The following is a 57671-nucleotide window of genomic DNA, read 5'->3' as shown; positions in this document are numbered from 1 at the left end:
CCGAGGCGCATGATGTAGACATGGTCGGACAGGCGCATCGCCTCGACGGCGTTCTGCTCGACCAGCAGAACCGTCATGCCCTGCTTGCGGATCTCCAGAACCGTGTCGAGGATCAGGTCGATCATCTGCGGGGCGAGGCCCATGGTGGGCTCGTCCATGATGAGGAGGGACGGGCGCGACATCAGCCCGCGCGCGATCGCCAGCATCTGCTGCTCGCCGCCCGACAGCGTGCCGGCGAGCTGCGCCATGCGCTCGCCAAGCCGCGGGAACAGCGCCACCATCCGCTCAAGATCGCTTGCGATATCAACGGCATCGCCGCGCGAATAGGCGCCGAGCACCAGGTTCTCGCGCACGCTCATGCCGGCGAAGACGCGGCGGCGTTCCGGCACATGGGCGATGCCGCGCGCCACCCGCAGCTCCGGCGCCAGGGTGGTGATGTCCTCGCCGGCGAAGCGGATCCGGCCCGCCGCCAGCGGCAGAAGGCCGGACAGCGCCATCAGCGTGGTGGTCTTGCCGGCGCCGTTGGAGCCGACCAGCGACACGATCCTGCCGGGTTCCACGGTGAGGTCGATGCCGTCCACGGCGCGGATGCGGCCATAGGAAACGGCGAGCCCTGCAACCTGAAGTAGGGGCTCCGTGGGGTGGAGTGTCAGTGCAGTGGGGTGGACGATCGGTGCAATGGGGTTCATCTCGCTCACCTCGCCCGGCCGAGATAGGCGGCCTGCACCGCCGGGTCGGCCAGCACCTGTTCCGGCGGTCCGTCCGCCAGCTTGCGGCCGTATTCCAGCACCGTGAGGTGATCGCACAGCCGGCGCACCACCTGCATGTCGTGCTCGATCAGCAGCACGGCGATACCCTGTGCCCGCACCTGCCGGACGAGGTCGGCGATCTCGGCCTTCTCCACCGCGTTCATGCCGGCGAGCGGCTCGTCGAGCAGCAGCAGCTTGGGCGAGGAGATCAGCGCGCGGGCGATCTCGACCCGGCGCTGGTGGCCATAAGAGAGGGTGGTGGCGACCCGGTCGGCCACGTCAGCCCCCAGCCCGACAAACTCCAGCAGCTCATAGGCGCGCGCGATCATCGCCCGCTCCGCCGCGCGGGCGGAACGCCGGGCGAAGACGAGGGAAAGCGCATTGGCGGAAAAGCGCTGATGCGCGCCGACCAGCACGCTCTCCAGCACGGTCATGGCGCCGAACAGGCGGATGTTCTGGAAGGTGCGGGCAAGGCCGCGCCGGGCGAAGCCGTTGACGCCGAGCCCGCCGATCTCGGCGCCGTCGAACACCAGCTGGCCCTCGGTGGGACTGATGAAGCCGGTCAGCACGTTCAGCACGGTGGTCTTGCCGGCGCCATTGGGGCCGATCAGCCCGTGAATGGCGTTGCGGGCGATGGCCATGTCGAGATTACCGACCGCCTCCAGCCCGCCGAAGCGCACGGTGATGGCGCGGGCTTCCAGCAGCGGCGCGGGGGAGGGGGCGCTCATGCCGCCTCCTTCGCTTTGGCGGGCCGAGTTCCCGGCATGGTGAGGGCGACGCGGGCGCTGGCGGCCAGCCCCTGCGGGCGGAACACCATCAGCACGATGAGTACGATGCCGAGCAGGGCGAAGCGGGTTTCCGGGTAGGCCTGGACGAAGGGCAGGTCGAGCGCCAGCTGCAGGAACACGATCCAGATCAGCGCGCCGATGAACGGCCCGATAAAGGTGCCGAGCCCGCCGAGCACCACCAGCATCAGGAGCAGGATGTTCTCGAACAGCGAGAAGTTCAGCGGGCTGATATATTGCTGGGTGTGGGCGTAGAACACGCCGACAAAGCCGCCGACAAAGCCGCTGGCGGCATAGGCATAAAGCTTGTAGCGGGCGGTGGGCACGCCCATCGCCTCGGCCGCCTCCTCATCCTCGCGGATCGCCACCCAGGCGCGCCCGACATAGGAGCGCACCAGCCGGGCGATGGCGAACACGACAAGCACGGCCAGCGCCAGGGCGAAGAAGAACTGGGCGCGGGGCGAGCCGAGCGCGATGCCGAACAGGTTCGGCGCCGGAATGCCGCGAATGCCCATCGGTCCGTTGGTCAAATCCATCCAGTTGATGGCGACCACGCGCACGATCTCGCCGAAGCCGAGCGTCATGATGGCGAGATAGTCGCCGCGCAGCCGCAGGGTCGGCGTGCCGAGGATTACGGCGAAGCCGGCGGCGAGCAGGCCGGCCAGCGGCAGGTTGAGATAGAGCAGCCACCAGATATCGGCCGGGGCGACGCCGAACTGGTCCTTCAGCACCAGCACGAACAGGATCGAGGTGAGGTAGGAGCCCACCGCCCAGAAGGCGACGAAGCCGAGGTCGAGCAGGCCGGCAAAGCCGACGATGACATTCAGTCCGCTCGCCAGCATGCCATAGATCACCACCATGGTGAGGATGCGCAGCCAATAGTCGGACGGCACCAGCAGCCCGACGAGAATGGCCACCGCCAGCAGGGCGAGCGCCGCGCGCGGGCCGGCGGCGGCGGCGCGGGCCAGCCCGCCATCGACCTTGGCGAAGGCGGCGCGCAGCCAGCCGGCGCCAAACTCCGAGGCGCCGCCGAGCAGGCTGCCGCGCCCGGCGGAATTCAGCTCCGGTTTGCCCAGCAGCCCCTGCGGGCGCAGATACAGCAGCCCGACCAGCAGCACGAAGCTGATCGCGTCCTTCCAGGCGGTGCCGTTGGGCAGGTAGCCCGACCCCAGCGCCTCGACGAGGCCGAGGATGAGCCCGCCCAGCGCCGCGCCGGGAATGGAGCCGATGCCGCCCAGCACGGCGGCGGTGAGCGCCTTCAGCCCGGGCAGAAAGCCCATGCTGGAATGGGCGAAGCCATAGGTCTGCGCATAGAGCAGCCCGGCCAGCGCGGCGAAGCCCGAGCCGATGGCGAAGGCGGCGGCCACCACCCGGTTGACCGGGATGCCGACCAGCGTCGCCGCCATCTGGTCTTCCGCGCTCGCCCGCATCGCCCGGCCGAGCGAGGAGCGGGCAATGAAGGCGGACAGGCCGAGCATGGCGGCGAGCGCGGTCGCCATGACAACGAGGTCCATCACCGAGAGATAGATCGAATCGAACAGCACCACCGGCGGCAGCGTGGCGAGGTGGAATTCGGGAAAGCGCAGCTCCTCGGCACCCCAGACGGTCTGGGCGAGGCTCTGCAGCACCACGGAGACGGCGATGGAGGTGATGAGCGGGGCAAGGCGCGGGGCGTTGCGCAGCGGGCGATAGGCGATGCGGTCGACCAGCACGCCGAGCGCGCCGGTGAGAAGGATCGCGCCCGCCGCCGCGACCGGCAGCGAGAAGCCCGGCATCGGCACCACCATGCCGATGAGCCGGACCTCGGGCAGCATCAGCGACGCGGTGAGGAAGGCGCCGAGCATGAACAATTCGCCAAAGGCGAAGTTCACCAGGCGCACCACGCCGTACACCAGGGTGAAGGCCACGGCGGCGAGGGCGTAAATCGCCCCGAGCACCAGTCCGTTCGCCAGCAGCTGTCCGAGATAGTCCATTGCCTGCCTGCGTTGCCTTCCGGGGCTTCCCGTTCGAGGTCGTGGTGGCCGCGAACGGGTGTGGTTCTGCGCGGAGCGCGGGTCTTCCCTCTCCCCGGCGGGGAGAGGTGGCCCGCGTCAGCGGGTCGGTGAGGGGGTAGGTCGGCGGCCGGGCTTGCCCCTCACCCCAGCCCTCTCCCCGAGGGGGAGAGGGAGCGTGGCGCGACGCTTACGGCTGCTTGGGCGCGAGGCCGAACTTGCCGTCCTTCACCTCCAGGAAATACAGCGCGCCGGCGCGGTCGCCCGAGGGGTCGAAGGTGGTGGGGCCGGTGACGCCGGGCACGTCCTTGAGCTTGCCGAACGCCGTGTTCAGGCTCTCGCGGGTGACCGGGCCGTCCTTGGCGGCGAGTTCCACCGCCGCGCCGAGCGCCATGCCGGCGTCATAGCCCAGCGCCGCCCAGGCGCTCGGGTCTTCCTTGAAGGTCGCCTTGTAGGCGGTGAGGAAGCTCTCCGTCGCCGGGGTGGCCACCGCCGGGTCGAACATGCCGTAGACGATCATGCCTTCCGCCGCGCTGCGGCCGAGCTTCATCAGTTCGACATTGAGCGCGCCGTCGGTGGAGAGCAGCTGCGCCTTGATGCCGAGGGCGCGGGCCTGCTCGGCGATCTTCGCCGCCTCGGTGTAGAAGCCGCCGATGAAGATGGCATCGGGCTTGGCGGCGCGCACCTTGGTCAGCAGGGTGCGGAAATCCTTGGAGCCGAGCAGGTAGGATTCGGTGCCGAGGATCTTGGCGCCGTCCTTCTCCGCGGCGGCGGAGAACGCCTTGGCGACGCCGATGCCGTAATCATCCTGCTGGTTCAGCACATAGATCGACTTCAGCCCCAGCGTCTTGGCGGCATAGTCGCCCATCATCGCGCCCTGCACCGCATCGGTAAGCACGTTGCGGCGGAAATAGGGGCTGACATTGGAGAGCGCCGGGCTGGTGACGGCGGAGGCCAGAACGGGGAGCTTGCACTCGTTGAACACCGGGATGGCGGCGAGCGCGATGGAGGAGAAGGAATAGCCCATCACCACGTCGACATTCTTGTCAGAGCAGAAGCGCTGGGCGATCAGCACGCCCTCGCGGGCCTCGCCGCGATCGTCCACCGCGTCGATCTTGTAGGTGTTGCCGCCCTTCTTGTTCAGCGCGTCGACCGCGAGATCGAGGCCCTTGCGCATGTTGAGGCCGAAGGCGGCGAAATCGCCTGATAGTGCGGCGGTGAAGCCGATGGTGATCTCCTCCGCCCGCGCGAGGCCCGGGGAGGCGAGAAGGCCGATGCCGAGCATGGCAGCAGCAATGCGAGTGATCGTCATGCGAGTTCTCCTCTGGAAGAGACGGGGCGTTCGGCACGCTGCGGAAGGTTCCGGCCTTGGGGCCGTGTGGTTGGTTGGGTCGGCGTCGGGATCAGTGGAGTTCCACCGTCACCCAGGTCTCGAAGCAATAGTCGTCGGCCAGCGACATCACGCCGATCGAGGCGCGACCGCCGACGCCGATCTCGGGGCCGAACACCTGCTCGAACAGGTCGGAAAGCCCGCTCGCCACCAGATGCGGCTGGGTGAAGGAGGGGTCGCAGGCGATGAAGTTGAGCGAGCGCACCAGCCCCTTCACCCGGTCGAGATCGCCGACCGCGTCCTTGATGCAGCCTAGGCAGTTCAGCGCGGTGAGCCGCGCCGCCTCATAGCCCTGTTCGACGGTGAGATCGCGCCCGAGCCGGCCGGGAAACAGCGCCTTGCCGGCCGCGTCGACGCCGGCCGTCTGGCCGGAGAGGAACAGCAGCTTGTCGCTGAGATAATGCGGCTTCATCTTGCCGTAGAGCGTGCCGTAGTAGTCCGCCCCGCCGCCCGCGCTGGGCAGGACGAGGCCAAGTTCCGCCACGCGCCGCGTCGCCGATTGGGTCATGCTGGCTCCCTCAAGCAGGCCATTCTTACCCCGCTGATCTCCGTTCTATTTGGCGTCAAGGTCAATCGGGAAATAGCAGGGAATCCATAAAGCAAAGTTATGGCCTGCGCTTCGCCCGGGCCCCTCTGCCTCAGGATTGAGCGGGCGGCGGGTGACGAGCCGCCGCTTTCAGCGCGGCGCGACGAGGTCCTTCGCCACGGTGCGGCGGAAGCGCTCCATGAAGGTGATGGCGATGCGCGAGGGCGGGCGGGTGCTGGGACGGAACATGCCGAAGCGGTAGGGCAGGACAGGGCGGAAGGGTACAGCCACCAGCCCCATCGCCTGGAAGAAGCGGGCGGTGGCGGGATCGACCAGCGTCACCGCGCCGAGCTGCTGCACCAGCACGCAGGCGGTGCCGAAGAACTCCACCTCCGCCACCACGTTCCAGTGGGCGTGCGCCTCGAAGAACGCCTCGGCGGCGGCGATATGGGTGATGTGCTCGGGAAACAGCGTGACGAAGGGCTGGGAATCGAGCTGCTCCGGCCCGACGCAGCGCTCGCCGGCGAGGGGATGGTCGGCCCGCATCACGCACATGCACGCCACCTCGAACAGCTCCAGCGAGGCGACATGGATGTCGATCGGCAGTTCCGCGAACCCCACGTCGAAAGCGCCGATAGTGCCGAGGTCGCGCACCGCATAGGAGGAGCGGGTGATGAAGCGGGCGGTTGCGCCCGCATTCTCCCTCAGCACATCGGCGATGATCGGCGGCAGCAGATAGGTGGCGAGGCCCGGCGGGCTGGCGATCAGCAGCGTCGCCGAGGACAGGCCCTTGAGGTTGCGGGAGATGGCGAGCGTGCGGTCCATCGCGTCGAGCGTGCGCACGATGGCGGCGAAGAAGGTCTCGGCCTCGGGCGTCGCCTCCAGCCTGCCATGGGCGCGGTGGAACAGCTTCAGCCCGATCTCGTCTTCCAGCCGGGCGATGAGGTTGCTGATCGCCGGCTGCGACTTGCCCAGCAGCACGGCGGCGGCACTCATCGAGCCGTTCTCATAGACGGCGCGGAAGGCTTCGAGATGGCGGGTGTCCATCGCGCCCGTCCCTAGCGCCGGCCGTTCCGGGAGACGGCGGCCGCCATCATTTCCTCGATCCTGGCGGCAAGCGTCTCGATGGCGAAGGGCTTGGTGAGCATTTCCATATGGGTGCCGAGCACGTGCGAGCGCGCCACCGTATCCCCGGCATAGCCGGTGAGGAACAGGATCGGCAGGTCCGGCCGGTGGCGGCGCGCCACCTCGGCCAGTTCGCGCCCATTCATGCCGGGCAGGCCGACATCGGAGATCATCAGCCTGATGTCGCGGCCGGAGGCGAGTTCGACGATGGCGCCCGGCGCGTCGGAGGTCTCGATCGCGGCATAGCCGAGCTCGGCGAGAATATCGGCCACCAGCACCCGCACCGAGGCGTCATCCTCGACCAGCAGCACGGTCTGCCCCTCGCCCCCGGCCAGCCGTGCCGGCAGGTCGGCATCCGTCTCGCCGGGCGGCTCGGCGGCGGGCAGGAAAAGCTCCACCGTCGTGCCTTCGCCCGGCGCGCTGGTGATGGCGACATGGCCATCGCTCTGGCGGGCGAAGCCATAGACCATGGACAGGCCGAGCCCGGTGCCCAGCCCCACCGGCTTGGTGGTGAAGAACGGCTCGAACACCTTGCTCAGCACATCAGCCGTCATGCCGGTGCCGGTATCGGTGACGGCGATGACGACATAGCGGCCGGGCTTGGCCTCCGGCGTGCCGGCGGCGTCCTGCGCCTTCAGCACCGCCGGGCGGGTGGCCAAGGTGAGGCGCCCGCCAGTGGGCATGGCGTCGCGGGCGTTGATGACGAGGTTGAGGATGGCGCTTTCCAGCTGGTTGGCGTCGGCGGTGCCCCAGCCCACCTGTTCGTCGCAGGCGATGTCGAGCGCGACCGATTCACCCAGCGTGCGGCTCAACAGGTCGTGCAGCGAGCCGACCAGCGCATTGATGTGCACGGGTCGCGAATCCAGCGACTGCCGGCGGGAGAAGGCGAGCAGGCGCTGGGTCAGCGCCGCCGCGCGCTGGGCCGAGACCGAGGCGACCTCCAGGAACCGGTCGAGATCGTCGAAGCGCCCGGAAGCCAGGCGGCGCTTCATGATGTCGACGGCGCCGATGACGCCGGTCAGCATGTTGTTGAAATCGTGCGCGATGCCGCCGGTGAGCTGGCCGACCGCCTCCATCTTCTGCGCCTGCCGCAGCGCTTCCTCGGTGCGGCGCAGCGCCTCCTCGGCCTCGCGCTCGGCGGTGATGTCGCGGCCCACCGCCTGCAGCAGGTCGTCGGCCGCCACCGCGCTCCATTCGATGCAGCGCACACCGCCATCGCGGGCGCGCAGCTGCAGCGCGAAGAGCTGCGGCGCCGTCTCCTGGCTCAGCGCGGCCAGTATCTCGCGGAAGCGCGGCCGGTCGGTGGGCAGGATGAAATCGAGCAGGTTGGCGCCGGCGAGTTCCTCGGCTTCCCAGCCGAGGATGCGGGTCCAGGCCGGGTTGGTGGCGTTGACCACGCCGTCGAGCCGGCCGACCACCATGATGTCGGTGGACAGGCGCCACATGCGGTCGCGGTCGGCGGTGCGCTCGGCCACGCGCCGCTCCAGCGTGAGGTTGAGGCCGCGCAGCTCCGCCTCGGCCGCCTTGCGCTCATTGACGTCGCGCAGGATGGCGGTGACGAAGAACCGCCCATCGCTCGACCAGCGCGAGGCGGTCAGCTCCAGATGGCTCGGCGAGCCGTCGCGCCGGCGGGCGGTGACTTCCACCGGGCGGGTGAGGGGCGTGCCGGCGCGCACGCTCTCCCAGACGGTGCGCCAGGCGTCGGGCTCCTCCAGCAGCGCGGAGAGGGTGGTGCCGACCAGCGCCTGCGGCGCGGCGCCGAACTGGCGGGCGGCGGAGGGGTTGGCGAGCTGGACCACCCCGTCGGCGTCGAGCGTCAATATCGCGTCATGGGCGCTGTCGACCACGGCGTGGTAGCGGGCATTCTGCCGCTCGCGCAGCACCCGCTCGCGATTGGCGCTGGCGGTGACGTCGACCACCTGCACCAGGCAGAAGCCGTGCGGCTTGCCCCCCAGCGCCCGGATCGAGGTGTTGTGCACCATCGGCAGGCCGGCGCGGGTGCGCAGCGGAAACACGGCGGGATGCAGCGAATGGGTGAGCAGGCTGGCGGCGCCGGAGGCGAAGCTCTCCGCCAGGGCGGAGTGGAAGCGCGCCGGCAAGCCGGGAAACAGCGCCGGCAGGCTCTCGCCCACACACTCGGCGGCGGGGCGGCGGGTGGCGGCGGCGATCCACTCGTTCCACACCACAATGCGCCCGGCGCGATCGACGACGATGACGCCGCCATCCAGCCCGTCAACAATGGCGCGCGCCAGATGTTCGTCAGACAGGGGCATCGGCCTCAGGCGCCATTCCGCCCGCTGTGCGCTCGATGAACTCGTCGAGGAGCCCTTCCAGCGCGGCCAGCGAGGGCATGTCCATCAGCATCGCGATATAGCCGCGAATGTCGCGCTCGCGGACGGCGAAGTTGATGTAGAGGAACAGCACCACATCGCCGGAATCAGGCGGCGGCGCCAGCTCGAACAGGTCGCGGCTATCGCCGCGCAGGATTTCCGGCAGCGACATTTTGAGGCTGCGGTGCAGCATGTTGGCAATGGTCGCCAGGCAGCCATTGAGGATGATGTTGCCGGTTTCCGCCAGCGCTTCCTGTTCCAGCTCGATGATGTCTTCCAGCGGCAGCCCGCCGCCTGTCACGGCGCGGACCAGTTCCAGGCTGTTGATCTCCGGGAAGATCAGCAAGGCGCGGCCGGTGATGTCGCCCTCGAACAGCTGGTGGACGGCGACCAGCTGCTTTTCCTCGGTGGCGCCGACAATCTCGATGGCGTCGTCGCGGCTGAGCAGCGTCACCCGCGGCACGGAGAGCAGCACCTGCTGCCCCACCAGCTCGCGCAGGCTCGCCGCTGCCCGGCTGACGCCGAGATTGACCAGCTCGGTCAGCGCGTCGATCTGCAGCTCGTTGAGGGCAAGGCGGCTCTGGTCGCTCACATTTTGCCCTTGGACAGCTGCACCTGAGCGAGAAATTGGCCCAACTCGTCTTCCGTCAAGGGCTTGGAGAGAAATATCGCGCCGACATCATGCGCCTGGGCGACGATTTCCTTCTGGTGATTGGCGGAGATGATGGCCATGGCGATTGTCGGCATCAGCGCGCGCAGCTCCGCCGCCAGTTCAAGTCCGTCGCGGCCGGGCATGTTGAAGTCCAAAAGGGCGATGTCGAAAGGCTGCTGGTGGGCAAGGGCGAGGGCGTCGTCGGCATTGGCCGCCTCGCTCCGCGCCCAGTCGGGGTGGAGCTTGTTCATGGCCTTGGCGATCGCCATGCGGGCGAGCTTGCTGTCGTCGACGATCAGAACTTGGAACGGCATGGGAGGACGGCTCCGGCGGGCGATGGCGAACCCTTGGTATCCAATGTGCATCTATGCCTCAAGCCGGGCCGCGCCGCCAGCGGGCGGGCGGTTCAGCAGCGGCGCCACATGGCGGGCGAGGAAGGCGCTGGCCGGCACGCCGCGCAGCTGTGGGCGCAGGGCGAGCAGCACCTGCACCACCGCCATGTGCGCCTGTTCGCAGCCCTGCCAGTCGACGGTGGCGCCGGGTGTGGCGATGAGCAGCGCCAGCAGCGGTTCCGCCTCCTCGCTGCCGCAGGCGCCGTCGAGATAGATTGTGCCGTCGCCGGCACGGTGCACCGTCATGGCCTTACCCTCATGACTTTGCCTTCATGGCTGCAACGCTTCGAGATCGAGCACGATGAGCACGCGGCCATCGCCGAGCAGGGTGGTGCCGAGGCAGGGCAGGCCGGCGAGCAGCCCTTCCAGCGGCCGCAGCATCACCTCCATGCGGGCGCCCAGCCGATCCACCTCCAGCCCGCCATACTGGCCATCGAGGCGGGTGATGACGACCAGCGCCTCACCATCGCCGGACGGCGAAGGGGCCGGGGTCTGGGTCGGGGACGGGGCAAGGCCGATGGACTGCGACAGATCGATCAGCGGCACGGTGCGCGCGCGCCAGACAAAGGCCCGCGCCGCGCCGATGCGGGAGATGGCGCTGCGCGGCAGGCGCACCGTCTCCACCACCGCTTCCAGCGGCAGGCCCAGCACCTGCCCGCCGGCTTCCACCGAGAGGACATCGCTCTTCAGGATGCTGACCGGCAGGCTCAGCGCCATGCGCGTGCCCTCGCCCGGGCGGCTGTGGACGCTGACCCGGCCGCCGAGGCGCGCCAGGGCGACGCGCACCGCGTCCAGCCCCACCCCGCGCCCGGAATAGCCGGTCACGGCGTCGCGGGTGGAGAAGCCGGGGGCGAAGATCAGGTCCAGCGCCTCCTCCTCGCTCAGCGCCGCCAGCGCGTCCGGCCCGGCCAGCCCGCGGGCGGCGGCGCGGGCGCGCAGGCGGGCGGTGTCGATACCGGCGCCGTCATCCTCGATGTCGATGGAGAGCCGGTCCTCGACGCGGCGGGCCCGCACCGCGACGATGCCGGTTTCCGGCTTGCCGGCGGCGGCGCGGGCGCCGGCCGGCTCGATGCCGTGATCGGCGGCGTTGCGCAGAATGTGCAGCAGCGGCTCGAACAGCGCTTCGACGATGGCCTTGTCGGCCTGCGTCTCCTCGCCCTCGATGACGAGGCGGATCGGCTTGCCCAGCGCCTCCGACATGTCGCGCACCAGCCGCGGCAGGCGCTGGAACACATGGCGCAGCGGCAGCACGCGCAGGCCGAGCACCGCATGCTGCAGCTCGCCCACCAGCCGCTCCAGCGTCTCGTGATGCGATTTCAGCCGTTCTGCGAGTTCCTTGGTGGCGAGATCCTTGGCCACCTCGCCGCTGCCGGCCGGCGCCGCCGCCAGCCGGGCATGATGGGCGGCCTGCGTCTTCAGCACGGTGAATTCGCCGGTGAGGCGGACCAGCGCGTCGACGCGCTCGACATCCACCCGCAGCGAGCGCGCCCCGATATCGGCGATCGCCGGTTCCGCCGGGGGGGCGGGCGGTGCGGCGGCCGGGGGAGGGGCGGCCGGCGCCCCGGCGAGCATATCGGCGAGACTGTCGGCAAGACTATCGGCGAGGCTTTGCGGCTCGGCGCCGCTCGCGGCGAGGCGCTCCAGCGCGTCGGCCTCAGGCGCGCGGCCGCTGGCCCGCAGCACCTGTACTGCGGCGCGCAGGGCGCTCGCCCGCCGGCCCTCGAACCCCTCGTCGCGCGGCCCGCGCAGCAGCGCGATCTGTGCCTCGATCAGCAGGGCGGCGGCGTCGGGCGCCCCCGCGCCGGGGGGCGGCACGGAGGGGACAAGATCGCGCCATTCCACCGTGCCGGACAGGCCGGCAAAGGCCGGCGCCAGCCGGGCGCGCGGTTCCGAACCGGCGATGAAAAGGGTGAGCCGGCACTGGAACGGGTCGATCTCCGCCGGCGCCGGCGGGGTCCCGTTAAGGGCGAGGTCGAGCGCCAGCAGGCCGGGAAGCGCCTCCGCCGTGGCGAGCGGGTCCTCGCCGCGAAAGAAGGCGTCGGCGGCCGGGGTGTAGGCGAGAGCGCAGCGGGCCTGCCGCGCCGTCGCCGTCGCCAGAAACCGCTCCAGCCAGCTCTCGAACGCGGCGGGCACCGCGCCGCTCTCCACCGCGATCACCGGCCCGGAAGAAGGCGGCGCGGGGGCCTCTTCTTCCGCAAACAGCGCGATCATCGCCTCGGCGGCGGGGTCGGCATCGGTCGGCGGTTCGCCTGTCGCCTCGATGGCGTCGAGCCAGCGCACCACCTGGTCGAGGCAGGTCAGGCACCGGCCGATCAGCTCGCCGGTGACGGGGACGGCGCCGCTGCGCGCCTGCGACAGCGCGTCCTCCGCCGCGTGCAGGGCGCGGGCCATGGCGGCGAAATCGATGATGCCGGCCGAGCCCTTGAGCGTGTGGAAGGCGCGGAACGCGCCGTCGATCGCCGCCGCGTCGCGCGGGCGTTCCTCGGCCGCCAGCAGGTCGGCGGTGCCCTGCGCGACCAGTTCGCGTGCCTCGATGAGGAACTGCTCGATGAACTCGTTCACGCCGGCACCCCGCACAGCAGCCGGGCGTGAAGCACCAGTGCCGCCGGCTCCAGCGGCTTGACCAGATAGAGATTGGCTCCCGCCGCCCGGGCCGCCGCGACATCCCCCGCGCCGGCCTCGGTGCTGGTGACGAGCGCCGGCAGGGCGGCGAGCGGCAGCGGCTGCCGGCGCAGTGCCCGCAGGAAGGTGATGCCGTCCATCAGCGGCATGTTGACATCGACGATGACGAGATCGGCCGGCGCCCGCAGCAGCTTCTCCAGCGCCTCGACCCCGTTCAGCGCCTCCTCGACGGCAAAGCCGACGGCCTCCAGCGCCTGCCGGTAATAGAGCCTGACGAGGCCGGCATCGTCGACCACCAGAATGCGCGCGCGCCCCGCCTCAGCCATCGCCGCGCTCTCCCGGCCGCTGGTAGATGATGGCGTCGGCAAAGCGGCGCACCTCGAACAGGGGCGAGATCCGGCTCATCGATTCACTGTGGCCCAGGCAGATGAAGCCGCCCGGCAGCAGGTTCTCATAAAGGTTCTCCGCCGCCATGCGCCGCGAGGCCTCGTCGAAATAGATGAGCACGTTGCGGCAGAAAATGACATCGAAGCGGCCATGGGCGCGGGTTTGCGCTAGATCAACCAGATTGACGGTGGAAAAATGGATCGACTGCCGCAGGTCCGCGATCAGCCGCCAGTGCTCGTCATCCACCGGCTCGAAATATTTGCCGATCAGCGCCTCCGGCAGCCGCATCAGCGCCCGGCGGCCGAAAAGCCCGGCCCGCGCCGCCTCCAGCGCCCGCGTGTCGATGTCGGAGCCGACGATCTCGATCTCATAGGCGTCGACCTGCGGCCAGTGTTCCAGCAGCCAGATGGCAATGGAATAGGGCTCCTCGCCGGTGGAGCACGGCACCGACCAGATGCGCAGCGGCCGGCCCGCCGGGCGCTCCATGAGGCGCGCGGGCAGGAGATCGGTGCTCAGGCACTGGAGCTGGTGCTCCTCGCGGAAGAAATAGGTCTCGTTGACGGTGAAGGCGTTGATGAAGGGCTCGACCTCGCCGGGCTGGTCGCTGCGCAGGCGGGCGAAATAGCTGGCGAAGGAGGTGGCGCCGGTGACGCGCATGCGCTCAGCAAGGCGGCGCTCGACAAAATAGCGCTTGGCCTCGGTGAACACCATGCCGCTGCGCCGGTAGAGGAAGTCGCACAGGCGCCGGAAATCCTCGTCGGTCACGGGTGCGCTCACGGGTCGGTGTCGGCGGAGGCCCTGATCCGCCTGATGGCGACCTCAAAGGCGAAACGCAGGAACGGCGTGGCGTCGAAACGCCGGGCGCCGCGCTCCAGCACGGGCAGCGCCTGCGGCCCACCCAGCTCGGTGAGAACGTCAAGCGCTGCGGCGCAAACGTTCGGCTCGCTCTCGCGTTCCACCACAGCGCACAGCAGCGTGGTCGCCTCGGGCGCGGGCAGGGCGCGCGCCAGTTCGCAGGCCAGCAGCCTTATGTCGGCATCGGGGTCGGCGAGCAGCGCCGGCAGCCGGGCGGGAAGCCGGCCCGGCATGGCGGCAAGCGCGGCGAGCGCGCCGTTGCGCAGGCTCGCTTGCCGAGCGCGCAGCAGCGGCAGCAGCGCGTCGGCGGCCTCCTCGCAGCCGAGGCGGGCGAGGGCGGTGAAGATCACCTCGCGCACCGCCGGCTCGGCCTCGACGTGCAGCGCGGCGCTCAGCGGCGCCACCGCGCCCGGCAGGGCGGCCAGCGCGCGGGCGGCGTGGAGGCGCTCCCCGGCGCTGCCGCCCTCAAGCGCGGCGATGAGGGAGGCGCGATCGGCGGGCAGCGCGGCGGCCTCGCCGGCTCGGGCGCGGATCAGCGGCATGTCAGCGTACCATCCATCACGGCACCCTCTTTCACGGCACCATCTTTTGAAGGCGGGCGGCGATGTCCGGCAGCGGCTCGACGAACTCGGCGCCGCCGGCCTTCACCAGCTCGCCGGGCATGCCCCATACAATGGCGGTTTCCTCCGCCTCGGCAATGGTGTGCCCGCCCTGCGCCCGCAGCAGGGCCATGGCCTGCGCGCCATCATTGCCCATGCCGGTCATCAGCACCCCGACCAGCTGGTGGGGCGGCAGATGCTCCAGCGCGCTGCGCACCAGCCGGTCGGTCGAGGGGTGCCAGAGATAGGTCGCCTGCGCCGGGGCGGCCATCGCCACCAGCCCGCCGGCGCGGCGCGAGACGATGAGGTCGGCATCGCCCGCGCCGATATAGACCGTGCCGGGCTGCAGCGGCACCGGCCGGCGCACCTCCACCACAGTGAGCGCGCACAGCGCGTCGAGCCGGCGCGCCAGCGGTCCGGTGAAGCTGCCCGGCATGTGCTGCGCCACCAGGATCGGCCAGGAAAAATCGGCCGGCAGCGGCACCAGCAGCGCCTCCAGCGCCGGCGGGCCGCCGGTGGAGGTGCCGACCAGCACCAGCCCCTCGCCGGGCAGGGGCGCCTCGCTGGGGAAGAGCGCCTCGCCAATGCCGCGAACCGAGGCGGCGTCGGGACGGGGGGAGGCGGCGGCGCGGCCGATGCGGTGGCGCACCCGCTCGCGCAGGCGCAGGCTCGGCCGCACCCGGGCGCGGGCGGCGCCGCGCACCGCCTCGACCAGAGCCGGCGCCCATTCGCGAAGGTGCAGCGACACCGCGCCGGTGGGCTTGGGCACGAAATCCACCGCGCCCAGCTGCAGCCCCTTCAGCGTCGCCTCGGCTCCCTCCTCCGTGTGCGAGGACACCATCACCACCGGGCAGGGCCGCTCGACCATCAGCTGGTCGAGGCAGGCGAGGCCGTCGAGGCGCGGCATGTTGAGATCCAGCGTGATGACATCGGGGGTGAAGGCGCGGTTCTGCTCCAGCGCCTCCAGCCCGTCGCGGGCGAAGCGCAGCTCGAAGCCGCCCGCCTCTGTGAAGACCTCGCCGAGCAGCTTGCGCAGCAGCGCCGAGTCGTCGACCACCAGAAGCTTGATCACGCCCGGGCCGGCCGGGCTTTGCCCGCCGGCCGGGTCGCCGTCCTGGCTCCGGCTTTGGCGAAGGCGTCGAGCAGGCCGCGCTCGGTGCGGGTGAGCAATTCGGCCGGGTCGAGGAGGAGAATGAGCCGGCCGGCCTGTTCGAGATTGAGGATGCCCGACACCAGCCGCGTCGGCTCGCCGGCAAGGTCCGGCGCCGGCGCGATGTCGTCCTGCGGGCGGCGCAGGATTTCGCTCACGCCGTCGACGACGATGCCGGCGCGGTGCGGCCCGCTGCGCAGCACGATCAGCCGGCGGCGCGCGCCCTGCGTCAGCGGTGGCAGGTCGAAGCGGCGGCGCTGGTCGATGACCGGCAGCACCGCGCCGCGCAGATTGATCACGCCTTCCAGAAAGGCGGGGGTCTTCGGAATCCGGGTGAGGGTATCAGGCACCTTCATCACCTCGTCCACCGCCGCGATCGGCAGGCCATATTCGTCGCCGCCGAGGCTGAACACCAGGAAGGACGCGTCGTCCTCGCCCTCGACCGGGGCGGTCGCGGCTTCCGCCGCGTCGTGCGTGTCGAGGTGCTGCATGACCTCCTCCCGGAACAGAGTGTGGCAATCGAGGATCGAGACCAGCCGGCGGCCATCGCCGGCACGGAAGATCGCCTTCAGCCGCGCCTCGCCACCCACCCGCGCCGCCAGCGCCGGCGGGATCGGCTCGACCCGCGCGGGATCGAGCGGCAGCACGGCGGTGATGCGGTCGACCACCAGCCCGACCCACAGGGGGCCGAGCTTCACCACCACCACCTTGGCCGTGCGTGTGGCGGCCGCCGGCGGCAGGCCGAGCAGCGCCCGCAGCGCGAACAGCGGCAGCAGCCGGTCGCGATAGACCATGACGCCGCGCGCCACCGCCTCAGTGGGAGAGGCACGCGCCTCGCCGAGCGGCAGCGTGGTCACGGCGTCGGGCAGCGGCACCACCTCGCGCACCTGCTCGATCGGCAGGGCGTATTCCTGGCCATCGGCCTCGAAGCTGATGAGCTTGCCGGCGCTCGCCTCAATCGCCGGGGCGGCCGGCGCGCTCGCGGCACCCGTGACGGGGCGGCGGGCCGGCCGGGCGCGCGGGGCGAAGGCGGTGGCCAGCAGCGGCACGATATCCAGCACCCGGGCGACGTCGCGCCCGCCATGGAAGCGGAAGGCGCCGGAGATCCTTTCGCCGGGGCGCACCAGGGCGCTCGCCTGCGCGTCTTCCAGCTGGTCGGGATCGATCGCCACCAGCTCGCCCACGCCATCCACCGCCAGCGCCACCGGGCTCTCGCCGCGCAGCACGATGGCCCGCGCGGTGGCGAACGGGGCGGCCGCCTCGGCCCGGCCGAGCAAAGCGCGGGCGCTGGCAACCGGCAGGGCGGCGCCGCGCAGATTGCCGATGCCGAGAAGGCCGGGCGGCGCCTGCGGCAAGCGGGCGAGGGCGGGCACCCGCACCACCTCCGCCACCTCGTCGGCCGGCAGCGCATAATGGCCCGCCTCGACCCGGAAGGTGAGGAAGCGCAGCGGTGCGCGGCCGGCGGCGGGGCGCGGCTCAGACATCGGGCTGCTGCAGCTCGTCGGCGAGCGAGGCGATCTCCTCGATGGCGGCGGCAAGGTCGTCCGCGCCTTCCGCCTGCTGCGAGGAGGCCGTCGCCGCCTGCTGCGAGGCGGCGCTGGCCTGTTCCGCCGTCGCGGCGATCTCGCGCGCCGCCAGCGCGCACTGGCCGGCGGCGGTGAGAATCTCTTGCGCCCCGAGAAGGATCGCCCGGTTGACCGCACTCAGGGCGGCGATATCGCCATCCAGCTTTTCCAGCGCGCCGAACAGGCCGCGATTGGCCTGGATCTCGGCCTCGGCGGCGAGTATGGCCTGCTCGCTGTCGCGGCGCAGCGCGCCGACCTGCTCCAGAATGGCGCGCACCCGGTCCTTGATGCCGCCGACGCTTTCGGAAGCGTCGCGGGCGAGGCTGCGAATGTCGGCGGAGACGAGGGCGAAGCCGCGCCCGGCCTCGCCGGTGCGGGCGGCCTCCACCGAGCCGCTGACCGCGAGCATGGTGATCTGCACCGCGATGAGCGCGGTGGCGTCGACGATTTTCTCGATCCGGCGCCCCAGCTCTTCGAGGTTCTCAAGAGTGGCGAGCCCGGCGCGGGTGCCGGCCAAGGCTGCCTCGACCCCGTCCATCAGCCGCTCCAGCGCGGCGCGGCTCTCGCTCAGCCCGGCTTCAACCGCCGCGACGCGCGCGCTCGCGGCGGTCGCCTTGTCGCGGGCGAGGCCGGCGCCGGCCTCGATCTGCGTCAGCGCGGCGGAGGTCTGCTGGGTGGCGCCGGCCTGCTGCTGGAAGCCGCGGTCGATCTGCTCGATCGCCGCCATGATCTGCGCGGCGGCGCTGGAGAGCTCCTGGATGGTGGCGGAAAGTTCCTCGGCGGTGGTGGCGATCTGCTCGACCTGCGCCTGCGCCGTCGTGCCCGCGCGCAGGCCGTCGGTCACGCGCGCCAGCGCCTGGGCCGCGACCTGGCCCTGTTCGAGCGACAAGGCCTGCTGCTGGATGGCGGTCTGGGCCTGCGTCGCGGCCGCCGCCTGCGTTTCCGCCACGCTGGCGATCTGGGTGGCGCCGCGCTGGGCTTCCGCCGCGGCGCGCTCCGCCTCCAGCGCGGCTGTGGCGATCTGGTCGCTGCCTTCGGTCAGGTGCCCCATATCGGCGCGCAGCGCCTCCAGCGCGGCGACGATGGCGGCGCCGGCCCGGGCCTGCCCCCGTGCCGCCTCGGCGCCCTGCTTCACCCCGTCGGCGACGGAGCGGACCTGCGCCTGGATGGTCTCGGCAAGGCCCTGCACCTCGCCGGCGCTGGTCTCCGAGACTTCCGCCAGCGCCCGCACCTCTTCCGCCACCACGGCGAAGCCCCGCCCCTTGTCGCCGGCCCGCGCCGCCTCAATGGCGGCGTTGAGCGCGAGAAGGTTGGTCTGGTCGGAAATCCGCCCCACCGTCTCGGTGATGGCGCCGATGTCGCGCGCCCGGCGCTCCAATTCGTCGATCCGCGCCACCGAGGCCTGCTGGCGGTCGGCATTGCGCTCGATCGAGCGGATGGACGCGGTGATCTGCAGCGCCGTCTCGGCCACCACGAGCTGCACCGCCTCGGTGCGCCGGCGCCCGGCATCGACCTCGGCGCGGGCGCTCATCAGGGTGGAGGCTACCGCCTTGATCGCGGTGAGCTGCTCCTGCGACCCGCCGGCGGCCTCGTCGGCGCCGGCGGCGATCAGCTCCATGGAGCGGCGCAGTTCCTCGGCGGCGGCCGAGGCTTCCATCAGCCCGCTGGCCAGTTCCTCGGTGGCCGCCGCCAGACGCTCGGACACCTTGTCGAGCGGCGCGGCGCCGTTGCGGCGGGCCGGGGCGGGCTTCGACGCCCCGCGCGCCGGCGGCTCCCCGTCCTTGCTGGAGGCCGGGGTCAGTTTGGTAGATTTCACAAGCGCCATGCCGCCCTCTGGATCGTCGGCCCATTTTTCGTTGCGGCCCGCACTGTGCGATGGCCCACCGGCGGGCGCAACGCCCCCGCCTGTGGCCGCCGATGATCGCGCCAGAGGGTTAAAGTCGGCCGGCGGCAAAGGGTTCCGCACAAAGTCAGGCGGAGGCCTTGCGCGCCGCCAGCCGTGCGCTGCGGTACTGCCTCGGCGAGGCGCCCAGCGCATTGCGGAACTCGCGCGAGAAATGCGCCGCATCCGAGAAGCCGCAGTCAAAGGCGATCTCGGTGATGCTGCGCGGGCTGTTCTCCAGCATCCAGCAGGCATAATGGGTGCGCAGCTGCCGCTGGAAGGCCGCCGGGGCGATGCCGAGCGTCGCGCCGAAAGCGCGTTCCAGCTGGCGGGTGGAACAGCCGACATAGCGGGCAATGGCCTCCATCGAGGGGGGATCGTCCAGCCGCTGCTCCATGAAATGCACCGCCTGATGCACCCGCGCATCGGTGACGCGGGCGAGATCGGCGACGAAATGCGGCTGCGGCAGCGAGGGCGGACGCATGCCCTGCAGCATCATGTGCCGTACCGCCTGGTTGGCCTTGGCCGCCCCGCAATGGCGGGTGACGAGATAGAGGCCGAGATCGATCGCCGCCGTGGAGCCGGCGCAGGAGAGCAGATCGCCCTCGTCGACGAAGAGCTTGTCGGTCACGGCGGTGAGCGTCGGAAACTGCGCCTGGAACGCCTCCAGCACGTTCCAGTGGATGCACACGGTGCGCTTGGCCGCCAGCCCGGCCTGGGCGATGGCGAAGGTGCCGGTGCACACGCCGATCAGCCGCGCCCGGCAGGCGGCAGCGCGGCGCAGATAGTCGAGCAGCGCCGCCGGCGGGTGCTCATTGAGATAGTCATTGCCGCCGCACACGGCGATATAGTCGAACTGGGCCGGATCGAGCAGCGGCGCGCTGTCGGAGATCACCACGCCGCAGCTGGCCCGGCGCGGGGTGCCGTCGAGGCTCATCACCGTCCAGGAGGCGTGGATCTGCCGGCTGCGCCCGCCATGGTCGGCGGCGAGCCGCAGCGCGTCGATCAGCCCGCCAAAGGCGGCGAGGGTGAACTGGTCGAGCAGCACGAAGCCGACGCGCAGCGGCGACAGCCGGCCCGGCACGGCGGGGGGCTCGTCGTCGGGGCGCGGGGCGAGGGATGGCGCAGAGTTCATGTCGCTCATATCAAAGTTTCTGGCCCGATCCTGCAAGCCAACGCTGCGTCAGGCGACGACACTGGCCCTTGCCTGCACATGAGGGGAGACAACAACATGGCACGCTTACCCGGTCTTGTTACGGCCTCGGCGCTCGCGCTGGCCGCCGCCATCGCGCCGGCATCGGCGCAGGAGGCTCTCCATGTCGCCTGGTATGGCGGCAATTGGGGCGACGCCTTCAAGGCCTGCGTCGCCGATCCCTTCACCAAGGCGACGGGCGTCGCGGTGGTGCCTGAGGTCGGCACCTCCACCGTCACCCTCGCCAAGCTGCAGCAGCAGAAGGACGCCCCGACCATCGACGTCGCCTGGATGGATGGCGGCGTGAGCGAGCTGGCGGAAGCCGCCGGCGTGCTGGCGCCGATTACCGAAAAGGGCGTGCCCAACCTGAAGGACGCCCTGCCGCAGGCGGTCTATAGCAATGCCAACGGCACCTATGCCGTCGGCACCGGCTATTATTCGCTCGGCCTCACCTACAACACCAAGGAAATCCCGCAGGCGCCGACGTCCTGGAATGACCTCTGGAAGCCGGAATATGCCGACGCGGTGACGATTCCCTCGCCGGCCAATTCCTCCGGCGTGCCGTTCCTGTTCTTCCTGCACAAGATCTGGAACGCCCCGGCCGGCGATTTCGCCCCGGTCTTCGCCAAAATCAAGGAGCTGAAGCCGGCGCTGTTCTTCGATTCCTCGGGCGCGGCTTCCAATGCCTTCCAGAGCAGCGAGGCGATCATCGGCGCGCATTTCAATGTCGGCGCCTTCGACCTTGCCGCCAAGGGTCTGCCGATCGGCTTCACCGTGCCGAAGGAGGGCGTGTGGGCCACCGATGCCCGCCTGCATCTCGTGAAGAACGCGCCGCGCGCTGAGATGGCGCAGAAGTTCATCGACACCGCGCTGACGCCGGCCGCCTCGCAGTGCCTGGCCGAAAAGCTGTTCCTCGGCCCGTCGGTGAAGGGCGTGAACGTGTCGCCCGAGACCGCCGCCAAGCTGCCCTGGGGCGCGAAGGGCTCGGTGGAGACGCTCTATCTGCTGAACTGGACCGAGGTGAACGCCAAGCGCGCCGAGCTGGTCGACACCTGGAACCGCGAGATCGCCCGCAAATAGCGCGCGAACCAACGCACCCGCCCGGGCGAGGCTTCTAGCCGAGGCTTCCGGGCGGGGTTTTCTCCTCACCCATGCCGAGCTTTTCCGTGCCGGGCGGCCGTGATGGCCCCAGCGCGCCGGCTCTGGCGTAATCTGGCTTCGCCGACTTCGGACGGCCACCCTTTGCCGCGCCGTCCGCTCTCCCGCGAGGACACCCCTGTGCCGCCACTTCTGTCCATCGACGCCGTCTCGAAGAACTTCGCCGCGCACCGGGCGCTGGTCGAGGTCGACCTCGCGGTCGAAGCCGGCGAGTTCATCGCCCTGCTGGGACCGAGCGGCTGCGGCAAGACCACGCTGCTGCGCTGCATCGCCGGCTTCCTCACCCCCGATGCCGGCCGCATCCGCATCGAGGACGAAGACATCACCCGCGCGCCGCCCTATCGCCGGCCGCTGAACACGGTGTTCCAGAGCTACGCGCTGTTTCCGCATATGAGCGTCGCCGACAATGTCGCCTATGGCCCGCGCCGTGCCGGGGTGGGCCGCCGCGAGGCGCAGGCGAGGGCGCGCGAGGCCTTGGCGCTGGTCGGGCTGGAGGAGATGGGCACGCGGCTGCCGCGTGCGCTTTCCGGCGGCCAGCAGCAGCGCGTGGCGCTGGCGCGCGCCATCGTCAACCGGCCCAAGCTGCTGCTGCTCGACGAACCACTCTCCGCGCTCGACCTCAAGCTGCGCCGGCGCATGCAGATCGAGCTGAAGCACATCCAGGAAAAGCTCGGCATCGCCTTCATCTTCGTCACCCACGACCAGGAGGAGGCGATGGCGATGGCCGACCGGATCGTGGTGATGCATGCCGGGCGCATCGAGCAGACCGGCACGCCGGAGGCGATCTACCGGGCGCCGGCGACCCGCTTCGTCGCCGAATTCGTCGGCGAGCCGAACCTCATTCCGCTGGAACCGGCCGGGCCGGGGCGGGCGCGGCTCGCCCTTGGCGGGGCGGAACTGCCGGCCGCCGCCGGCATGCGCTTCGCCATGGCCAGGCCGGAGGACATCGTCCTCGTCGACGGGCCGGTGCCGGACGATCTCGCCACCTTTCCCGGCATCGTCGAGGAGGTGCTGGCGATCGGCCCGCTCACCACGCTGTTCGTGCGCTGCGGCGTGCTGCTTTTGAAAGTGGCGCGGCTCGGCATGTCCGGGGCCGAGCTCACGCCCGGCAGCACTGTGACAATCGGCCTGCGCCCCGCCGCGCTGCACCTGATCGCGGAGTGAGTGCCGTGATCGCGCCCCGCACGACACTGGCGCTGCTGCTGTTCGCGCCGCTGGCCTTTTTCGCCGCCTTCTTCCTGGCGCCGATGGCGGTGGTGGCGCTCGCCAGCTTCACCACCGACGAGGGCGGGCTGACCTTCGCCCACTATGCCCGCATCCTGCTCGACCAGTATCATTGGGACGTGCTGTGGGTGACGTTCCGCATCGCGCTCGCCACCACGGCGCTGTGCCTGCTGATCGGCTTTCCTCTGGCCTGGTACCTGGTGCGGATCGTGCGCTGGCGCAGCTGGCGGCGGGCCTGTGTCATTCTCATCGTCGTGCCGCTGTTCACCTCCAACATCGTGCGCTCCTTTGGCTGGATGGTGCTGCTGGGCCGCACCGGCCTCGTCAATCAGGGGCTGATGGGGATGGGGCTCACCGAGCGTCCGATCCGATTTCTCGGCACCGAGACCGGCATATTGATCGGCATGGTCTACATCCTCATGCCCTTCGTGGTGCTCTCGGTCGGCAATGCGCTGGCCAAGATCGATACCGCGCTGGAGGATGCCTCGGCCGATCTCGGCGTCGGGCCGGCGCGCACCTTCTGGTTCGTCACCCTGCCGCTGTGCCTGCCGGGCGCGGTCTCCGGCGCCATCATGGTGTTCGCCTTAGCGGTGAGCGCCTATGTGACGCCGGCCTTGCTCTCGGGCGGGCAGATCACCGTCTTCTCCATGCTGATCTTCCAGCAATATTCCTCGGTGTTCGACTTCCATTATGGCGGCGCGCTGAGCGTGACGCTGCTGGTGCTGACGCTGGTTCTCGTCACCCTCGCCGGCCGTGTCGGCGAGCGCGGAAGGAGGGCGGCATGATCGCGCGCCTTCTCATCCGCATCGTCGCGCTCGCCGCCATGGCCTATCTGGTGCTGCCGCTGGTGGTGATCATCGGGGCGTCGCTGACGGAGACGAGCTACCTCGCCTTTCCCCCGCAGGGGCTGACGCTGAAATGGTTCGGCGTGCTGTTCGACGACCCGTCCTATGTCTCGGCCTTCATCACCTCGACCCTGCTGGCGCTGGCGGCGACCGGGGTGGCGGTGCTGCTGGCGGTGCCGGCGAGCCTCGCTTTGGCGCGCTACGTCTTCGCCGGGCGGGCGGCGGCGGCCTCGCTGCTGATGTCGCCCCTCGTGCTGCCCTATGTCGTGCTCGGCGCGGCGCTGCTGCAGTTCGGCACCGATTTCGGGCTGGCGCGCTCCTTCGAGGCGCTCCTCGTCGGCCATGTCGTCATCGTCATGCCCTTCGTGCTGCGCTCGGTGCTGCCGCTGCTGACGCCGGAGCAGCGGGCGCTGGAAGAAGCCTCGATGGACCTCGGCGGCACGCCGCTCGCCACCTTCTTCCTGGTGGTGCTGCCGCAGATCCGCGGCGGCATCGTCTCCGGCGCGCTTCTCGCCTTCATCTCCTCCTGGATCAACGTTGAACTGTCGATCTTCAACACGACGTCGGCGCTCAACACCATCCCGGTGAAGATGTTCAACTACGTGCAGTACACGATCGATCCCACGATCGCGGCGGTGTCCGCGATCACCATCGTCGCGGCTGCGCTCGTCATCATCCTTCTCGATCTGCTGATCGGCCTCGACATGCTGTCCGAGCGCCAACAGCCCTAAGTCCAACGGAGCCTTCGCGATGCGCAAGCAGGATAGTTTCGACGTTATTTACACCCACACCGAGGGTGAGCCGCTCTGCATCATCCATAGCGGCATTCCCTATCCCGCCGGCTCCACCATCCTGGAGAAGCGCGCCTTCCTGGAAGCCAATTACGACTGGGTGCGCACCGCGCTGATGCGCGAGCCGCGCGGCCATCGCGACATGTTCGGCGTGTTCCTCACCCCGCCTTCCTCGCCCGACTATGACGCCGGCCTGATCTATATCGACGGCACGCAGTATTCGCACATGTGCGGCCACGGCACGATCGCGGTCGCCATGGCGATGGTTGCGCACGGCTTCGTGCGCCGCTCGGAAGACGGCCTCACCAAGATCCGCTTCGAGACCACCGCCGGGCTGGTGCAGGCGGAAGTGGCCACGCAGGGCGACGAGGTGCTGTGGACGCGCTTCGAGAACGTGCCGGCCTATGTCGCGGCGCAGGATGTGGCGTTCGACCTGCCGGGTGTCGGCGCGCTGAAGGCCGACATCGTCTGGGGCGGCAATTATTTCGGCATTATCGACCTGCGCGGCACGGCGCTGAAGATCGGCCCGGAGAACGGCTCGGAGCTCTCCCGCCTCGGCATTCTCGCCCGCGAGGCGATCCGCGAGAAGGTGAAGATCCAGCACCCCACCGCCGGCCATATCAACAATTTCAACTTCGTCACCTTCTGGCACGAGCCGACCATTGCGGGCGCGCTGTACAAGAATGTGCATGTGTTCAGCGCCGGCCAGCTCGACCGCTCCCCCGGCGGCACCGGCACCAGCGCGATGATGGCGATGTTCGAGGCGCGCGGCGTGATCGGGCTCAACCAGCCGATCACCTCCGAGGGCCTGCTCGGCACCGGCACCTTCGAGGGCGAGCTGATCGGCGAGACCCGTCTCAACGATGTGCGCGCCGTGCGCCCGACGGTGAAGGGCACGGCCGGCCTGCTCGGCACCGCGCGCTGGCTGATCGACCGCAAGGACCCGGTCGGCGCCGGCTTCCTGGTCGCCTGACGCCCACGACGCTTTGCGAAAATGAGAAGACCGGCGCCATCCGGCGCCGGTCTTTTGCCGGCTTATTGATAAAACGCTCTAGCGTGCCATGGCGCGCAGTTCGGCGATCTCGTCTGCCGTTAGGTAACGGATCTTCTCGCCGCGCAGCAGGAAGGCGAGGCGGGCGGTCTCTTCCAGCTCTTCCGCATTGTTGACCGCGTCTTCGAGGTCCTTGCCCAGCACCACCACGCCATGCGAGGCGAGCAGGAAGGCGTTGACCGGGTGCGCCCGGGCCGCGATGGCGAGGTCGCGGGCGATTTCCGCCGCGCCCGGCCGGTAATAGGGAATGACCGGCATATAGCCGGCGCGCATCACGTAATAGGGCGTGAAGGGGCGCAGGGCGTTGTCGGTCGGCAGGTCCTCAAGGCAGGACAGGGCGGTGAGATAGGTGGAGTGCAGATGCACGATCGCCCCCGCCTCCGGCCGCGCCTCGAACAAAGCGAGATGGAAGGCGAATTCCTTTGACGGCTTCGGCCCCAGCACCGGCTGGCCATCGCCGTCGATCCGCGCTAACGCGCCGGGGGAGAGGCGCCCGAGGCTGCCGCCCGTCGGCGTGACGAGAAAGCCGCCTTCCTCCAGCCGCACCGACACATTGCCGGCGCCGCCGACGCTATAGCCGCGCTCGAACAGGCTCTTGCACAGGGCGCAAAGCAATTCGGCTCTGGAATTCGCGCTCATCTTCTTCTCCACGCGATGGATGAGGGCCGGCACCGCAGCGGCGCCGGCCGTCAGCGGGGTTAGTTCGACAGCGCCCAGCTGGTGAAGCCGGGCACATAGGTGACAAGCGCCAGCACCGCCAGCATGATGCCGATGAAGGGCAGCATGGCCTTGGACAGCTTCATGACCGGCACGCCGGAGATGCTGCTGGCGAGGTAGAGCGCGGTGCCCACGGGTGGCGTGAGCAGGCCGATGGTGAGGTTGATCACCATGACCAGGCCGAACTGCACCGGGTCCACATCCAGATGCGCCGCGACGGGGCCGAGGATCGGCGTCATCAAGAGGATCGCCGGGCCGCTGTCGAGGAACATGCCGACCACCAGCAGCATGATGTTGATCAGCAGCAGCAGCAGGATCTTGTTCTCGGTCAGGCCGAGAATGGCGCCGGCGATGGTCTGCGGCAGCCGTGCATTGGTCAGCAGCCAGCCGAACAGCGAGGTCGCGGCGATGATCGCGGCGATCACCGCCGTGGCGATGGCGGCCTCGATGCAGATCTTGGGAATGTCGGCGAGGGTGAATTCCTTGTAGACGAACAGCCCGACCAGGAAGGCATAGACCGCGACCACGGCGCCGCCTTCGGTGGGGGTGAACACACCCATGCGGATGCCGCCGATGATGATGACCGGCATCATCAGCGCCCAGCTCGCCTCCTTGAAGCGCTTCCACTTCTCGGCCCCGCTCACCCGGCCCTCAATGGGATAGCCGTGCCGGACGGCGTAGAAATAGGAATAGAGCGCGAAGCCGAGGCCGATCAGGATGCCTGGGGCGATGGCGGCGAGGAACAGGTCGCCGATCGAGGCCTGGTTGGACACGCCATAGATGATGATGGCGATGCTCGGCGGCAGGATCAGCGCCAGACTACCTGAGGAGGCGACCAGCGCGGCGGAGAAGCCGGCATCGTAATTGCGCTTCTTCATCTCCGGGATCATCACCGAGCCCAGCGCCGCGACATCCGCCACGCCCGAGCCGGAGACGCCGCCCATGATGACGCCGCTTGTGGTGACGACATGGGCGAGGCTGCCGCGGATGTTGCCGACCAGCGCCAGCGCCAGATTGATGATGCGCCGCGTGATGCCGCCATGGCCCATCAGCGAGCCGGCCAGCATGAACAGCGGGATCGCCATCAGCGGGAAGGAATCCACCGAGGTGAACAGCCTCTGGCCGAACAGCGCCATCGGGTAGCCCTGATAGAGGATGGCGCCCAGCGAGGCGAGGGCGATGCCGAAGGCGACGGGAACGCCGAGGATGAGAAACAGCGCGAAGCCGCCGAAGAGGAGAAGGGCAATCATGAGGCGATCTCTCCGCCGGAGGTCATGTTCTTCCAGGTCGCGCGCAGGGCGAAGTACAGCAACGCGGCCCCGCTGAACGGGATGACCGTGTAGACATAGTACATGGGCAGGCCGAGGGCGGCGCTGCGCTGGTGCAGGCCGAACTTGATCAGCGACAGGCCGCCGACGACCAGCGCCAGCCCGACCACGCCGACCAGCACTGTGTTCAGTATCACCAGCCCGCGCGAGGGCCTGGCCGGCAGCAGCGACACCAGGAAGTCCAGCGCGATATGCGCCTTGGACTGGAAGGCGGCCGCCATGCCGAGGAAGGTGATCCAGACAAAGATGTAGCGGCCCAGTTCTTCGGACCAGCTCAGCGAATTCTCGAAGACATAACGGGAGATCACCTGCGCGAAGGTCACGCCCATCATGGCGAACATCAGCGCGCCGATGGCCCAAAGCAGAAATGTGTGTATCAGCCGATCCAGCTTGTCCAAGCTCGTTTCTCCCTTAGGCGGCGCGCCGAAACCCGGAACGGAAGGGAAGGCTGGTTCCCACCGTTCCGGGAGCGTGGCAGATAAAGGCCGCGCAGGCCGGCGGGCTAGCGCCCGAGTTCCTGCTTGATGCGGTTGTAAAGGTCGGGGTCGACCTTGGCGCCGAAGGCGTCATGCGCGGACTGCGCCGCAGCGGCGATCGGGGCGGTGTCGGGATGGCTGACCTTGAGGCCGGCGGCCTCCATCTTCTTCAGCATCTCGTCGGTCTTGGTGCGGACCTGCTCGTTCTCGAACGCCGTGGCGGCATTGGCGGCCTCGACCACGATCTTCTGCTGCTCGGGGGTCAGCTGCTTCCAGCGCATCTCGCTGATCGACAGCGTGACATATTCATACTTGTGGTTGGTGAAGGACAGGTTCGACTGCACTTCGTTGATCCGGCCGCCAAAGATGAACGGGATCGGGTTTTCCTGCGCCGAGATGACGCCCTGCTCAAGGCCGGTATAGACCTCGCTCCAGGCCATCGGGGTCGGGTTGGCGCCGATGGCGCGCCACGTGGTGACCATGGCGGGGATTTCCGGCACGCGGATCTTCAGGCCCTTGAGGTCCTCGATGCCGTTGATCGGCTTGTTCGCCGTCACCTGGCGCGAGCCGCGCTCCCACCAGTCCAGAATGCGGACATTGGCGGTTTCCACCACCTTGCCGGCGATTTCCTCGCCGATCTTGCCCTTGACGACCTTGTTGAACTCGTCCTGCGACTTGAACAGATAGGGCAGTTCCAGCAGCTGGATCGAGGGCGCGAAATTGCCGAGCACGCCGGCGATGAGGCCGAAATCGACCGTGCCCATCTGCATGCCCTCGACCAGGTCGCGGTCGCCACCGAGCGTCGAGTTCGGGTAGATGGTCAGCGTGATGGTGCCGTTGGAGCGCTTCTCCAGCTCTTCCTTGAACTTCTGGGCGCCGAGATGCCACAGGTCCTGCTCGGACTGGATGTGGCCGAGCTTGAGGTTCAGCACGTCCTGGGCGAGGGCGGGCGCCGGCACTGAGGCGAGAGCGAGGGCGGAAACGGCGGAGAAGACCGCCAGCTTCAGCATCTTCACGGTGTTGTTCAACAAATCATATCCTCCTTTTGGTCTTGTGATTTGCGGCCTGTGTCGACATGCTTTGCCAGCTTCAGGCCGCGCGTTCAGTGGCCGCGCAGGACGGCATCGGCCTCGGCGAAGAAATTGACCCCGCCGAAATTCCCCGACTTCAGGGCGAGCGCTACCGGGCGGCCCCCGGCCGGAACGGCGCGCAGCGCGGGGGCGCCCGGCGCGATTTCCGGGCCGATGTCCAGCGCGCTTAGGTCCAGCCCCTCGACGACGGCGCCCGAGGTCTCGCCCCCGGCGACGATGAGGCGTCCAACGCCCCCGGCGACGAGGGCTCGGGCGATGGCGGCGAACAGTTTTTCGATCGCCGCCGCCACGGTCTCACGGCCATGGATGTTCTGGGCGCGCCGCACCTCCTCGGGATCAGCCGAGGAGAACACCAGCGGGCGCGCGGTCTGCGCCAGCGCCCAATCGGCGATGGCCTGCGGGTCCAGCCGGCCGGCGACGGCGTCATCGGCGGCGATCTCGAACACCGGCAGGCCGTCCGTGCGATGGCGCGCGACCTGGCCGCGCGTGGCGGTGGAGCACGAGCCGGAGAGCACGACGCACGGCCCCTCGACTCCCTGCCAGGCGCTGCCTTCGCCCGACAACAGGCCCTGACGGCGGAAATTGTCCGGCAGCCCCATGGCGATGCCGGAGCCGCCTGTTATGAGCTTGGCCCCGTCCAGCGCCGCGCCGATTTCCATCAGATCGGCGTCGGACAGTGCGTCGACCACGATCAGCCGGGCCCCGTCCGCATCGGTGCGGGTGAGCGCCTCGCCAATGGCGGCGGCGCCCTTGCGCACCTCGGCGAAACCGACATGGCCGACCTTCATGTCGGTCTGCCGTGCCAGCCAGCGCCTTATATCGGCATCGGTCATCGGGTTGAGCGGGTGGTGTTCCAGGCCGCTCTCATTCAGAAGCCGGTCATGGACGAACAGATGGCCCTGATAGAGGGTGCGGCCGGCGCCGGGAAACACCGGGCAGACCACGACCTTGCGGGCATCCAGCGCCTCGGCAAGCGCCGCCGCCACCGGGCCGATATTGCCCTCGGGGGTGCTGTCGAAGGTCGAGCAATATTTGAACAGGAACTGGGTGCAGCCCTGCGCCTTCAGCCATTCCAGCGCCTGCAGCGACTGGGCGATGGCGTCCTTCGCCGGAATGCTGCGCGATTTGAGCGCCACCACGCCGGCCTCGACCGAGGGATCGGCCGGCGCGGTCGGCACGCCGGAATATTGGGTGACGCGCATGCCCTGCTTCGACAGGGTGTTGGCCAGGTCGCTGGAGCCGGTGAAGTCGTCGCCAATGCAGCCGAGAAGCATGTTCAGAGCCTTTGCAGATGTTCGGTCCGGAGGGGCGCCCGCTCAGGGGGCGTCCAGGGTTTGCGCGCGCATGTCCCAATAGGTCTGGATCACCGTTTCGAGATGCGCGCGCATCGCCGCTTCGGCGCGGTCGGCGTCGCGGTCGCGGATGGCCTCGAAAATGTGGCGATGGGCCGCCATCGCCTTGCCCAGCCCATCGGGATGGCTGAGCGAGAAGCGGCGCTGCTCCTCCAGCAATTCCAGCACGACGTGATAGAGCGTATCGAGCAACGGATCCTGCCCGATGCTGGCAATGCGGTGGTGGAAGGCGTCGTCGCTGGCGGAGAAGGCTGGAATGTCGCCGGCGCTGGCCTCGTTACGCACCAGCAGCGCTTCGAGATCGGCGATGTCGGCGTCGGTGGCCAGCCGCACCGCCTCGCGCACCAGCGCGACCTCGACGAAGATGCGGGTCTTCTGGAACTGGCGGATGCCTTCGGGGCGGGCGACCAGCATCTTGGCCGCCCCCGACAGAAGCTGCAGCAGCTCGCGCGGGTCAGGCTCCGTCACCCGGGTGCGGTCGCCATTGGCCACCGAGAGCATGCCGGTCTTGCTGAGCCAGAGCAGCGCCTCGCGCACGGCCGGGCGGCCGACGCCGTAATGCGCCATCAGCTCGCGCTCGGAAGGCAGCTGGTCCCCGACGCTGAGCTCGCCCGACAGCACCCGCGCCTCGATGTCCTTGGCGATCTGGTCGGACAGCCGGTCGCGGCGCAGATGTGCGGGAGTGCCGAAGCCGCTCATGCGCCGAATTTCTCTGTGATACCGCGCTTGGCGTCGACGATCGCCGCCAGGAAGCCGTCACGCCATTTGCGCCGGGCGGGGAGGTCCTCGGCCGGCACATGGGCGCGCATCTTCGCCTCGATGGTGGCGACGAGTTCGGGCGTCCATTCGCGCGGGTCGGCCTGCTCCTTGGCCAGCCCGTAATACATCGGGCCGAGATTGGCGCAGTATTCGGCGACGCCCTTGGCGGCGTTGAGGTCGATGGTGGCGAAGGGCCCCATGAAGCACCAGCGCAGGCCCAGCCCGTCGGCCACCGCCGCGTCGACCTCGGCCGGCGTGCAGATGCCGTCCTCGACCAGCCGGAACGCCTCGCCCAGCAGCGCGCTCTGCAGCCGGTTGACCACGAAGCCGTTGATCTCGCGGGTCAGCGTGATCGGGCTCTGGCCGACGCCGGCCATCAGCGCGCGGGTGAAGTCGAGCGTCTCCGGGGCGGTCCAGGGGGCCGGGATCAGTTCGACCAGCGGGATCAGATGCGGCGGGTTGATCGGGTGCGCCACCAGGCAGCGGGCGGCGTTCGCCAGCCCTTCGGTGAAGACCGAGGCGGGGAAGCCCGAGGTCGAGCTGCCGACAATGGTCGCCGGCCACAGCAGCGCGTCCATCTCGCGATAGAGCGCCTGCTTGATCGGCAGCCGTTCCGGGGCGCTCTCCTGCACATAGTCGGCGCCATCCAGCGCGTCAGCGAGGCTGGTGGCGATGCGGCAGCGGTCGGCGAGGGCGGCATCGGCGGCGCGGACAAAGGCGAGCGCTGCCTCGGCGGCCGCAGGGGTGCGGTCATAAATGGCCAGATCATGCCCGGCACGGGCGAAGACCAGAGACCAGGACGAACCCACCACGCCACAGCCGACGATCGCAATCTTCATGTCTCACAGCCCTTTAACGGTTCGCAGCGACGGCCGGTCCCCTGTCCGGATCGCTCCCGGGCGGGGAGCGCGCGCGAACATTCGTACCGCCGCATAATCATCTGGTCTGGTATGACAGGTTGATAGACTGATCGTCAACCTATCCTGCATACCAATTCCACACCCGCAAATCGCGCGGGGCAGGCGCCGGCAATTCCCCACCTGCAATCCCAGCGGGGAAGTGGAGGCGGCGGGCTGTGTGAAGGCAGGGGAGGGGTGGGCGCCGAGCGTCAGCGCGTCAGCGCCACGCGGCGGTGGCCTTGCGCTGGGCGCCCGCGACGTCGATATCCGGCCGTGCCGCGCAACCTTCGCCAGGCGCCGCCGATCGGCGGTTCAGCCCGGCACGTTCAGCGCGCGCAGCACGAGCGAGGCGGCCAGGGTGAGCATGACGAGCCCGACGCCGGCGTCGAGCACGCGCCAGGCGGACGGCCGGGCGAAAAACGGCCGCAGCAGCCGGGCGCCATAGCCGAGCGCGGCGAACCAGGAAAAGCTCGCCAAGGCGGCCCCGGCGACGAAGACAGGGCGGGTCGCTTCGGGCTGGGCGGAGCCGGCCGCCCCCATCAGCAGCACGGTGTCGAGATAGACATGCGGGTTGAGCAGGGTGAAGCCGGCCGTCGCTATGAGCGCGCGAGCGAGCGTCGTCTCGCCGGCTGCCATAACCGCCATGGAATCGGGCGCCGCCATGCGCCGCAGCGCCTGGACGCCGTACCAGCCGAGAAAGCCGGCGCCGCCAAGTGCGAGCAGCGTGGTGAGCTGGGGCAGGGCGGCGAGGAAGGCCCCCACCCCGGCCACGCCGGCCGCGATCAGCAGCGCATCGGCGGTGCCGCAGAACAGCACGATGGCACCGACATGCTCGCGCCGCAGCCCCTGCCGCAGCACGAACAGATTCTGCGCGCCGATGGCGATGATCAGCGCGCCCGAGAGCAGGAAGCCGGTGGTGAAGGGCAAGAGGAGCTGGGGCAAGAGGAACTGGGGCAAGAGGAACTGGGGCAGGAGGAACTGGGGCAGGAGGGAGTGTGTCATGCCGGCGTGATGGCGCGCGGCGAAGCCGAAGTAAAACTTGTTCTTCTAAGGTTGATGAAGCAAAACTTCATTCATGCTGGATTACCCCGCCCTTGTCGCTGTCGCCGCCGTGGTGCGGGAAGGCTCGTTCGAACGCGCCGCCGCCACGCTCGCCATCACCCCTTCGGCCGTGTCGCAGCGGGTGCGCGGGCTTGAGGAGCGTCTCGGGGCGATCCTGATCGTGCGCGGCCAGCCCTGCGAGGCGACCGAGCTCGGCCGCAGCCTCTGCGCCCATCTCGACCGCGTGCGGCTGCTGGAGCATGATCTGGCGCCGGTGCTGGGCCGCACGGCCGCCGGCACGGGCGAGCGGCTGACGCTGCCTTTGGCGGTGAATGCCGACAGCCTCGCTACCTGGTTTCCGGCCGCCGCCGCCGCGTTCGGGCGGGTGGCGCAGGTGTCGCTGGATCTCGCCCTCGACGATGAGGCGCACACCGCTACGCGGCTGCGCGCCGGCGAGGTGCTGGCCGCCGTCACCGCCGAGCGGGAGCCGGTGCAGGGCTGCCGCACCCTGTCGCTGGGCGCGCTGCGCTACGCCGCCTGCGCCAGCCCGGACTTTGTCGCGCGCTACTTTCCACGCGGCGTCACCGCCGAGGCGCTGGAAGAGGCGCCCTGCCTGCGCTTCGACCGGCGGGATTTTCTGCAGGCGCGCTGGGCACGGGCGGCGCTGGGCACCGAGCAGCTCGGCCCGGTCCATTGGGTGCCGTCCACCCATGGCTTTCTCGACATGACGCGGGTCGGGCTGGGCTGGGGCCTGCACCCCACAATGATGGTGGACGCCGCTCTCGCTGCCGGCCGCCTGGTCGAACTGGTGCCGGGCCAGCGGGTCGATGTGCCGCTCTACTGGACGGTGATCCGCCTCGAGACCCGCGCGCTGCGCCAGTTGACGCAGGCCGTGTGTGCGGCGGCCGGGGCGGTTCTCGGCCGCTGACGGCGCGGCGTGAGCCTCGGCCGCGCCGGAATCTCACGCTGAACGTTTCCCTAAAGGGCGCTCGCCTTACCGCGGGTTGTGCTTTCTCCCGCCAGTCCAGCTTCTGGGCCGGCTATCGATACAGCAGAATGTCGGTCTTATCGAGAATGTCGATACCGCCCATTGTTTATAGGAATGGCGCGGATCCCAAGTTATTCAACAATCTGTCACGAGGGAAAACTACTTCAAATGCCCATGCAATGCGCTCCAGGCGGCGCGTATACAATGGGAATTGAAATCAATGACCAGCATCGTCAGCCCAATCCTCGACTTCATGGCGACGCGCGGCTCGGAAGATCGTGTCATCGATCTGAACGGCGTGTTCGGCGGCAGCGGCCTCACCTATACGATCGCGAGCAGCGACCCCGCGGTCGCCGCGGTCCGGATCGAGGGCAGCGAACTGACCATCGATTTTCTTGAGACGCTGGGCTACACCGATCTCAAGATCACCGCGACCGATGCCAACGGCGCCACGGCGGTCGAGAATGTCCGCGTACGCGTGGCCAGCGAGAGCGCCTTCACCATTGCGGTGATGCCCGACACGCAGGACTACACGTCCAACGCCGACCTCAACCACATCTTCGGCGACATGACCCAATGGCTGGTCGATCACCAGGAAAGCCTGGGCATCGAGTTCGCCATCCATGTCGGCGACATCACCCAGCGCAACACGGCGGAAAACTGGGCGATCGCCGAGGCGGCGCTGCGCAAGCTCGACGGCAAGATCCCCTATTCGCTGCTGCCGGGAAACCACGACCAGAGCGACCAGGGCCGAGCCAACGACCACAGCTCGGTCTATCTCGACGACCTGTTCTCGCCGGAGAAGCAGGCCGCCACCAGCCCCACCTTTGGCGGCGTCTATGACCAGGAGCCGGAAAGCTCCAAGAACAACTACCACACCTTCACCGCGCCTGACGGCACCAAGTGGCTTGTCATGTCGATGGAATTCGGCGTGCGCGACGACGTGCTGCGCTGGGCCGGCGATGTCATCGAGGCGCATGCCGATCACCGCGTCATCATCGCCAACCACTCGATGACCAACTTCGCCGGCCGGCATGATCCGCTCGGTTCGCCGCTGTTCAACGAGGGCACCGGCTACGACTACGGCATGGGCAACACGCTCGAAAATCCCAATGACGGCGAGACCATCTGGCGCGAGCTGGCCAGCAAGTACCCGAATGTCGCGATGACGTTCTCGGGCCACATCTTCGGCGACGGCGCCGAAACCGTGACCAGCTACAACCAGTATGGCCAGCCGGTTCACCAGATGCTGGTGAACTACCAGAACGGCGTCGCCAACGAGATCAATGGCGGGCGCGGCGGCAATGGCGCCATTCGCCTGGTCGTGGTCGACCCGGAAGCCGGCACCATCTCGACCGAGACCTATTTCACCGAATTTGACAGCTACCTCACCGGCGGGCGCACCGAAGGCGAGCTGCAGGGCGACTATAAGGAGCACGACCAGGTACTCGACGGGCTCGATCTCGGCCCGGTGACGCCGCAGGCGCTGGCCGATGCCGGCGACGACATCTTTGCCACCGCCACGGCCGGCGCTGACGAGGGCGCGGTGGTGCTCGATGCGAGCGCCTCGCGCAACCCGGGCGATGCGATCGTCGAATATCGCTGGCTCGACAAGGACGGCCAGGTGGTGGCCACCGGCCAGAAGCCGACCGTCTCCCTTGAGGTCGGCAGCCACAAGCTGACGCTTGAGGTCGAGGACCGCGCCGGCGTGGTGACGCGCGACGAGATCCGCGTCGTCGTCAGCGGCGAGCGCACCTTGCTGGTCGACAATTTCAACGATGGCGATGCTCGCGGCTGGACCACGGTCCGGCCGCTGCTGACGAACACGACCCTGCTTGAGACCGCCTCGCAGGCCGGCGCTCCGGCGCTGGCGGGCGGCGATGCCGGCGTGCTCTCCTTCCCCCCGCTCGAAGGCACTCAATACTACCATGTGCAGCCGGATTTCGAGCCGTCCGCCGGCGACGACTTCGAATCCTACACGCTGATGATGGACCTGATGGTCTATGACGGCCAGGGCACCTATTTCTCGCTGTTCCAGAACGACCTCGAAAACGCCGAGGACGGCGTCATCTTCATCGAGAACAAGAACAACGGCACCGGCACGCTGGAAATCCTGCGCGGCGCCCATGGCACCATCACCTATGGCCAGTGGCACCGCATCGCGCTGACCGTCGAGAAGATCGACGACGCCACCGCGACGCTGAGCAAATATATCGACGGCAGCTTCGTCGGCTCGCAGGTGGTGGCGATGGATCGCCTGAAGATCGACGGCGAGGGCGGCTTCTACCTGCTCGCTGACGACAATGGCGAAAGCGGCTACGGGCATCTCAACAGCGTCGTGTTCTCCGACCGCGTGTTCAGCGCCAGCGAGATCGCCGACATGGGCAGCGCCAAGGCCGCCGGACCGCTCTCCGCCGTGAGCGACGGGCGCACCGTGCAGTTCGATTTCAATGGCGACATGGCCGCCAGCCTCGGCGCCGGCACGATCACCATCGTCGACAAGAAGGGCGACGCGCTGGAGGCGCTGACCACCTTCGGCACGGCGGCCTCCTACGGCATTCCCGGCCTCCCGGGCGGCGACGACCAGGTGATGTTCTTCCCCGCGCCGAAGGAAAAGCAGGGCTTCGTGGTGACGCCGGCCGGCGATGACGACGTCATCACCGAATACAGCCTCGTCATGGACGTGCTGGTCCCCGCCGGCCAGGGCCGCTACATCTCGCTGCTGCAGACCGACCCGAGCAACACCAGCGACGGCGACGTGTTCATCCGCCGCAACAACGGTACCGGCCTGGCCGAGCTCGGCGGTGGCGGCTATGACGGCGCTTTCGCCTATGGCGAGTGGCAGCGCATCGCCCTGGTGGTGGACCAGGGCTCGGACGGCACCGTCACCCTCAGCAAATATCTGAACGGCACGCTCATCGGCTCGCGGGTCGTGGATGCCGAGCGCTTCAAGCTCGATGGCGAGAAGGGCTTCCTGCTGTTCGCCGACGAGGACGGCGAAATGTCCGACGCCTATGTGAACAGCGTGTCGTTCACCGAGGGTGTGCTCTCGGCCGAGCAGATCGCGGCGCTCGGCGGTGCCAAGGCCGGCGGCATCTTCACGCAGGCGCCGGACGCGAACACCACGCAGTTCGACCTCTCCGGCAACCTCGACGCCACCTTCGGCAATGCCCAGCTCGACTTCCTGGACGAATCCGACACCGGCTTCTGGAAGGTGAAAGGCAGCGTTCATTCGCGCAGGGATGACGATGCCTCGATCGACGCCCCGGAAGGTGCGCTCTACTACTCGCAGGACAATCCCGACAAGGTTCTGGTGTGGAACGATCCCGCCGCGCTGGCGTGGAAAAACTATGTCTTCGACGTCACCATCCGCTCCACCGACGACGATGTGATCGGCACGGTGTTCTACTACACCGACGAGAACAATTATTACCGGCTCGAACTGGACGGCGAGAGCTATTCCCGCCAGCTGATCAAGGTGCAGGACGGCGTCGAGACCGTGCTCGCCTCGGCCACGGGCGGCTACCGCTTCAATGACGAGATGGAACTGCGTGTCGCCGTGGTGAATGGCGCGATCACCGTGCTGCTCGACGACACCAACGTCTTCGGCGGGCCGGTGATCGACAGCGCGCCGCTCGCCGCCGGCACCATCGGCGTGCTCTCCAGCAACCAGAAGAGCGCGATCTTCGACAATGTCGCGGTCAATGAGGTGGCGCTGGCCGCGCACGGTGCCGGCGACATGCGCAGCATCGACCATGATGGCGACGGCGTCGCCACGGTCGCGCTTTCGGCCTCCGGCTCCTTCGGGCCGGCGGCCATCGTGGCCTATCGCTGGCTGCTCGATGGCGAGGAGATCGGCACCGGCAAGCAGGCGACCCTCTCTCTCCCCGTCGGCACCAAGGGCGTGACGCTCGAGGTCACCGACGCCGCCGGCAAGATCTCCCGCGACTACGTCAAGGTCGATGTCGTCGGCGCCGACAAGGTGCTGCTGAGCGAGGGCTTCACGGGCGGCACGCTCGCCGGCTGGACTCTTGTCGACGAGGGCACGCTGGGTGGCGCGTCCGACTGGCAGCTGCGCGACGGCAAGCTGTTCCAGATGTCGGACATTCACTCGCGCCAGCTCATCTCCAATGGCAACGCTTCCGATCCCGACCCGTGGAACCGTGGCTGGAGCCCGCTGGGCGATGGCTACAACGCGCTGCGCAAGGGCACCTATGCCCTCTACAACGCGCCCGAAGCGGCGGAATGGAGCGACTATTCGGTCGAGGTCACCATCGTGACCCCGGATGATGACGGCCTGGGCATCCTGCTGCACTACCAGGACCCGCAGAACTACTACAAGATGGAACTCGACCGCGAAGGCGGCCTCTGGCAGCTGCGCAGCATGGTCGACGGCTATGAGAAGACCCTCGCCCAGGTGCCGGGCCGCTATATCAGCGGCGAGCCGATCCATCTGCGCGTCGACACCGCCGGCGGCAAGATGCAGGCCTATGTCAATGGCGAGCCGGTCTTTGCCTATGACATCGAGGACCACAATCTCGATGCCGGCACGGTCGGCCTCTATTCCTGGGGCAGCGCGGGCGTCGCGTTCGATAATCTGAGCGTGGTGTCGCTGGCGGATGGGCCGGTGCAGCCCGGCGACAATGCCGCGCCGGAAGCGGCGAACGATAACGGCTTCGCGGTGACGGCGGGTTCCTCGCTGATGCTGGCCGCCGCTCTGCTGCTCGCCAATGATCTTGATGCCGATGCCGATGAGCTCGCTATCGTCTCGGTGCAGGACGCGATTGGCGGCACGGTGGTACTCGACGATGCCGGCAACGTCCTGTTCAAGGCGACCGCCGGCTTCTCCGGCACGGCCTCGTTCAGCTACACCGTCTCCGACGGCAAGGGCGGCACGGACAAGGCCACGGTCACCCTCAATGTGGAGGCCGCGGCCAACCGGCACCCCGACGCGCTCGACGACCGGCTCTATGTGCTGGAAGAGGCGGGGGTGACGCTGGCGGCCTCCAGCCTGCTCGCCAATGACACCGACGCCGATGGCGACACCCTGACCCTGGTCTCGGTGCAGGGCGCGACCCACGGCACCGTCGCGCTGGTCGACGGCAAGGTGGTGTTCACCCCGACCGACGGCTTTACCGGGGCGGCCTCGTTCACCTACACCGTCTCCGACGGCAAGGGCGGCCAGGACACGGCGAAGGTGGTGGTCAACGTCCAGCCGCGCCCGAACACCGCGCCGGTGGCGCAGAATGACGGCGGCTTCACGGTGACGGCGGGCCTTGCCCTCTCGCTGGCGGCCGCGGCGCTGCTGGTCAACGACACCGATGCCGACGCCGATACGCTCAGCATCCTCTCGGTGCAGGGCGCGACCCATGGCTCGGTGGCGCTGGTCGACGGCAAGATCGTCTTCACGGCGGCAGCGGGCTATGAGGGCGCGGCCTCGTTCACCTACACGGTCGCCGACGGGAAGGGCGGCACCTCGACCGCGACCGTCACGCTGACGGTCGAGGCGCCGGAGGTCGACGAGCCCGGCCATGAGGGCTGGCAGCACGGCACGGCGGGTGATGACGTGCTCGGCGGCCCGTCCACGACAAGCGTCCGCATCTTCGGCGACGCCGGCGACGACACAATTCGCGGCGGCCTTCGCGACGACCAGCTTGATGGCGGCGAGGGCTCGGACCTCCTGCGCGGCGGCATCGGGCATGACCGGCTTGCCGGTGGTGCCGGCGATGACGTGCTCGAGGGCGGGATCGGCAATGACCGGCTCGAAGGCGGCGACGGCGACGACGAGCTTCGCGGCGGCATCGGCAGCGACACGCTTGAAGGCGGGGACGGCGAGGATGTCCTCGAAGGCGGCATCGGCAATGACGCTCTCGACGGCGGCAGCGGCGACGACGAGCTGAAGGGCGGCCTCGGCCGCGACCGCCTTGAAGGCGGGGAGGGCGAGGACGTTCTGTCGGGCGGCATCGGCCGCGATGTCTTCGTGTTCGGCGCCAATTCCGGCGCGGACATCATCACCGACTTCCGGACCGGCCAGGACAGCATCGAGCTGCAGGGGCTCGACTTCGAGACCTTCAGCCAGGTGCTGGCGGCCATGGTCGACACGGAGGACGGCGTGGTTCTCCAGCTGGATGCGAGCGGCGACAACTATGTGCTCATCGAGCACGCCACCCGTAGCGGTCTCGGCGCCGACGATTTCGCCTTCGTCTGAGCCCTCCCGTCCCCACCGCGCCAGAGCGGTTCCAACCCGGCCCCGCCGGCGGCCCAAGCGCCGCCGGCGGGGGCTTCCCCCGCCCAGTACCGGCGTCTGTCGCCGGCCGGCCTGGATGGTGCGTGCGTCACGCATCTGTCAGCCCGGAGCACTAAGGACGGCGTGATCGGCCCTCTGGCCGGTCCGAACGGTTGACCAAAGAGTGCCAGGTTCATGAAAGCAATGAGCGGCCCATCATCAGCCTCGCCCGTCGCCGCCGCCTTCGCCTCCTGCCGGAGCGTTCTGGTCGGCATCGGCGCTTTGAGCTGCGTCATCAATCTGTTGATGCTGACCGGCCCGTTCTTCATGTTGCAGATCTATGACCGGGTGCTGGCGAGCCGGAGCCTGCCCACCCTCGTGGCGCTGCTGGTGCTCGCCATGGTGCTCTATGCGTTCCAGGGCGTGCTCGACCTGCTGCGTGCCCGCGTGCTGGTGGGGCTGGGCATGCGGCTCGATGCGAAGCTGCGCCCGCTTTCCTTCGACCTCATGTCCGCCCTCGTGCTGAAGCGCGGGCGCGACGGCAACGGCCAGCAGCCGGTGCGCGATCTCGACCAGATACGCCAGTTCCTCTCGGGCCAGGGTCCGGTCGCGATTTTCGACCTGCCCTGGATGCCGCTCTATCTCGGCGTGCTGTTCCTGTTCCACCCGGTGTTCGGGCTGGTCGGGCTCGCCGGCATCCTCGTGCTCTGCGCCTTCATGCTGATCACCGAATTCGCCACACGGGCGCCCACCCGCATCGCCGCCCGCCGCTCCTCCACCCGCAACGGGCTGGCGGAAACCTATTGCCGCAATGCCGAGACCATCACCGCCATGGGGCTGACCGCGACCATGCGGGCGCGCTGGTTCGAGGCCCATGCCGCCTATCTCGGCGACAACCAGCGCGCGGTGAATGTGGCGGGCGACCTCTCCGCGCTGAGCAAGGTGTTCCGCTTCCTGCTGCAATCGCTGATGCTGGCGGCCGGCGCCTGGCTGGTGATCGAGGGCGAGGCGTCGTCGGGGGCGATGATCGCCTCCTCCATCCTGTCGTCGCGGGCGCTGGCGCCGGTGGAACTCGCCATCTCCAACTGGCGCGGCTTCATCGCGGCGCGGCAGGCCCATGCAAGGCTGTCGGCGCTGTCTGCGGAGTTTCCTCCCGCGCCCCAGACCATGCCGCTGCCGGCCCCGAAGGCGCGGCTCGATGTCGCCGGGCTCGCCGTCGCGCCGCCGGGCCAGCCCAAGGCGACCATTGCCGGGCTGACCTTCGCCGTGGAGGCGGGCAGCGCGGTCGGGGTCATCGGCCATAGCGGCTCGGGCAAGTCGACGCTGGCGCGCGGGCTGGTCGGCGCCTGGCCCTCGTCCAAGGGCGGCGTGCGGCTCGACGGCGCGGCGATCGAACAGTGGGACCGCGACGCGCTGGGCGCCCATATTGGCTATCTCCCGCAGGATATCGAGCTGTTCGACGGCACGGTGGCGGAAAACATCGCCCGCTTCCGCGCCGATGCCGCGCCCGCCGCCATCATCGCCGCCGCCGAGCGCGCCGGTGTGCACGAGCTGATCCTCAAGCTGCCGAACGGCTATGACACGCGCCTCGGCGAGGGCGGAATCGCGCTCTCCGCCGGCGAACGCCAGCGGGTAGCGCTGGCCCGGGCGCTCTATGGCGAGCCCTTCCTCATCGTGCTCGACGAGCCCAATTCCAACCTCGACGCCGATGGCGAGGCGGCGCTGACGCGGGCGATCATGTGGGCGCGCGAGGCCAAGCGGGTGGTGGTCGTCATCGCCCACCGGCCCAGCGCGCTGGCGGCGGTCGATCTCGTGCTGATGATGGGCGCCGGCCAGCAGCAGGCCTTCGGCCCGAAGGAGCAGGTTCTGGGCAAGGTTCTCAAGACGCCGGTGGCCGCATGATCGACACCCTGTTCACCCGCCTGCGCGCGCGGCTCTCCCGCCTGCTTCCGGCGGCCAGCGTGGCCGATGACGGGGTCAACCGCCATTTGTGGCTGGCGCTCATTGTCGCGCTCTTCCTCGTGCTGGGCTGCGGCGGCTGGGCCGCCACCGCCGCGCTCAACGGCGCGGTGCTGGCGGTGGGCACGGTGGTGGTGGAAAGCCACGCCAAGCGCATCCAACATCCCGAGGGCGGCGTGGTCGGCGAGATCCGCGTGCGCAATGGCCAGAAGGTGGAAGCGGCGGACGTGCTGCTGCGGCTCGACGACACCGTCACCCGCGCCAATCTCGCCGTGGTCGACACCCAGCTGGTGGAATTGGCCGCCCGCCGCGCCCGGCTGGAGGCCGAGCGCGATTCCCGGGGCAGCATCGACTACCCCGCCGCGCTGCTGGCGCGCCGTGCGGAGGAGAATGCCGGCCGGGCGATCGACGGCGAGATCAGCCTGTTCACGTCCCGCCGCGCCGCGCTGGAAGGCCAGGTGCTGCAACTGCGCGCCCGCATCGAGCAGCTGGTCGACGAAGCTGCCGGCCTTTCCGCCCAGATCGCGGCCAAGAGCGCGGAGCTGGCCTATATCGCCGAGGAGATCGCCGGCGCCACCGAGCTGCACCGCAAGGGGCTGACACCGCTGACGCGGCTGCGCTCGCTCCAGCGCGAGGAGGTCCGCATCGAGGGCGAGCGCGGGCAGCTCCAGGCCGAGCTGGCGCGCTCGCGCGGGCGCACCAGCGAGACCGAGCTGCAGATCATCCAGATCGGCCAGGACATGCGCGCCGAGGTGATCGAGGAGCTGCGCGAGATCGAGGGCAAATGGGCCGAGCTGCAGGAGCGCCGCATCGCCGCGCAGGACAAGCTGACCCGGGTGGAACTGATCGCGCCGATTTCCGGCGTGGTGCACGAACTGGCCACCCACACGGTGGGTGGGGTGATCGCGCCCGGCGAGACCGCGATGCTGATCGTGCCCGAGCATGACCGTCTGGTGGTCGAGATCCATGTCAACCCGGCCGATATCGACCAGGTGTTGATCGGCCAGCCGGCCATGGTGCGGCTCTCCGCCTTCAGCCAGAAGACCACGCCGGAACTGGCCGGCATGGTGGCGCGCATCGCCGCCGACCTCACCAAGGACGAGAAGGCCGGCACCAGCTTCTATGTCGCGCAGGTCGCCCTGCCGGCGCAGGAGATCGCCCGGCTGAACGGGCTGCAGCTGATGCCCGGCATGCCGGCCGAGGTGCATCTGCAGACCGGCGAGCGCACGGCGCTGAGCTACCTCGTCAAGCCGCTTCGGGACCAGATCGCGCGGGCGATGCGGGAGGAGTGAAGGTCGCGGCGGCGCAGGCGAAGAACTCCGTGACGATGGGCAGCCGCCGCCGCTCGTCGAGGCAGACGAGATATTCGTCGATGGCGATCGGCGCGTCGCGCAGAGGAAGAAAGCGCAGCCGCGTGTCGAAGCCGAATTCCAGATCCGCCACCACGCCGGCGCCGAAGCCGGCGGCCACCGCCTCGCGCACCCCCTCGCGGGTCGAAACCTCCAGGATCGGCCCGAGCGAAATGTCCTGAAGCGCCAGATTCTGCTCGAACACCTCGCGGGTGCGCGAGCCGCGCTCGCGCAGCACGAAAGGGCAGCCGCTGAGATCGGCCAGGCACAGTTCCGTGCGCGCGGTCCAGGGATGCCGCTCGGGCAGGAAGATGCCGATCTTCATCGAGGACAGCGGGCGCACATGCAGCCGCGGATCGGTGGGCAGCTGCGCGGTGATGCCGATATCGGCACGGTATTCCAGCAATTGCTCGATCACGCTGTCGGAGTTCTGCACGATCAGTGAGAACACCAGCCGCGGGCGCTGCTGCTTCAGCGCTCGCAATATGGGCAGCGAATGCACCACGCCATCGGCCGCGATGCGCAGGCGCCCGCCCTCATTGGTGCGGCTCTTGAGCAGGGTGCGCGCCTCCGCGAGCGCGGCGAACAGGCGCGAGGTGACCTTGTAGAGCGCCTCCCCGTCCGGGGTGAGCGTGACGCCGCGCGCCTTGCGCTCGAACAGCGCCATGCCGGACGCCGCCTCCAGCTGGCGGACCTGGCCGGACAGGGTCGACTGGCTGACCGCCATGCCGCGCGCAGCCTGGGAATAGCTGCCGGCTGCGGCGACGAAATGGAAAGCGCGAAGCTGGGTAACCGACATGTTTCTCAGCGGCCTCCTGCGGATGAGAACCTGCCCCGAGAAGCCGGCAGCTGCGGTGGCCGGAAGATCGGCAAACGGTTCTGCACGGGGGAATCGGGGGCGCGGGAACACATGACGAAGGACAGCTTAGCGCGACAAAAGATTCCGAATTGTGACAGGTGCCTTGTTACCGAAAGTCTGGCGTCTCCTAACCTTCGCATGGGCTCCGGCACAGGCACGGCGCGCGTGTCGGTTATCTCCATACAGGGCATTGTTATTTGAGATGGATGCCACCGGCCCGGCTTTAAGAACCTGTCATGTGCGCCGCTTACTGCTGCCGACCAGTCGCTGAAGGTGTGGCTTTCGGCATCTGCGGGCCGCGCTGTGGCGCAGGCGCCCGCCCGAAAGCTAGCCGGCAAAACAGGAATCAAGGCTCATGGTCACCATCACCAATCCCATTCTCGATTTCATGACCAAGCGCGGTTCGGAAGACCGCGTCATCGATCTGAACGAGGTGTTTTCCGGCGAAGGCCTGACCTACACGATCGAGAGCAGCGACCCCTCGGTGGCGAATGTGACCATCGCCGACGGCAAGCTCACCATCGATTTCCTGGAGACGCTGAGCCACACCGACCTGAAGATCACCGCCACCGATGCCGGCGGTTCCAGCGTTACCGACAGTGTCCGGGTGCGCGTCACCGGCGAGAACGCCTACACCATCGCCGTGCTGCCCGACACGCAGGACTACACCAACGCGGGCGGCGTCGAGACCTTCAAGGGCATGACCCAGTGGCTGGTGGACAACAAGGACAGCCTCAACATCTCCTTTGTCACCCATGTCGGTGACATCACCACCGAGAACAGCCCGACCCACTGGGAATATGCCAAGGAAGCGCTCAGCATCCTTGACGGCAAGATCCCCTATGGACTGACGCTGGGCAATCATGACGGCGTTTCCGGAAGCTTCGAGGCGAGCCGGATCAACGACTATTTCTCGGTCGACGACCTGAAGAACGCCAATGGCGAGAATTTCGGCGGCACCTATGACCAGGAAGCCGCGCTGGCGAACAACACCTATTCCACCTTCACCGGCGCCGATGGCACCAAATGGCTGGTGCTGAACCTCGAATTCGGCGCGCGCGAGGATGTGCTGCGCTGGGCGGGCGAGGTGATCGAGGACAATCTCGACCACCGCGTCATCCTCACCACCCACTCCTACATGACCTGGGCCGGCCGCCACGACGCCACCGGCGCCCCGCTCTATGACGAGGGCACCGGCTATGATTACGGCCTGGGCAACTCGCCGGAAAGCGCCACCGACGGCGAGACCATGTACCGCGAGCTGGTGCAGAAATACCCCAACATCACCTTCACCTTCTCCGGCCACATCTTTGGCGACGCCGCCGAGACGCTGGTGAGCTACGACCAGTTCGGCAATCCCGTCTACCAGATGATGGTGAACTACCAGAACGGCGTGTCGGGCGAGATCACCAGCGATGCCGGGCAGGGTTCTGGCAGCGCCGGCGGCAATGGCGCCATCCGGCTTGTCACCATCGATCCCGACAACAACTCGGTCTACACCTCGACCTATTTCGCTGCGCTGGACGACTATATGGACAGCGTGCGCGGCGATGGCGAACTCGACCGCGACGGCCTCACCGGCCCCTATCGCGGCCATGAGGAAACCATCACCGGCGTCGAGCTGGGCACGCCCGACGTGCCCGCCATCGCCAAGGCCGGCAACGACCAGTTCGTCACCGCCGGCAATGGCCAGGACAAGGCGCAGGTCACGCTCGACGGCGACTGGACCCTCAACCCCAACAATGACCAGGGGCTGAGCTATGTCTGGACCGACCGCGACGGCAATGTCGTGGCCACCGAGGCCACGCCCACGCTGCAGCTTGGCGCCGGCCACCATGGGCTGACCCTGACCGTGACCGACAGCGCCGGCCATGTCTCCAAGGACGACGTGCTGATCGTCGTCTCCAATTCGAATACGCTGCTGGTCGACAATTTCAACGACGGCAATGCCGAAGGCTGGACCCGCCCCGGTACGCCGGAAGGCTTCTCCAACGGCACGACCGCCGAATTCGGCATCGCCGACCTTCCGGGCGTGGCCCCGGTGGCGGAGGATTTCGCCCGTGTCCCGAAGGCCTCTTCGACCCAGGGCCTGAAGCTCACCGCCGATTTCGACACCGCCAGCGGCACGCTGCTCGGCTCCTATTCGGTGGTGATGGACATCTATGTCCCGGCCGAGGGCGCGGGCACCTACACCGCGCTGCTGCAGATCGACGGTGGCGGCACCAATGCGGATGCCGAGCTGTTCCTGAAGAAGAGCGGTGACACCGCCGGCCTCGGCACCAACAGCGACTATAAGGGCAGCTTCAGCTATGACGCCTGGCACCGCGTGGCGGTGACCTACACCGAGAATGAGGACGGCTCGCTCTCGCTGTCGAAATATATCGACGGCGTGCTGGCCGGCACCCAGACGGTGAGCGGCGACCGCTACAAGCTCGACCCGGAAAAGGGCCTGATGCTGTTCGCCGACAATGACGGCGAGACCAGCGAGGTCTACGTCTCCAGTGTGCTTGTCACCGACAAGGTGCTCAGCGCCGCGCAGGTGCAGGCACTCGGCGGCACCAAGGCCGGCGGCATCGTCGCCACGGCGCCGAGCGCCAATTCGGTGCAGTTCGACTTCAACGCCGGCAGCGCCACCCCAAGCTTCGGCACCGGCACGCTGGCGCCGCAGGGCGACCTGCCGGTCAGCTACGACTCGGTGGAGGATTTCGAGGTTCCGGCGGTGCCCGCCGCCGGCGGCAACGGGCCTGACGTCACCTATATCCCCAAGCTCGCCAGCAGCCAGGGCCTGCTGCTGACCCCGACCTCGCCGGTTCCCGCCGGCACGCTCGTGTCGAGCTACACGCTGGTCTATGACGTGCTGATCCCCTCGGACGGCGCGAGCGGCTTCACCTCGTTCCTGCAGACCGACGTCACCAACACCAATGATGGCGACCTGTTCGTGCGCAGCAGCGACGACGGCACCGGCGGCCTCGGCATTGGCGGCGTCTATACCGGCGCGTTCAAATATGACCAGTGGCAGCGCGTGGTGTTCAAGATCGAGGACACGGGCGACGAGGTCACCATCTCGAAATATGTCGACGGCGTGAAGGTCGGCACCCAGTCGATGGATGACGACCGCTACACGATCGACCTCAGCAAGGGTGTGCTGCTGTTCACCGACGAGGACGGCGAGACCTCGAACCTCTACGTCTCGCACTTCCTGTTCACCGACAAGCTCTACACCGACCAGGAGATCGCCGCGCTCGGCGGCGTGAAGGCCGACGGCATCGTCAGCGCGGCGCCGACCGATTTTTCGGTGCAGATCGACTTCAGCACCCCGGCCATGACCGATGATTTCGGCAATGCCCAGGTGGCGGCCACCACCATCGGCGCCGGCGTCGGCGGCTTTATCGTCAAGGGCACGGTGAACTCGCGCGACACGGTCGCGGACGGCCAGGACGCGCTGGAAGGCCGCGTCTTCGAGCAGTCCGACACCGCCAATAATCTCATGCTCTGGGGCGAGCCGGCGGCCAAGTCCTGGTCGAACTACGAATTCGAGGCGACGCTCAAGACCACGGACAATGACGGTATCGGCGTCGTGTTCTATTATCAGGACGAGCAGAACCACTATAAGGTCTTGCTCGATGCCGAGACCAACACCCGCTCGCTCGTCAAGGTTTCCGGCGGCACCGAAACGGTGCTCGCCACCGAGCATGCCGGCACGCCGTGGAGCCGCGACTTCCACCTGAAGGTGGCGGTGGTCGATGGCGAGATCAACGTTTTCCTCGACGGGCACAATGTGTTCGGCACGGTGGTGGATGTCGCCCCGCTCGCCGGTGGCACGGTCGGCCTCTACTCTAACAACCAGCGCAGCTCGCAGTTCGACAATGTCGCCGTCAACAAGGTGGTGCTCGCCGCCCATGCCGGCGACGACATCCGCGTGCTCGACCTCGATGCCGACGGCAACGTCACGGTGGCGCTCGATGCGGAAGGCAGCTACGGCCTCGCCGACATCGTCAGCTATGTCTGGACCGATGCGCAGGGCAATGTCGTCGCGCAGGGCAAGTCGGCCCAGGCCACGCTCGGCACTGGCGAGCAGGCCCTGAAGCTGACCGTGACCGACTCCAACGGCAAGACAGCCACCGACACGGTGCGGGTCGATGCGGTCGCTTCCGGCCGGGTGCTGCTGGCGGAAGACTTCGCCTCCAATGCCTCGCTCGGCAAATGGACCATCGTCGACGAGGGCGAATCCGGCGGCATCGGGCCCAATGGCACCGCCTCGCAGTGGGAATTGCAGGGCGGCAAGTTCGTCCAGCTGACCGATATCAAGAGCCGCCAACTCACCTGGAACGGGGCGTCCAATTCCGATCCGTGGAAGACCGGCTGGAGCCCGCTCGGCGACGGCGTCAACGTGCTGCGCAAGGGCACCTATGCGCTCTACAACGACCCGGCGGCCAAGGAGTGGACCGACTATGCCGTCGAGGCCACCATCCAGACCCCGGACAATGGCGCGCTCGGCCTGCTGTTCTACTACGAAGACGCGAACAATTATTACAAGCTCGAACTCGACGCCAATGGCGACTATGACCGCAACCCGAGCAATGGCGCGGGCAGCCTCTTCCAGCTCATCCAGGTCAAGGACGGCGTCGAGAAATATCTCAACCAGTTCCCGGCCAAGTACACGCCGGGCGAGGCGTTCGACCTGCGCGTCGAGGTGAAGGACGGGCAGATCCAGGCCACGGTCGACGGCCAGGCGCTGTTTGCCTATGCCATCGAGGACCATGCCCAGAGCAAGGGCACGGTCGGCCTGTTCTCCTGGGACAGCGCCGGCGTGTCGTTCGACAATGTGACGGTGGTCTCGCTGGCGAAAGACGGGCCGGGCGAGCCGGGCGACAATGCCGCCCCGGACGCGGTGGCCGACACCGGCTTCACCGCCACCGGCGGCGAGGCGCTGATCCTGAGCGCGGCACTGCTGCTGGCCAATGACAGCGATGCCGATGGCGACACCCTCGCCATTCTCTCGGTCGGCAATGCGGTGGGCGGCACGGTGAAGCTCGACGATGCGGGCAATGTGTTGTTCGTGCCGACGGCCGGCTTCACCGGCGCCGCCTCCTTCACCTACACCGTCTCCGACGGCAAGGGCGGCAGCGATACCGCGACGGTCGGCATCACGGTCGCGGGCGCGCCCAACCATGCTCCCTCGGCGGAAAATGACCGGCTCTATGCGCTGCAGGACAAGGCGGTGACCGCCTCGATCGCCAGCCTGCTGGCCAATGACCGCGACACGGATAACGACACGCTGTCCATCGTCTCGGTGCAGGAGGCCACGCATGGCACGGTGGCGCTGGTCGATGGCAAGGTGGTGTTCACCCCGGCGAGCGGCTTCACCGGCGACGCCTCCTTCAGCTACACCGTCTCCGACGGCAAGGGCGGGCAGGACAAGGCGACGGTGACGGTCGCGGTGCGGGCCCAGCCGAACCGCGCGCCGGTCGCCGCCAATGACAGCGGCTTCTCCACCAAGGCGGGCATCGCCGCGACGCTGGCGGCAGCGCTGCTGCTCGCCAACGACACCGACGCCGATGCCGACACGCTCGCCATCACGTCGGTGACCTCCGGCATCGGCGGCGCGGTGGCGCTGGTCGACGGCAAGGTGGTGTTCACGCCGGCGCAGGGCTTCACCGGCGAGGCCTCGTTCAGCTACACCGTCACCGACGGCAAGGGCGGCACCTCGACGGCCACCGTGAAGGTGACGGTCGAGCCGGCCGGCGGGTCCTCCGACCCGCATGAGGGCTGGACGCGCGGCACCGCCGGGGACGATACGCTGCGTGGCGGCCTGTTCGCGCAGAACAAGATCTACGGCGACGCCGGCAACGACGTCATCCGGGGCGGCATAAACGCCGACCAGCTGGACGGTGGCGAGGGCAACGACACGCTGCATGGCGGCTTCGGCAAGGACGTTCTCAAGGGGGGTGACGGCGACGACACGCTGCATGGCGGCTTCGGCAACGACACCCTCCAGGGTGATGCCGGCGACGACACGCTGCACGGTGGCTTCGGCGACGACCTGCTCGAAGGCGGCGAGGGCGACGACACGCTGCATGGCGGCTTCGGCAAGGACGTTCTCAAGGGCGGTGCCGGCGAGGACACGCTGCAGGGCGGCTTCGGCGACGACCGTCTGGACGGCGGCGAGGGCGACGACATGCTCTCTGGCGGCAACGGCAAGGATGTTCTCGACGGCGGTGCCGGCGATGACCAGCTCGAAGGCGGGGCGGGCAATGACCGGCTCATCGGCGGCGCCGGCGACGACATGCTGCGCGGCGGCCTCGGCCGTGACACCTTCGTGTTCGCGGCGACGTCCGGCAACGACGTGATCGTCGACTTCCGGGCCGGACAGGACAAGCTCGAGTTCACCGGCCTCGACTTCGAGACCTTCGACGACATTCTGGCGGCGATGATCGACAGCGAGGACGGCGTGGTGATCCAGCTTGACGACAGCGGCGATCACACGGTGCTGCTGGAAGGCGTGACCAAGGCGCGTCTCGATGCGGATGATTTCTCAATCCTCTGATCGAACCGCGCCGAACCCTGCTGCACGAAACAGCAAAGGCCGCCCGGTTGGGCGGCCTTTGTCGCATTCTCCACCGCTCCTATCCGGCGGCGAGGGCGGCCAGCACCCGTTGCCGGGTGAAGGGCAGATCCGTCAGCCTCAACCCGATGGCATCACGGACGGCATTGCCGATCGCGCCCGCGACAGGCCCCTGCGCTGCCTCCCCGGTGCCGAGGAAGGGCTCGCCCGGCCGATCGATGACATGGACGTCGACCGAGTCAGGCACGCTGGCGAAGCGCAGGATCGGATAGCTCGACCAGTCGACGCTGGTGATCTGCCGGCGATCGAAGGTCACCGCCTCGTAGAGCGTCCAGCTCGCCGCCTGCAGGATGCCGCCCTCGGTCTGGTTGCGGATTCCGTTCGGGCTGACGGCCTGCCCGCTGTCGATCGCCGCGACCGCGCGCACCAGACGGGTGCGGCCGGTCTCGCGCTCGACCTCAACCTCGACCGCGACCGCGAGATAGGCGGCGAGGTTCTTGTAGCGGGCGAAGGCGAAGCCCTTGCCGCGGCCCGGCCCGAGCTTGGCCGTCTCCCAGCCGAAGCGCTCCGCCGCCATCTGCACGACCGCGCGGGCGCGCTCATCCTCCAGATGCCCGAGCCGGAACGCGACCGGATCGGCTTCAGCCAGCCGGGCCAGCTCGTCCATGGCGCTTTCCAGCGCGAACACATTGGCATAGGCGCCGAGCGCCCGCATCGCCGAGACCCGCAGCGGCATCTCGGGAATGAAGTGCCAGAGGATGCGCTTGTTGGGGATCGCGTAGAGCGGGTTGGCGTTGCGGTCGCCATTGCCGGACGGGCTGATCTGAATCCGGGGCACATTGGGCGTCGCCGGATCGGACTTCTGCCGGGCGGCGAGGAGCGCGCCCGCGCCGCCGGGGCGCGTGGTGTGGATGTTGCTCCAGAGATCGAAAGCGAAGTCGCTGATCCGCCCGTTCCTCACCGCGCCGCGCACCGTGATCGACATGGCCGGTCCGAACGGCTCCCACGCATTCTCCTGTTCGCGCATCCATTGCACCCGCACCGGCCGGCCCGGCGGCAGGCGGGAGGCGATGAGCGCGGCGTCGGCGGCGGCGTCGTCGGCGCCATTATGGCCGTAGCAGCCCGAGCCCTCGACATGGATGACGCGCACGCGCCCCGGCTCCAGGCCGAGCATCTCAGCGATCGCGGCGCGGTCGGGATAGACACCCTGCGTGTGCGACCAGACGGTCAATGTCCCGTCCGGCTCCAGCCGGGCGATGCCGCAGGAGGGGCCGATCGAGCCGTGCATCTGGTAGGGACGGGTGAAGCGCGCCTCGAACACCTTGTCGCCGGAGGGATTCGCGTCGCCCTGTTCGGCGACGGTGCCGACCTCGCTCTCCAGGCCGCGCAGCACGTTCTGGATGTCCGCCTGATCCGGCAATTCGGCGCCCGCATTCCAGCGCGCGAGCCGCGCCAGCGCCCGCATGGCCGTGACCGCCTGGAACTCGCGCTCGGTGATCACGGCAAGGAAATCGGCGTCGCGCAGCACGCGAACCACGCCGGGCATCGCCTCGATCGCTGACGTGTCGACCTCGGCCAGCGTCGCGCCATAGCCGGGCGGGCGCACCACGCGCGCATGCAGCATGCCGGGCAGCCGCATGTCCTGGATATAGGCAGGAGCGCCAGTGACCTTGCCGGGAATGTCGACCCTCGGGACATCGCGGCCGATCACCTTCAGCGCCTCCGGTGCCTTGAGCACGGCATCACCGGCGAGAGGAACCTCAAGGTTCAGCGCCGCCGCCACCTCGCCATAGGAGAGGGAGCGGCCGCCGGAGCGGATTTTCTTGCCCTGCAGGGTGAGGCTTTCCGGTGCCACCGCAAGCGTCCGGGCGGCCGCCTCGACCAGCAGGCGCCGCATCTGCGCTGCCGCGTTGCGGATCGAGGTGCCGCTATTGGGCATCGACATGCTGCCGGCGGTGAAGCCCTCATTGGGCGTGCGCCCGGTGTCCGCCGTGATCAGCTCGATCTCGCCCGGCTCCACTTCCAGTTCCTCGGCCGCGACCTGGGTAAGGGCGGTGCGGATGCCCTGGCCCAGCTCCGCCTTGCCGGTGAAAACCGTGATGTCGCCGTTTTCGTCGATGCGAATCCAGGAATCGAGCCGCTCGCTGTCGATCGCGGTGACGGTGGGCTGCGGCGCGTTCGTGCCGGCCTGCACCTCGCCCTCCTGCGCCTCAGCGCCCAGCGAGAAGGAGACCATGAGCGCGCCCGAGCCGAGCAGGAAGCCGCGGCGGCTGGTGGGGATGTTCATCAGCCGGCCCTCCGGTTCGCGGGCGCCTGCGCGCTCATCATCTCGCCCGCCCGCCGGATCGCGGCGAGGATCCTCATATGCGTGCCGCAGCGGCAGAGATTGGTGCGCAGCGCGTCACGTATCTCCTGATCACTCGGCGCCGCGTTGCGCTGGAGCAGGGCCTGCGCGCTCATCATCATGCCGGGAATGCAGTAGCCGCACTGGGCCGCCTGCAGCTCGATGAAGGCGCTCTGGATCGGCGCCGGGTCGTCCTGCGTGCCGAGGCTCTCCAGCGTGGTGATCTCCCGCTCGGCGAGAGCCAGGATCGGCACGACGCAGGACAGCGTCGCCTCGCCATCCACCAGCACCATGCAGGAACCGCATTGGCCGAGGCCGCAGCCATATTTCGCCGCGTTGAGTTCCAGATCCTCGCGCAGCACATAGAGCAGCGGCGTGGCGGGATCGGCATCGACCTCATGCACGGTCCCGTTCACCTTCAGCTTCACTGTCATGGTCCGACCTCCACGCCGACATTGAGGGGGGCCCGCTCGATACCGTCCGAGGGGCGGACGACGACCTTGTGCTCGCCGCTGCGGGTGCGCCGCGTCATCTCCGCCACGTCCGGCCAAGCCGTGCCGGAGGAGAAGCGGGCGCGCATATAGGCCAGCACGTCGGCGACCTGTCGGTCGTCGAGCGCGCCGGCAAAGCCCGGCATGACGGAACTCGCCTCGCCATCGGCCGGCGGCAGGCCGAACAGCGTCACGGTGACGATGTTCTGCGGGTTGTCGGCATTGACCGCCGTGCTCAGGCGGAAATCGAGCCCACCATAGGGCAGCGGCCGGCCGCTCTCATGGCAGGTCGCGCAGGCCGCGGCGTAGAGTGCCGCACCGGGCATGCCCGCCACATCGGGCGGCACAGCGAGGGTGTCGGCATCGCCGCCGGTGCGTTCCGGCCCGCCTACTTCTTCGCGTAGCCGCTCGGCCTGCTGCCGGCGTTCAGGGGAGGGCTCACCCATCACATCAGCGACATAGACGGCGATCGCCTCGATATCGGAATCCGGCAGGCCCCCGAGATTGCCCGTCACCTCGGCCATCGGCCCACGCGAGACGCCGTGCACTTCGTGCCAGCCATGGCGGAGATAGAAGGCCAGCGCGTCGCGGTCCCATGGGATCGGCGCCGGCGAGTTGGCGTTGATGGCGTAGGCGTGCCAGCCTTCCGCCTCCCCGCCATCGAAATGCTGGTCGGCGATTTGCGCGCCGAGGCCGTTGCGCGGGGTGTGGCAGCCGCCGCAATGGCCCAGCCCCTCGGCGAGATAGGCGCCGCGATTCCATTCGTCGCTTTTCGCGGGATCGGGCATGAAGCCGGCGGGCTCGAGGAAAAGCAGCTTCCAGCCGGCGATGAGCGGGCGGAACCCCAGCGGGAAGACAAGGTCGTTGGGAAGAGCGTCCTGACGCACCGGCGTGCGCGTCATCAGATAGGCGTAGAGCGCCTCGTTGTCGGCGTGGCTGACCAGGCGATAATGGTCATAGGGGAAGGCGGGATAGAGGTGGTTGCCCGCGCGATCGACCCCCTCGCGCATCGAACGCGTGAACGCCGCCAGCGACCAGACGCCAATGCCGGTCTCCCGGTCCGGGGTGATGTTGGTCGAGTGGATGGTGCCGAAGGGAGTGGGGATGGCGAGGCCGCCCGCGAAGGCTTCACCCCCCGGCACGGTGTGGCAGGCGATGCAATTGCCCACGGCCGCCAGTTCGCGCCCCTTGGCGATGAGCGCCGGGTCGAAGCTCTGTGCTTCGGCCTGCGCCGGCATCGCCGGCCGCCAGACGAGAGCGAACGCCCCGGCCGCTCCGGCCAGCGCAACGGCAATCAACGCGAGAAACCGGATCCGCATGAGCCCCCTTCCGACTGTACGGGGGCAATGGTGGAGCGGGGCGATCGTTCCTTGGAACGACTTCACGCTCCGTTGTGCAGGCGATCATCGCCCTCCGCGTGAGCCGGGCAAGGCCTATGGCGTGTGCGGCCTATCGCGGCGACAGCGTCGGGCAGGCAAGAACCACCATCGGCCATATTGGCGAGGCTCTGGGCGCGGTCGGCGCCGATCCCAGGGCTCCAGCGCCTGGGCCTGGCGCGAGCCCTGGACGGGAAATGTCGGCCGCGAATGGACGAGCACAGATCTGTTCGTCGATCTCGCCCGGGCAGAATGTCGGGCTGGAGGGCATGGCCGACCAGGACGAGCGCTACGTCCTGGCCGAGGAATACGCCACCCTCGTCAAGCGCCTGTGGGATTGCTGGGAGCCGGGCGCCATTCTCCACGACCGCGCCAGCGGCGTGCTGGTTGATCCCGCCAAGGTCCACAACATTGACTATGCCGGCAAATACGACGCCTCGCGCGGGCCGCTGAACTCGGGACCCTGCCCGGAGGGCCGGCCGATCATCGCCCAGGCGGGTGGTTCCTCCACCGGGCGGGCTTTCGCCGCCGCCATGCCGACGCCATCGTCGCGGCGCCCTCGGGGGGCGAGAACATGAAGCGCTACCGCGACGAGGTGCGCGCGCAGATGGCGGCGATGGGGCGCGATCCCGACAGCTGCAAATTGCTGTTCCTGCTCTCGCCGCTCATCGCCGAGACCGAGGACCAGGCCCGCTGGTTCGCCGAACAGCGCAAGGTCCAGACGGCGGAGAGCATTCCCGCCCGCCTTGCCCGGCTCGGCTGGGCGACCAACATCGATTTCTCGCCGTTCGACCTCGACGCGCCGGTCGGCGAACTCACCACCAACGGCACCCAGTCCACCCTGCGGGCCGTTCTGGTACGGGCGGGCCGGCGGACCCTGCGCGAGGCCATCGTCGCCCATTACGGTCAGGCCATTGCGTTGACGTGGTAGGCAGCGCCGGACAGCGCGGCCGCGCAGATGGGCGAGATCATGGAAGAGATCGGCGGCGACAGCCGCCGCTCCATCGCCACCATTACCGATGGGCTGGTGCCGGCGCTGCAGCAGCGCGGGCTGATGCGCCGGGCCTATGAGCACGCCCATCTGCGCGACACTCTCCTCGCCTTTTGAGGGCAGGCCTTCTGACGGTAGACCTTCCGACGGCAGGCCTCGGCCGGGCCGCCCGGCCGCGCCGAAACGTCCGCTTTCCATCGCGGCTGCAAAATGGCAGTTTGCGCCTCCGCGGTTCGGTCAACACTTATCAATGCTCAAGCTCTCCTTCCTTCTGATCGGCGCAGAATCGTTCCGGGCGCGATGGTACGTCATTGCCCTCCTCGGCGGCGTGTTTCTCACCTTGTCGGCTCTGCTGGCGATCGATGCCTCGGACGGCGTGACGGTCGCCATGCAGGAGGTGCTCGGCCTGATCTTCGTGCTAAACGGGCTGATTGCGCTGTTCGTGTTCATGGAACGGGCGCGGGGCGCGATGCGCTCGCTGCTGTTCCTGAAGGCCGCGGCGCTGCTGCTGGTCGGGCTGCTCATCATTGAGCCGCCGATCCCGACCGAATGGGCGCTCGCGGCCCTGTTCGCCCTCGCCTTCGTCCTCGACGGGCTCTGCCGCATGGCGACCGCGCTGGTGGTGCGCTTCCACGGCTGGCGGATGATGGCGGTGTTCGGCGCCATCGAACTCGGCATCGCGCTGCTCATCATCACCGAATGGCCGATGCCCCATGCCCGCAACATCCCCTTCTGCATCAGCCTTCTGCTGGCGGTGTCGGGGTGGCTGATGCTGCGGATCGGCCTGATGTTCCGCACGCTGGAAAGCGAAGCGGGCATCCTCGCTTTGCCGATCTTCGCCGGGCGCGGCTGGTACGACAACGCGCCGATCCTGATCGAGACCGGGGAGAGCACGACGCCGGCCCAGCCGATGATCGTCCATGTGTGGACGCCGGTCGGCTCGGCCTACGCCCCCGAGCGGCGGCTGCTGGTCGATCGCTATATCGCGGCGCTGGACGGCCATGGCGTGATCTCGACCGGCCATGCCGCGCTGGAGATGCCACCCGATCTCTATATCAGCCATTACCCCGCTCTCGAGGTGGAGCGCTCCAGCGGTGACTTCATCGCCTCGCTGCGCGCCGGCGGCGAGAACGACCTGAAGGGCCGCTTCCAGCCCTCCTACCAGTACGAGTCCGAATGGTGGTGCCCGGCGGACGCGAATGTCGCGTTCCACAACTACAACCCGCGCCGCCTGCGCGCGCTGTGGGCCGGATACAAACAGGACGACACGTATAATCTCACCAACCGCAACTGCTCGGTGGTGGTGGCACAGGCGCTCGACGCCGCGCTCGAAGGGTCGATGTCGAGCCGTTATCCCTGGCTGCGCCTCCTCGGGCTGCTGATCAATCCCGACATATGGGTGGCCTCGATGATCCGCAGCCGCGCGCATTCGGCGACATGGACCCCGGGGCTGGTGCTCGACTATGCCCGCACGCTGGCGCGGATCGTCGAAAAAGGTGAAGTGGCCTGGGGCATGCGCCTGCTTGGCTTTCTGAAGTGGGGTCGGTCCCGCCCGGTCGATGGCAGAAAGGCCAACTCCATATGACGTCGACGCCTTCC

The 57671-nt window shown here is 68.7% G+C and carries 45 protein-coding genes (2 of these 45 cut by a window edge); 15 read left to right on the top strand and 30 right to left on the bottom strand.

What is annotated here, in order from left to right; translation table 11 throughout:
- The 18 genes from J2S76_RS17690 to J2S76_RS17605 form a co-directional block, all read right to left on the bottom strand.
- Window positions 1-581 carry the 5' portion of an ABC transporter ATP-binding protein gene (locus tag J2S76_RS17690; RefSeq protein ID WP_307062716.1) on the bottom strand. It extends 79 nt beyond the left edge of the window, so the window shows 581 of its 660 coding nt (coding positions 1-581); the start codon lies at window positions 579-581; its stop codon lies off the left edge, out of view.
- A gap of 113 nt (window positions 582-694) precedes the next feature.
- Window positions 695-1477 carry an ABC transporter ATP-binding protein gene (locus J2S76_RS17685; RefSeq protein WP_307062521.1) on the bottom strand — a complete coding sequence of 261 codons (783 nt, stop codon included), beginning with the start codon at window positions 1475-1477 and terminating at the stop codon, window positions 695-697.
- The gene (locus J2S76_RS17680; RefSeq protein WP_307062519.1) at window positions 1474-3507 is read right to left on the bottom strand and encodes an ABC transporter permease; all 2034 of its coding nucleotides are present in this window, start codon (window positions 3505-3507) and stop codon (window positions 1474-1476) included. Before J2S76_RS17680 ends, J2S76_RS17685 begins: the two co-directional genes overlap by 4 nt.
- A gap of 208 nt (window positions 3508-3715) precedes the next feature.
- A complete protein-coding gene (locus J2S76_RS17675) occupies window positions 3716-4837 on the bottom strand; it encodes an ABC transporter substrate-binding protein (RefSeq protein ID WP_307062518.1) in 1122 nt (373 codons plus the stop codon).
- Window positions 4838-4928: 91 nt separating this feature from the next.
- Window positions 4929-5423 carry a RidA family protein gene (locus J2S76_RS17670; protein WP_307062515.1) on the bottom strand — a complete coding sequence of 165 codons (495 nt, stop codon included), beginning with the start codon at window positions 5421-5423 and terminating at the stop codon, window positions 4929-4931.
- 168 nt (window positions 5424-5591) lie between these two features.
- The gene (locus J2S76_RS17665; protein ID WP_307062513.1) at window positions 5592-6488 is read right to left on the bottom strand and encodes a LysR family transcriptional regulator; all 897 of its coding nucleotides are present in this window, start codon (window positions 6486-6488) and stop codon (window positions 5592-5594) included.
- An 11-nt stretch (window positions 6489-6499) separates the two neighbouring features.
- Window positions 6500-8839: a PAS domain S-box protein gene (locus J2S76_RS17660; RefSeq protein WP_307062511.1), complete on the bottom strand. Its 2340-nt coding sequence runs from the start codon at window positions 8837-8839 to the stop codon at window positions 6500-6502.
- Window positions 8826-9488, bottom strand: a complete 663-nt coding sequence (locus J2S76_RS17655) for a chemotaxis protein CheX (RefSeq protein WP_307062509.1) — start codon at window positions 9486-9488, stop codon at window positions 8826-8828. Before J2S76_RS17655 ends, J2S76_RS17660 begins: the two co-directional genes overlap by 14 nt.
- Window positions 9485-9862 (bottom strand): response regulator transcription factor, encoded by a 378-nt coding sequence (locus J2S76_RS17650; RefSeq protein ID WP_307062507.1) that lies wholly within the window; start codon window positions 9860-9862, stop codon window positions 9485-9487. The genes J2S76_RS17655 and J2S76_RS17650 overlap by 4 nt, the downstream gene beginning before the upstream one ends.
- 51 nt (window positions 9863-9913) lie before the next feature.
- Window positions 9914-10186, bottom strand: coding sequence for a hypothetical protein (locus J2S76_RS17645; protein WP_307062505.1), 273 nt, complete (start codon window positions 10184-10186; stop codon window positions 9914-9916).
- A gap of 24 nt (window positions 10187-10210) precedes the next feature.
- Window positions 10211-12502: a chemotaxis protein CheA gene (locus J2S76_RS17640; RefSeq protein WP_307062503.1), complete on the bottom strand. Its 2292-nt coding sequence runs from the start codon at window positions 12500-12502 to the stop codon at window positions 10211-10213.
- A complete protein-coding gene (locus J2S76_RS17635) occupies window positions 12499-12888 on the bottom strand; it encodes a response regulator (RefSeq protein WP_307062501.1) in 390 nt (129 codons plus the stop codon). Before J2S76_RS17635 ends, J2S76_RS17640 begins: the two co-directional genes overlap by 4 nt.
- Window positions 12881-13714: a CheR family methyltransferase gene (locus tag J2S76_RS17630; protein WP_370874780.1), complete on the bottom strand. Its 834-nt coding sequence runs from the start codon at window positions 13712-13714 to the stop codon at window positions 12881-12883. Before J2S76_RS17630 ends, J2S76_RS17635 begins: the two co-directional genes overlap by 8 nt.
- Before the next feature lie 8 nt (window positions 13715-13722).
- Window positions 13723-14346: a HEAT repeat domain-containing protein gene (locus J2S76_RS17625; RefSeq protein ID WP_307062497.1), complete on the bottom strand. Its 624-nt coding sequence runs from the start codon at window positions 14344-14346 to the stop codon at window positions 13723-13725.
- 31 nt (window positions 14347-14377) lie between these two features.
- Window positions 14378-15475: a chemotaxis-specific protein-glutamate methyltransferase CheB gene (gene cheB, locus J2S76_RS17620; RefSeq protein WP_307062495.1), complete on the bottom strand. Its 1098-nt coding sequence runs from the start codon at window positions 15473-15475 to the stop codon at window positions 14378-14380.
- Window positions 15472-17037, bottom strand: a complete 1566-nt coding sequence (locus tag J2S76_RS17615) for a chemotaxis protein CheW (protein WP_307062493.1) — start codon at window positions 17035-17037, stop codon at window positions 15472-15474. The genes cheB and J2S76_RS17615 overlap by 4 nt, the downstream gene beginning before the upstream one ends.
- On the bottom strand, window positions 17030-18943 hold the full coding sequence (locus J2S76_RS17610; protein WP_307062491.1) for a methyl-accepting chemotaxis protein: 1914 nt from the start codon (window positions 18941-18943) through the stop codon (window positions 17030-17032). Before J2S76_RS17610 ends, J2S76_RS17615 begins: the two co-directional genes overlap by 8 nt.
- Window positions 18944-19088: 145 nt before the next feature.
- A complete protein-coding gene (locus tag J2S76_RS17605; protein WP_307062489.1) occupies window positions 19089-20144 on the bottom strand; it encodes a GlxA family transcriptional regulator in 1056 nt (351 codons plus the stop codon).
- An 87-nt stretch (window positions 20145-20231) separates the two neighbouring features.
- Here J2S76_RS17605 and J2S76_RS17600 point away from each other — a divergent pair, with 87 nt between their 5' ends.
- From J2S76_RS17600 to J2S76_RS17580, 5 genes are all read left to right on the top strand, one after another.
- Complete coding sequence (locus J2S76_RS17600; RefSeq protein ID WP_307062487.1) at window positions 20232-21272, top strand: ABC transporter substrate-binding protein; 1041 nt, start codon at window positions 20232-20234, stop codon at window positions 21270-21272.
- Between the two features lie 102 nt (window positions 21273-21374).
- Window positions 21375-22514, top strand: a complete 1140-nt coding sequence (locus J2S76_RS17595) for an ABC transporter ATP-binding protein (protein WP_307062485.1) — start codon at window positions 21375-21377, stop codon at window positions 22512-22514.
- 5 nt (window positions 22515-22519) lie between these two features.
- A complete protein-coding gene (locus J2S76_RS17590) occupies window positions 22520-23359 on the top strand; it encodes an ABC transporter permease (protein ID WP_307062483.1) in 840 nt (279 codons plus the stop codon).
- Window positions 23356-24150 (top strand): ABC transporter permease, encoded by a 795-nt coding sequence (locus J2S76_RS17585; RefSeq protein ID WP_307062481.1) that lies wholly within the window; start codon window positions 23356-23358, stop codon window positions 24148-24150. The genes J2S76_RS17590 and J2S76_RS17585 overlap by 4 nt, the downstream gene beginning before the upstream one ends.
- A gap of 19 nt (window positions 24151-24169) precedes the next feature.
- Window positions 24170-25183 (top strand): proline racemase family protein, encoded by a 1014-nt coding sequence (locus J2S76_RS17580; RefSeq protein ID WP_307062479.1) that lies wholly within the window; start codon window positions 24170-24172, stop codon window positions 25181-25183.
- A 78-nt stretch (window positions 25184-25261) separates the two neighbouring features.
- On the opposite strand, the gene otnC is transcribed toward J2S76_RS17580, so the two are convergent.
- From otnC to J2S76_RS17540, 8 genes are all read right to left on the bottom strand, one after another.
- Window positions 25262-25900 carry a 3-oxo-tetronate 4-phosphate decarboxylase gene (gene otnC, locus J2S76_RS17575; RefSeq protein ID WP_307062477.1) on the bottom strand — a complete coding sequence of 213 codons (639 nt, stop codon included), beginning with the start codon at window positions 25898-25900 and terminating at the stop codon, window positions 25262-25264.
- Window positions 25901-25959: 59 nt separating this feature from the next.
- Window positions 25960-27228: a TRAP transporter large permease gene (locus J2S76_RS17570; RefSeq protein ID WP_307062476.1), complete on the bottom strand. Its 1269-nt coding sequence runs from the start codon at window positions 27226-27228 to the stop codon at window positions 25960-25962.
- Window positions 27225-27704: a TRAP transporter small permease gene (locus J2S76_RS17565; protein ID WP_307062475.1), complete on the bottom strand. Its 480-nt coding sequence runs from the start codon at window positions 27702-27704 to the stop codon at window positions 27225-27227. Before J2S76_RS17565 ends, J2S76_RS17570 begins: the two co-directional genes overlap by 4 nt.
- A 104-nt stretch (window positions 27705-27808) precedes the next feature.
- Window positions 27809-28810, bottom strand: coding sequence for a TRAP transporter substrate-binding protein (locus tag J2S76_RS17560; protein WP_307062474.1), 1002 nt, complete (start codon window positions 28808-28810; stop codon window positions 27809-27811).
- Between the two features lie 74 nt (window positions 28811-28884).
- Window positions 28885-30147 (bottom strand): 3-oxo-tetronate kinase, encoded by a 1263-nt coding sequence (otnK, locus tag J2S76_RS17555; protein WP_307062472.1) that lies wholly within the window; start codon window positions 30145-30147, stop codon window positions 28885-28887.
- Between the two features lie 42 nt (window positions 30148-30189).
- Window positions 30190-30924 carry an FCD domain-containing protein gene (locus tag J2S76_RS17550; RefSeq protein WP_307062470.1) on the bottom strand — a complete coding sequence of 245 codons (735 nt, stop codon included), beginning with the start codon at window positions 30922-30924 and terminating at the stop codon, window positions 30190-30192.
- Window positions 30921-31823 carry a 3-hydroxyacyl-CoA dehydrogenase gene (locus J2S76_RS17545; RefSeq protein ID WP_307062468.1) on the bottom strand — a complete coding sequence of 301 codons (903 nt, stop codon included), beginning with the start codon at window positions 31821-31823 and terminating at the stop codon, window positions 30921-30923. The genes J2S76_RS17550 and J2S76_RS17545 overlap by 4 nt, the downstream gene beginning before the upstream one ends.
- Window positions 31824-32195: 372 nt before the next feature.
- Entirely contained in the window at window positions 32196-32825 is a 630-nt protein-coding gene (locus J2S76_RS17540) for a LysE/ArgO family amino acid transporter (protein WP_307062714.1), read from the bottom strand.
- Between the two features lie 133 nt (window positions 32826-32958).
- Between J2S76_RS17540 and J2S76_RS17535 the strand changes: the two genes are divergently transcribed.
- From J2S76_RS17535 to J2S76_RS17520, 4 genes are all read left to right on the top strand, one after another.
- Window positions 32959-33852 carry a LysR family transcriptional regulator ArgP gene (locus J2S76_RS17535; protein WP_307062466.1) on the top strand — a complete coding sequence of 298 codons (894 nt, stop codon included), beginning with the start codon at window positions 32959-32961 and terminating at the stop codon, window positions 33850-33852.
- A gap of 280 nt (window positions 33853-34132) precedes the next feature.
- On the top strand, window positions 34133-40120 hold the full coding sequence (locus J2S76_RS17530) for an Ig-like domain-containing protein (RefSeq protein WP_307062464.1): 5988 nt from the start codon (window positions 34133-34135) through the stop codon (window positions 40118-40120).
- Window positions 40121-40333: 213 nt separating this feature from the next.
- Entirely contained in the window at window positions 40334-42040 is a 1707-nt protein-coding gene (locus J2S76_RS17525) for a type I secretion system permease/ATPase (RefSeq protein ID WP_307062463.1), read from the top strand.
- The gene (locus J2S76_RS17520; protein ID WP_307062461.1) at window positions 42037-43389 is read left to right on the top strand and encodes an HlyD family type I secretion periplasmic adaptor subunit; all 1353 of its coding nucleotides are present in this window, start codon (window positions 42037-42039) and stop codon (window positions 43387-43389) included. The genes J2S76_RS17525 and J2S76_RS17520 overlap by 4 nt, the downstream gene beginning before the upstream one ends.
- On the opposite strand, the gene J2S76_RS17515 is transcribed toward J2S76_RS17520, so the two are convergent.
- Window positions 43343-44245, bottom strand: coding sequence for a LysR family transcriptional regulator (locus J2S76_RS17515; protein ID WP_307062459.1), 903 nt, complete (start codon window positions 44243-44245; stop codon window positions 43343-43345). The genes J2S76_RS17520 and J2S76_RS17515 overlap by 47 nt on opposite strands.
- 415 nt (window positions 44246-44660) lie before the next feature.
- Between J2S76_RS17515 and J2S76_RS17510 the strand changes: the two genes are divergently transcribed.
- Window positions 44661-50852, top strand: a complete 6192-nt coding sequence (locus tag J2S76_RS17510) for a cadherin-like domain-containing protein (RefSeq protein ID WP_307062457.1) — start codon at window positions 44661-44663, stop codon at window positions 50850-50852.
- 79 nt (window positions 50853-50931) lie between these two features.
- On the opposite strand, the gene J2S76_RS17505 is transcribed toward J2S76_RS17510, so the two are convergent.
- From J2S76_RS17505 to J2S76_RS17495, 3 genes are read right to left on the bottom strand one after another with little or no spacing between them, the layout of a single operon-like run.
- Window positions 50932-53157: a xanthine dehydrogenase family protein molybdopterin-binding subunit gene (locus J2S76_RS17505; RefSeq protein ID WP_307062455.1), complete on the bottom strand. Its 2226-nt coding sequence runs from the start codon at window positions 53155-53157 to the stop codon at window positions 50932-50934.
- Window positions 53157-53648 carry a (2Fe-2S)-binding protein gene (locus J2S76_RS17500; protein ID WP_307062453.1) on the bottom strand — a complete coding sequence of 164 codons (492 nt, stop codon included), beginning with the start codon at window positions 53646-53648 and terminating at the stop codon, window positions 53157-53159. The genes J2S76_RS17505 and J2S76_RS17500 overlap by 1 nt, the downstream gene beginning before the upstream one ends.
- On the bottom strand, window positions 53645-55024 hold the full coding sequence (locus J2S76_RS17495; protein ID WP_307062451.1) for a c-type cytochrome: 1380 nt from the start codon (window positions 55022-55024) through the stop codon (window positions 53645-53647). The genes J2S76_RS17500 and J2S76_RS17495 overlap by 4 nt, the downstream gene beginning before the upstream one ends.
- A gap of 254 nt (window positions 55025-55278) precedes the next feature.
- Between J2S76_RS17495 and J2S76_RS17490 the strand changes: the two genes are divergently transcribed.
- The 5 genes from J2S76_RS17490 to J2S76_RS17470 all read left to right on the top strand — a co-directional run.
- Window positions 55279-55659: an LLM class oxidoreductase gene (locus tag J2S76_RS17490; RefSeq protein WP_307062450.1), complete on the top strand. Its 381-nt coding sequence runs from the start codon at window positions 55279-55281 to the stop codon at window positions 55657-55659.
- The gene (locus J2S76_RS17485; RefSeq protein ID WP_307062446.1) at window positions 55656-56012 is read left to right on the top strand and encodes a hypothetical protein; all 357 of its coding nucleotides are present in this window, start codon (window positions 55656-55658) and stop codon (window positions 56010-56012) included. The genes J2S76_RS17490 and J2S76_RS17485 overlap by 4 nt, the downstream gene beginning before the upstream one ends.
- 27 nt (window positions 56013-56039) lie before the next feature.
- A complete protein-coding gene (locus J2S76_RS17480) occupies window positions 56040-56189 on the top strand; it encodes a hypothetical protein (RefSeq protein ID WP_307062444.1) in 150 nt (49 codons plus the stop codon).
- A 133-nt stretch (window positions 56190-56322) separates the two neighbouring features.
- Complete coding sequence (locus J2S76_RS17475) at window positions 56323-57657, top strand: protease (protein ID WP_307062442.1); 1335 nt, start codon at window positions 56323-56325, stop codon at window positions 57655-57657.
- On the top strand, window positions 57654-57671 hold the beginning of the coding sequence (locus J2S76_RS17470) for an MFS transporter (RefSeq protein ID WP_307062441.1). It continues 1140 nt past the right edge of the window; 18 of the gene's 1158 nt are visible here — the first part of the coding sequence; it begins with the start codon at window positions 57654-57656; its stop codon lies beyond the right edge, outside the window. The genes J2S76_RS17475 and J2S76_RS17470 overlap by 4 nt, the downstream gene beginning before the upstream one ends.

Source organism: Ancylobacter vacuolatus (assembly GCF_030813595.1).
GTDB lineage: Bacteria > Pseudomonadota > Alphaproteobacteria > Rhizobiales > Xanthobacteraceae > Ancylobacter > Ancylobacter vacuolatus.
This window is presented reverse-complemented; position numbering and strand designations above follow the sequence as displayed.

Coding starts and splice junctions, on each gene's coding strand:
- J2S76_RS17530 (WP_307062464.1), top strand. CDS start 34,133: ATGACCAGCATCGTCAGCCCAATCCTCGACTTCATGGCGACGCGCGGC.
- J2S76_RS17685 (WP_307062521.1), bottom strand. CDS start 1,477: ATGAGCGCCCCCTCCCCCGCGCCGCTGCTGGAAGCCCGCGCCATCACC.
- J2S76_RS17545 (WP_307062468.1), bottom strand. CDS start 31,823: ATGAAGATTGCGATCGTCGGCTGTGGCGTGGTGGGTTCGTCCTGGTCT.
- J2S76_RS17515 (WP_307062459.1), bottom strand. CDS start 44,245: ATGTCGGTTACCCAGCTTCGCGCTTTCCATTTCGTCGCCGCAGCCGGC.
- J2S76_RS17480 (WP_307062444.1), top strand. CDS start 56,040: ATGGGCGAGATCATGGAAGAGATCGGCGGCGACAGCCGCCGCTCCATC.
- J2S76_RS17510 (WP_307062457.1), top strand. CDS start 44,661: ATGGTCACCATCACCAATCCCATTCTCGATTTCATGACCAAGCGCGGT.
- J2S76_RS17660 (WP_307062511.1), bottom strand. CDS start 8,839: ATGCCCCTGTCTGACGAACATCTGGCGCGCGCCATTGTTGACGGGCTG.
- J2S76_RS17670 (WP_307062515.1), bottom strand. CDS start 5,423: ATGACCCAATCGGCGACGCGGCGCGTGGCGGAACTTGGCCTCGTCCTG.
- J2S76_RS17570 (WP_307062476.1), bottom strand. CDS start 27,228: ATGATTGCCCTTCTCCTCTTCGGCGGCTTCGCGCTGTTTCTCATCCTC.
- J2S76_RS17665 (WP_307062513.1), bottom strand. CDS start 6,488: ATGGACACCCGCCATCTCGAAGCCTTCCGCGCCGTCTATGAGAACGGC.
- J2S76_RS17500 (WP_307062453.1), bottom strand. CDS start 53,648: ATGACAGTGAAGCTGAAGGTGAACGGGACCGTGCATGAGGTCGATGCC.
- J2S76_RS17550 (WP_307062470.1), bottom strand. CDS start 30,924: ATGAGCGGCTTCGGCACTCCCGCACATCTGCGCCGCGACCGGCTGTCC.
- J2S76_RS17635 (WP_307062501.1), bottom strand. CDS start 12,888: ATGGCTGAGGCGGGGCGCGCGCGCATTCTGGTGGTCGACGATGCCGGC.
- J2S76_RS17585 (WP_307062481.1), top strand. CDS start 23,356: ATGATCGCGCGCCTTCTCATCCGCATCGTCGCGCTCGCCGCCATGGCC.
- J2S76_RS17610 (WP_307062491.1), bottom strand. CDS start 18,943: ATGGCGCTTGTGAAATCTACCAAACTGACCCCGGCCTCCAGCAAGGAC.
- J2S76_RS17495 (WP_307062451.1), bottom strand. CDS start 55,024: ATGCGGATCCGGTTTCTCGCGTTGATTGCCGTTGCGCTGGCCGGAGCG.
- J2S76_RS17490 (WP_307062450.1), top strand. CDS start 55,279: ATGTCGGCCGCGAATGGACGAGCACAGATCTGTTCGTCGATCTCGCCC.
- otnC (WP_307062477.1), bottom strand. CDS start 25,900: ATGAGCGCGAATTCCAGAGCCGAATTGCTTTGCGCCCTGTGCAAGAGC.
- J2S76_RS17535 (WP_307062466.1), top strand. CDS start 32,959: ATGCTGGATTACCCCGCCCTTGTCGCTGTCGCCGCCGTGGTGCGGGAA.
- J2S76_RS17520 (WP_307062461.1), top strand. CDS start 42,037: ATGATCGACACCCTGTTCACCCGCCTGCGCGCGCGGCTCTCCCGCCTG.
- J2S76_RS17615 (WP_307062493.1), bottom strand. CDS start 17,037: ATGTCTGAGCCGCGCCCCGCCGCCGGCCGCGCACCGCTGCGCTTCCTC.
- J2S76_RS17580 (WP_307062479.1), top strand. CDS start 24,170: ATGCGCAAGCAGGATAGTTTCGACGTTATTTACACCCACACCGAGGGT.
- J2S76_RS17525 (WP_307062463.1), top strand. CDS start 40,334: ATGAAAGCAATGAGCGGCCCATCATCAGCCTCGCCCGTCGCCGCCGCC.
- J2S76_RS17650 (WP_307062507.1), bottom strand. CDS start 9,862: ATGCCGTTCCAAGTTCTGATCGTCGACGACAGCAAGCTCGCCCGCATG.
- J2S76_RS17625 (WP_307062497.1), bottom strand. CDS start 14,346: ATGCCGCTGATCCGCGCCCGAGCCGGCGAGGCCGCCGCGCTGCCCGCC.
- J2S76_RS17595 (WP_307062485.1), top strand. CDS start 21,375: ATGGCCCCAGCGCGCCGGCTCTGGCGTAATCTGGCTTCGCCGACTTCG.
- J2S76_RS17680 (WP_307062519.1), bottom strand. CDS start 3,507: ATGGACTATCTCGGACAGCTGCTGGCGAACGGACTGGTGCTCGGGGCG.
- J2S76_RS17675 (WP_307062518.1), bottom strand. CDS start 4,837: ATGACGATCACTCGCATTGCTGCTGCCATGCTCGGCATCGGCCTTCTC.
- J2S76_RS17600 (WP_307062487.1), top strand. CDS start 20,232: ATGGCACGCTTACCCGGTCTTGTTACGGCCTCGGCGCTCGCGCTGGCC.
- J2S76_RS17485 (WP_307062446.1), top strand. CDS start 55,656: ATGAAGCGCTACCGCGACGAGGTGCGCGCGCAGATGGCGGCGATGGGG.
- J2S76_RS17505 (WP_307062455.1), bottom strand. CDS start 53,157: ATGAACATCCCCACCAGCCGCCGCGGCTTCCTGCTCGGCTCGGGCGCG.
- J2S76_RS17475 (WP_307062442.1), top strand. CDS start 56,323: ATGCTCAAGCTCTCCTTCCTTCTGATCGGCGCAGAATCGTTCCGGGCG.
- J2S76_RS17605 (WP_307062489.1), bottom strand. CDS start 20,144: ATGAGCGACATGAACTCTGCGCCATCCCTCGCCCCGCGCCCCGACGAC.
- otnK (WP_307062472.1), bottom strand. CDS start 30,147: ATGCTTCTCGGCTGCATTGGCGACGACTTCACCGGCTCCAGCGACCTG.
- J2S76_RS17645 (WP_307062505.1), bottom strand. CDS start 10,186: ATGACGGTGCACCGTGCCGGCGACGGCACAATCTATCTCGACGGCGCC.